Origin of the sequence: Corynebacterium sp. LK10, from assembly GCF_008042455.1 — a bacterium.
GTDB classification, from domain to species: Bacteria; Actinomycetota; Actinomycetes; order Mycobacteriales; family Mycobacteriaceae; genus Corynebacterium; species Corynebacterium jeikeium_D.
In genome coordinates this window covers 115,344-173,014 of record NZ_NOVT01000021.1, presented here as the reverse complement: position 1 = coordinate 173,014, position 57,671 = coordinate 115,344, and the positions used below count along the sequence as shown (strand labels likewise).

Below are 57,671 nucleotides of genomic sequence, written 5' to 3'. Positions count from 1 at the left end.
GCTCACTTGCGACGCAGGGACTTGTAAATCCGCTCGCAGTCAGGGCATACCGGTGAACCCGGCTTCGCTGACTTCTTCACAGGGAAGGTTTCACCGCACAGAGCAACGACGTAGGAGCCGTTGACCGCGGAGTTCACGATCTGGTCCTTCTTGACGTAATGGAAGAACTTCGGGGTATCGTCCCTCGTCGACTCATCGACGCGGGTATCGGTGCGTTCAATCGTCTTTGTCGTCTTCAATGGAGTGCTCACAGATTCCAATTGTGCCCCATCGGTCAAATTATGCCCAGTGACCCAGGTGCTGGCCGCTGCTGACTGCTGCCTTCCACAGCCATCCACAACATCGCTACGACTACGCGAGCATGCGGCTGCAACGGACATAGCTAGTTGAGACGACCCCACGCCACAGGCGTATGCTAGACAACCATGGCGCGAATCAATGACCGTCGCGACTCCGCGCTGCCGAAACGCGGAAGTTCCCGGCGACGCAAGAAAGACGCGGCGTTGATTACCGACGCCCGCGGCTCTCGGATTCGCAACTATGACCACCGCCGCCACGTCTACGCGGCTCTGCAATGGTCTCGCATTCCGCTGCTGCTTCTTTCCGGCGCTTTTTATCTGTGGTGGGATGTGCCGTGGATTGCAGCGATTCTCATGGTCGTCTCCGTACCCATGCCGTGGATCGCGGTTGTCATCGCCAATGGCGTTGGAGAACCCGCTGACAAGCGTAAGCCGCGCGTCTACAAGCCTGGAGTTGTACGCGAGCAAAACCGCAAATGGGAGGAGCAGCAACGCCAGCGCGCCCTCAAGGAAGCAGAGATGCGCGCGCTCGGTTCTGCCGCCAGTACCGAAGACACCGACGCACCGACGCAGTCCGGTAACGAGACCACCTCAAATCCCTTCGATGACGCAAATGTCATCGATATGCCGGAAGACGACGATTCGTCGTCAAGCTCCCCTAACTAGCCCCTCCGCCCCGCTTTACGACGAAGGTAGTGCCTACGATGACCTTTTCCCCCTCCACCTTCACCCCACCGACTGATCAGCAGCTTCGTGATTTTGTCGACTGTGCGGAGGAATTTGCCACCGCGCTCAGGCGCCTTGAGTTTTCCAGTGAGTCACTGCGTCGAGTCCTAGGCGCCGAGGGACTGGCCGCGCTGGACCGCGGTGAGCCCGGCGTTGTCGATGTTCTGCTTACCGAAACTGAGGGCGTTTCTGCGGACACTGTGACCGCGTTGCGTCTTTTCATCCTGGGCGATTTCGCCGACGCACAGCAGCTATTTGGGGCTGAGCTGACAGCCAAGTTACTGGGCAGCGGCATACTTGCCGGCACCGCCACCAACGCACAGGTGTGTATCGATGTGCGCCCGGTCGAGATTGCGGGAGTCGACCGTATTGTCTTTTCCGACCGCGATGCCTCTATGAGCGATCACGTTCCTGGACCCGATCATGTCTTGGGCGTAGGGCGGGCTTCCCGCTCCCTCCTCGATATTTCGCCGACCTCGGCGGTGGAATCCGTACTCGACCTCGGTGCCGGTTGTGGCGTCCAGAGTCTTGCCCAGCCGGATGCAAAGTCGATTGTCGCGACGGACATTCACCCCCGGGCGCTGTTTTTTGCCCGCGCTACTTTCGCCGCAAATGGCTTCGACCAGGCGCAGGCCGTCGAAGGTTCGTGGTTTGAACCGGTTGCAGGCAAGAAGTTTGACCGCATTGTGGCGAACCCGCCGTTCGTCGTAGGGCTGCCAAGTGTGGAACATGTTTACCGTGACTCAGGATTGAATCTGGACGGTGCCACCGAACTTATGATCCGCGGTCTGGCCGACCATCTCACCGACGGCGGCACGGCGCATCTGCTCGGTGCTTGGGCCCATATCGAAGGCGAAAGTTGGCAACAGCGCATCGCCTCTTGGCTCCCTGCTGAAGGCCTCGAAGTGTGGGTAACACAACGAGATGTCGCCACGCCGGCGGAATACATCGGCACCTGGCTTCGAGACGAGTCCATCGACCCCCGCAGCCCAGAGGGCTGCGAGCGCTCCCGTGCCTGGCTGGAGCACTTCCGCAACAGCGGCGTGACAGGCATCGGGTTCGGCTACATCACAGTCCAACGCATTGCCGGCCCGACTTCCGCCGTGTGCGAAGAAATGCCGCAGCCTTTGGCCGCTCCTTTCGGCGCCGAAGCCCAGGAGTATCTCGGCCGCGCAGAATGGCTTCGCGCACAAACTGCTAACACCATCCCCGAAGCTGCCTTTACTGTGCGACCCGGCGTCGCCTTAGAACGCGTTTCGCTTGCCGACGTCGACAGCGGCCAGGGCTTCACTGAGTTCGATACGCGCATCTCACGCACCGACGGCCCCGCCTGGACACACTCAATCGATGAGTCCGTCGCAACCATCCTGGGTGCACTGCATCCCGAAGCTGCCCTGGGCTCCGTCATCGACATCATGGCAATGTTTGGAGCCTTTGATGAGTCCGAAGTCCCTGCAATCAAGGACGCCCTAGTTCCCATCGTCGTTGACTTGGTTCGCCATGGTCTGATTCTCCCCGCCGAGCTCTTGGAGGATAAACAGTAAATGAAAGCCGTTCTCACCCGAGTTAAATCCGCGTCAGTCACTGTCGACGGCTCCGTTGTTGGCCACGTTGACGGAGGCGATACCGGCGCCATCTTGGCGCTCGTAGGTGTTGGCCGCGAGGACACTGCCGATGCTTGGGAAACGATGGCCCGCAAGATTGCGGAGCTGCGCATTCTGGATGGCGAGCTCAGCGCTGTCGACGCTGGCGCCCCGGTGCTCGTTGTTAGCCAATTCACGTTGATGGGGGCGACAAAGAAGGGACGGCGGCCGTCGTGGGTAGACGCGGCTCCGGGCCCAGAGGCCGGACCCGTCATAGAAAAAATTGTCGAGAACTTGCGCAATCGTGGCTTGACGGTCGAAACGGGACAATTTGGAGCGATGATGGAGGTCGCATCCGTCAATGATGGACCCTTTACAGTTCTCGTAGAATGCTAGTCGCGGCAGTTTTTCTTAACATTATATTTGCATGGCAAAATTACCCTATTGACATTCATCAACTTTCACGGGAACATTTCCGTAACTCCGTGCGTTGTAGTTATTGAGTCCACTTAAAAATCCAGGAGGCAGATTCATGAAGAGTGCCGATATTCAAAATGACGAACTGGAAGGTCAGCCACGGGACAAGGGGCGCCGCACTGGCAATAACTCCAATCCGTCCGCCGATTTGGTTCGTGTGTATTTGAACGGCATCGGAAAGACTGCTCTTCTCAGCGCTGAAGAAGAGGTGGAACTTTCTAAGCGCATTGAAGCCGGTGTATACGCCGAGCATTTGCTGCAGACCGGCGCGAAAATGACCCGCGCAAAGAAGCGTGATGTCAAGATTTTGGCAAAGGAAGGTAAGGCTGCACGCGCCCACCTACTCGAAGCCAATCTCCGTCTTGTGGTCTCGCTGGCGAAGCGCTACACCAACCGCGGTATGCCTCTGCTGGATCTAATCCAGGAGGGCAACTTGGGCCTCATCCGCGCCATGGAAAAGTTCGACTACACCAAGGGCTTCAAGTTCTCCACTTACGCAACGTGGTGGATTCGCCAAGCTATTACCCGCGGTATGGCTGATCAGTCGCGCACCATTCGCCTCCCTGTTCATTTGGTTGAGCAGGTCAACAAGATTTCTCGTATCAAGCGTGAGCTCTACCAGCAACTCGGCCGTGAGGCTACGAATGAGGAATTGGCAGAGGAATCCGGCATTCCAGAGGCCAAGATCGAGATGCTGCTGCGCCAGTCCCGCGACCCGGTGAGCTTGGACATGCCGGTGGGCACTGATGAGGAAGCTCCTCTGGGAGACTTCATCGAGGACTCAGAGGCAACTGATGCCGAGGAGGCAGTTGTCGCTTCCCTGCGTCACCACGATGTCCGCAAGGTTCTGTCCACTCTCGAGATTCGAGAGCAGGAAGTTATTAAGCTCCGCTACGGTCTCGACGATGGCCTGCCCCGCACGCTGGATCAGATTGGCCGCCACTTTGGCCTGTCTCGCGAGCGCGTCCGCCAGATTGAGCGGGAAGTTATGTCCAAGCTCCGCGAGGGTGACCGTGCTGACAAGCTGCGTGAGTACGCAAACTAACGCCACATGGCGGTGACATCGATAGGGTTCCTAATTTCAGCCCTGAGATAGAGCTGGACTTCAATGCCGACCCCGTGCCGGAGTTTCATCCACACTGGCGGTCGGCGTTTTCGTCTGCACGTCGAACTTTCGACATCGCGTACGCTCCCTTCCGCCTCAGCAGCGCCCACCGAACCAAGCTTTTCGCTGCCTAATCAGCACCAAAGCCACTAGATTTGCGAGCCCTAACATCTTTCTTGCGCAAGTGTGGTTATCCTAATACTTGAGTGAAAGCTTTTAAGACTGTGTTATCGGAGGAAAACCGTGAGGGATTTGGTTGACACCACGGAAATGTACTTACGTACGATTTTCGAACTCGAAGAAGAGGGCATCATTCCTTTGCGTGCTCGCATTGCCGAACGCCTTGAGCAGTCGGGGCCGACCGTTAGCCAAACCGTTGCGCGCATGGAGCGCGATGGCCTTCTCGTAGTTGCCCCAGATCGCAGCTTGCAGCTTTCCGACGAGGGCCGCAGGCTGGCCACGGCTGTCATGCGTAAGCACCGCCTAGCTGAGCGCCTACTTACGGATGTCATTGGCCTCGAATGGGACAAGGTTCACGACGAAGCCTGCCGCTGGGAGCACGTAATGAGTGACGAGGTCGAGCGCAAACTTCTCGACGTGCTTGACTCTTACACACGCTCCCCATTCGGCAATCCGATTCCCGGTTTGGGAGACCTCGGTGGGACTCAGTCACCAGAGTCGTTAGAGAACGTTCGCCGACTGTCCGATCTAAACCCCGGCGAGTACACCGTTGAGATCGTCCAGATTAACGAAATCCTGCAGGTCGAGCAGAGCTACATGAAGCGTCTCCACAAGGCTGGAATTATGCCGGGTACTGAGGCACTTGCCGAGGTTGCCGCCGGCCGCGTGACTCTCGCCCGTGGTGATCATTCTCTTGACATTCCGGATACTCTGTCTCACGCAATCATGGTGATTATCAAATGAAACTCCTCGTCACTGGTGGTGCCGGCTACGTCGGTAGCGTGTGCTCGGCAGTATTGATTTCTCTTGGCCACGACGTCACCATTCTGGACAACTTCTCTGTTGGCAACCGTGATGCGGTGCCAGAGGGCGCGACCCTAGTCGAAGGCGATGTGGCGGACAAGGCCTACGAGGTTCTGTCCTCCGACAGCTTCGACGGCGTCGTTCATTTCGCTGCGAAATCGCTTGTTGGCGAGTCTGTCGAAGTTCCTTCCGACTACTGGCACAACAATGTGGGCCAAACCCTGAAGCTACTCGACGCGATGCGTGATACCGGTACGAATAACCTGGTGTTCTCTTCGACAGCTGCAACCTACGGCGAGCCAGAGAAGACACCAATTACCGAAGACATGCCAACCGCGCCGACCAACCCTTACGGTGCCACCAAGCTGGCCATGGACTACGCCATCGCCTCTTACGCCAAGGCATACAACATCGGCGCTACCAGCTTGCGTTATTTCAATGTGGCGGGTGCCTGGGGCGGTTTTGGAGAAAACCGTGAGGTGGAAACTCACCTCATCCCACTGGTACTGCAGGTTGCGCTCGGTCACCGCGACAAGATTATGGTCTTTGGCAATGACTGGCCGACTCCGGACGGCACCGCGGTGCGTGACTACATCCACATCAAAGACCTCGCCGATGCGCATGTCTTGGCACTAGAGTCCAACACGCCGGGAACCCACCGTATCTTTAACCTCGGTTCCGGCGACGGCTTTTCAGTTCGCCAGGTCATTGAAACCTGCCGTAAGGTCACCGGTCACCCGATTCCCGCTGAGGATGCACCGCGTAGAGCCGGTGATCCGGCAACCCTTATTGCCTCTTCTCAGCGTGCCATGGACGAGCTCGGATGGAAGCCCAACCAGACGGAGCTTGAAACCATCGTCGCCGATGCATGGGAGTACACCAAGAACCTCGGCGACCGAGCCCACTCGGCGCACCGCTAGGTACTGCAGTACAGCTTGCAGGGTCGCTAATCAATACGCGGCATTTTCACCTTGTATACCCTGCGCAGTACCTCTTGTGCTGCTCCAAGAATTGTGCCGACGCACCTCGGCACAATTTGATTGGCGACCGCAATTTCCAGCAACTGAGTCAGTGAATGATTCGGTTGCTCCCCCGCTGCCTCATCGAGAGCTGTTTGCGCAAAGTTCTCCAGCCCAGCCGCGAACTTTGCGATGGCAAAACACGCTAAAGCGTTAGCACGCAGGCTGCCGCGGTGGACGATTGCGGCCTCGCGCCAGATTTCTCCCATTGATTGCGCCAACTGCGTAGTAATGAAAATCATGGACATATCGCGCAAGGTGACGTTGGTCAGTGCTGCTGCAATGGCATATCCTGCGTTTTCATCGCGCACCGCCTCATGTGCATCCATCACACCATCGGCCACGTTTTCCACGGCGGTTTTGAGCATGTCGAAGTGCTCAATGAGCGCGGGATTGTCCGAACCAATTTTGAGCTTCCTCGGCTGCTCAACGGCTGTCGCTCGTTCCCGGAGGCGTTCAATCAGAGCCCTGTCTTTACTGTCGTGGAATTGGCCACCTCGAAAATAGCTGCGGTACTCCTCATAGTTTTTGAAAATCTGCTCTCCCTGCCGGGAGATTAGATTTGCATTGTCGGTCATCAGACTGTCACCGACAATGCCGACGATCTCTCCCTGCTCGTCCGTGACAACTTCCCCCGCAGCAATAGTGGCAACGCCCGCCAAACGCACCTCATACAGGCCGCCTTCTCGCAGCCAGCCTGTAATAGGTGTGGAGTCCTTTTCAATCCCCCAGGATTCGTCGATGATAAACACATCTGCGTGAGTGCATCCTTCATCGAGCAGGAAGTCCGCGGCTGCCCGCACCAAGTCAGGATTGTTCTCCATCGAGGCCACATCCTTAATCAGCATCGGGCCAGCATGCGCTGTCGGATCAAACTCGACCTTGCCATCGATGAGATCTTCGACCTGCTGACGATACAACGCCGCAATCACTACCTGCCCCCGCGGATAGAATCCAACGATTCCCGGCAGGTTCGTCAAAAAAACACTCGGCTCAATTTCAGGCTTTTGTCCTGCACCGAAGTTCTGTTTGTTTCCCATTAATTCCTTACCCCTTTTCCCCCATTGGAATAGCTCGACAGCGGACAATCCTCTCGCCATCTGGTGGCTCTCATTGTTATCGAATCCGCAACAGCCTTGCTTGTGCGCGACCGGAAAAATCGGCCCATCTGTGGACTACTTTCAACTTGTGGATAACTGGAATAATTTCTGCGGTATCGTGGTTGTTTACTTCAAATGACGAAAAATGTGATGCAGGAGGTAGTCGTACGTGAGTGATCCGACCGACAAGCCTCAGGGCAATATGTACGAGGTAGTTTTTCCGGTTCCTGACGTAACGGGAAGCGAGGGCCATCTGACCCTGGTCATTGCACTTAGCGGTTATGCGGATGCCGGTAATGCCGTCTCGGAATCAGCTAGTTTCCTCTTGGATGCTCTCGAGCACCGTCCATTGGTGAACTTTTCTATCGACGAGCTGATTGATTATCGTTCTCGCCGTCCCTCTGTGACGATGAACCACGACCAGATTGTGGATGTATCCGATTTGAACCTGTCACTCAATGTGGTTCGCGACAACGTCGGTAAGCCGTTCTTGCTGCTTTCTGGCCCTGAGCCAGACATGCGGTGGGAGGCTTTCTCGACTGCCGTTGCAGAGTTGGCGGAGCGCTACGATGTCGGTCGGACTGTGTCGCTGTACTCGGCTCCGATGACGGTTCCGCACACCCGACCACTGGGCATCATCGCCCATGGCACAGATAAGCGGAAACTCGGTGATATGCATACCTGGGGAAACCGCGTCACAGTTCCGGGTGCTGCGAGCCTGAACATTGAGTACGAGCTCGCAAGCCGCGGTTGTGATGCCTTTGGTTTCACCGCACAGGTGCCACACTATGTCGCGGCCTCTGAGTATCCGCTGGCGTCACTGCGGCTGTTGCAGGAGGTAGCAAAACTAGCCAAGCTCGAGCTCCCGCTTGAGGCGTTGGAGAAGGAATCCGCGCGGGTGGCGGAGCTGCTCAATACGCAGACGAATGATTCCGGCGAGGTCTCTCAGCTGGTCAATCTTCTCGAGGAACAGTACGACCAGGAAGTTCAACGTCGTCAAGAGCTGGAGACTTCTCCCCTGCTTGGACCTAACGGCGAGATGCCTTCGGCCGACGAGATTGGCGCTGAGTTCGAAAGGTTCCTCGCTTCTCAACCGCTGCGCCCAGTAGAGGATTCTTCCTCGCTTGACGACGAGGCGGAGACCCCGGCCAGCTCGGATTCCTCGGCAACTACATCAGAGGACACTGACGCACACTCGGAAGAATCCGAGTCGGCCTCGGCGGATGATAGGTCTGCGGAGTTTTCTGCAGACGGCACTGCCGAACAGCCTGAGTCAGAACAGCCTCGGGAAGAGCAGGCGGAAAGCGAAGAATCCGGTGAACCGGAACAACCTCGCCGTCGGCGCGGCTGGAAGCCCTGGTTCCGCTTCTAATCCGGGGTTACCGCTAGGGTGGGAAGCGTGTCACTATCTGAAATGCTTCCCGACCTAGCTGAGGTTCCAGAGTCCCTTTTCGACGATGCGATTATGGACTCGTTCATTGCCTGGACCAGGGATCAGGGCATCACGCTCTACCCGGCCCAGGAGGAGGCCGCTATTGGTCTCGCTGGTGGCGACCACGTCATCCTTGCCACTCCGACAGGTTCGGGCAAGTCCATGGTGGCTATTGCTGCCCACTTCTGCGCCCTCGCTCGTGGCCAGCGCAGCTTTTACACAGCGCCTATTAAGGCCTTGGTCAGCGAGAAGTTCTTTGCCCTCTGCGAGGTCTTTGGCGCTGAGAACGTCGGTATGATGACCGGCGATGCCACCGTCAACGGTGGTGCACCCATCATCTGCGCAACTGCGGAAATTGTCGCCAATATCGCCCTGCGCGACGGGGCCGACGCCGATATTGACCAGGTGGTAATGGATGAATTCCACTTCTATGCGGATCCCGATCGCGGGTGGGCATGGCAAGTGCCCTTGCTCGAGCTTTCCCGTTGCCAATTCCTGTTGATGTCCGCCACTCTCGGCGATACTCAAAAGTTTGAGACGGATTTGAAGGAACGCACGGGACTCGACGTCAACCTCGTTACAGGTACGACGCGCCCGGTACCGCTGGATTTCCACTATGTCTACACACCAGTTCATGACACGCTGGCGGAGTTGCTGGAATCCGGCAAAGCCCCAATCTACATCGTCTTTTTCTCCCAGCGCCAAGCAGCTGAACAGGCTCAGGCACTGACCGGTCTGAAGCTGCTGACGAAGGAGGAGAAGGAGCGGATTCGCGAAGAGATTGGCGATTTCCGGTTTACCACGGCCTTTGGTCGAGTTCTTTCCAAGTTGGTGCGCCAGGGCATTGGCGTCCACCATGCGGGAATGCTGCCGAAGTACCGTCGTTTGGTTGAGCGTCTCTCTCAGACTGGTCTGCTGAAGGTCATCTGTGGCACGGATACCCTCGGCGTCGGCATTAACGTGCCTATTCGCACGGTGCTGATTACCGGTTTGGCCAAGTTCGATGGCCGTCGTAGCCGTATTCTCAAGTCACGCGAGTTCCACCAGATCGCTGGACGCGCCGGCCGTGCTGGCTACGACACCGAGGGCACCGTAGTTGTCGAAGCACCTGAACACGAAATCGAAAACGCCAAGCTGCGGCGCCGTGCCGGCCAGGATGAGGCCAAACTGAAGAAGTTGCGGCTGAAGTCCGTTCCCAAGGGCGAAGTGACATGGTCGGAGAAGACCTTCGACAAAATCGTTTCTCAGCCACCGGAGCCGCTGACCAGCCGCTTTGCAGTTACCAACGGTATGTTGCTCAACGTCATTGCACGTGGTGGCGATACCTACGAACACATGCGTCATCTGCTGCGCACCAATCACGACACCCGCCACCAGCAAAATGAGGCTATTCTGACCGCAATTGAGCTCTACCGCGGTTTGGTCAACGCGGGAATCGTCGTCATGCATGGCGAGGGCGATGACTGCCGCCCCGAGCTGACAATGGAGCTGCAGCGTGACTTCGCGCTCAATCAGCCGCTGTCGCCTTTCGCCATCGCCGCGCTCGAACTGTTGGATAAGGACAGCCCGAACTACGCACTCGATGTCATCAGTGTGTTTGAGTCAATTCTGGAAGACCCTCGCCCACTGCTCATCGCGCAGCAGAAAAAGGCACGCGGTGAAGAAATCGCCGCGCTCAAGGCCGAGGGTGTTGATTACACCGAACGTATGAACATCGTCGAAGACATCACATGGCCGATGCCGCTTGCCGACGAGCTGGAGGGCGCATTCGACACCTATGCTCAAGGTCACCCGTGGGTGCGTGAGTTTTCGCTGTCGCCCAAGTCTGTGGTGCGCGAGATGGTGGAAAAGGCCATGACTTTCTCGGACGTGGTATCTGAGTATGGAATTGCCCGCTCTGAAGGTATTTTCCTGCGCTACCTCACCGATGCCTGGCGCACTTTGCGACACACTCTCCCTCCGGAAGCCGCTAACGAGGAACTCCGGGACATTGTGGAATGGCTCGGCGAGCTCGTTGTGCAGGTGGATAACTCCCTGGTGGATGAATGGGCGCAGATGGCCGATCCGGACAAGCCATTGGACGAGGAAACTCTCAAGGAAGCGGCTTTTGGCACCGACGAGTCGCGGCCCCTTACAGGCAACGAACGTGCATTTACCCGTATGGTGCGCAATCTCATGTTTCGCCACGTGCAGCTCTTTGCCTTTGAAAAGGAGGAGGAGCTGGCCGACCTGGACAACTACCTCGACGATGCGCCAGATTGGCCTGCCGCGATGGATGACTACTTCGATGAATACGATGACCTAGGGATCGATGCAAAGGCTCGCGGCGGCGATATGATTTCGATTGACCGCAAGGCTGGTGAGGGCCTATGGCATGTGATCCAGATACTCGATGACCCTGAGGGCGACCACGGCTGGCGCTTTGAAGCGGGCGTTGACTTGGCTGCATCTGATGAATACGGCGAGGTCAGGTTGGCATCGCTGCGAATTATTCAGGGATAAACGCGAAAAACCGGGCTGGAACTACCAGCCCGGTTTTGCTTATTTCATACGCTACTGCGGCATGCGCCAAGAGAGCTTTAGGCAACAGCGTCTATGTAGGCCTGCCGTACCAGTTCAGCAATTCGATTGAACTCGCCGCCGCGTACCGATGATGCGCGGTGAACCAGCCCAATGGTGCGTCCCGGCCGTGCCGGACCTTCGAATCGCGCAACAGCCAGGCCGGGACGGTCGGCCTCAATCTTGACAGCCGATTCCGGTACAAGCGACTGCCCCAACCCACCGGCAACACACTGCACGACGGTCGATAGAGAAGCCGCCCGTGTTTCCAAGCTGGAGGTCTCGCCGTGAACAGCATCGACCTTGCGACAAATATCCAACACTTGGTCGCGCAGGCAATGACCGTCGTCAAGCAGAAGCAAGTCCAAGTCTCTGATTGCCTCAAGCTTTACCTCTTCCTTACCTGCCAGCGGATGATCCTCTGGCACGACGATGTAGAACTCTTCGTCGTAGAGGTAGATCTCTTCAAAGGAAGGCACATCGGACGGCAGTGCCATGATGGCTGCATCAATGGTGCCGGAGCGAAGTGATTCGATGAGGCGCTCGGTCGGCTCTTCGACGATCCTAGGCTTTAGATCTGGCAGCTCGTCACGAACCAACTGGAGGAAGTTGGGCAGCACGTATGGAGCAACCGTAGGGATAACACCAATGGATAGTGGTCCGGACAAATCATCTGTACGGCCAGAGGCGCGAGCAACGATCTCGTCAACAATTTCAGATGCTTGGCGGGCATATGGAATCAGACCGCGACCGAGTGGCGTCACCAGCACTCGGCGAGTCGAACGCTCTACAAGCTGCACCCCCAGTCCCTGCTCAAGGGTGGAAAGCGCTTGTGACAGGCTGGGCTGTGAAATGCCGAGGCGGGCAGCGGCTTGACCGAAGTGACCGGTATCGGCAATCGCGACAAAGGCACGTAACTGAGGCAAAGTGGGCCGATAATCTCTATTACGCATACCTATAAGCCTACACGAGCTTATTAACTTTTTCCTCTTGACGGTTCGGGAATCCATAGGCATAATGGTGTGTGACCCCAAAAGGAATACATTCAGGAGGATTCCATGGCAATTTTGACTGTTGGCGACAAGTTCCCCGAGTTTTCTCTGACCGCTCTGAAGGGCGGCAACCTGCGTGATGCAAACGCTTCTTCTCCGGATGACTACTTCGAGCAGGTAACCAATGAGTCCTACGAGGGTAAGTGGAAGGTCGTCTTCTTCTACCCGAAGGACTTCACCTTTGTCTGCCCGACTGAGATTGCTGCATTCGGCAAGCTGAATGAGGAATTCGAGGACCGTGACACCGTTATTCTCGGTGGCTCTGGCGACAACGAGTTCTCCCACTTCAACTGGCGTGCAACCCACGAGGAACTGCTGGACATCCCGTTCCCGATGTTCTCCGACATCCGCCATGACCTGATGCGTGCACTCGGCGTCGAGAACGCTGACGGTGTTGCAGACCGCGCAACCTTCATCATTGACCCGGACGGCATCATTCAGTTCGTTTCCGTTACCCCGGACGCTGTCGGTCGTAACGTTGACGAGGTTCTGCGTGTTCTCGACGCTCTTCAGTCTGAAGAGGTCTGCGCATGTAACTGGCAGAAGAATGACCCGACCAAGAACATCGACAAGATGGACGTTCTGAAGCAGGAGCTGAAGTAACTCATATGAGCATCGATAACCTTCGTTCCGGTCTACCGGAGTACGCCAAGGACATGAAGCTGAACCTTGGCACTCTCACCCGTTCTACGGAACTCTCCGAGCAGCAGCTGTGGGGTACCCTGCTTGCATCCGCTGCTGCCACCCGCAACGAGACCGTTTTCTCCGAGATCGCTGAGGAAGCCAAGGAGCACCTGTCTGACGAGGCTTTCGAGTCTGCGCTTGGTGCGGCCACCGTTATGGGCATGAACAACGTTGCTTACCGCACTCGCCACATGCTCGGTGATGACTACGCACAGGTCAAGTTCGGCCTGCGCATGAACATCATCTCCAATCCGGGTGTCGAGAAGGAAGACTTCGAGCTGTGGTCTCTGGCAGTTTCTGCCATCAACGGCTGTGAAGCTTGCGTGACTTCTCACGCAAAGGTCGTCCGCGATGCTGGTCTGACCAAGGAGCAGGTCTGGGAAGCTGTGAAGATTGCAGGCACCGTCTCTGGTGTTGCACAGGCTGTCTTCGCTGAGGCTACCCGCTAAATATTCAGAGCTTAGGTTCGGCTTTTGATAGCCGAACGCTCCCCCGCAGGATTACCTGCTGACGAAATAGCGCCCGAGGAACCAATTTTTATCGGTTCCTTGGGCGCTTTTTCTTGTACGTTTTTGGCTACTGCTGTGGCGGGTAATAACCCGGATTCTCCTGGGCTTCATTAACTACTCGACGGCCACCGATGAGCTGACGGTAGATATGTACTTGCACGAGGAGAGCAAGCGGGACTGTGTACAACATACCGATATAGAAGAGCATTGCACCTGCGGAAGAAACAATTGACGTCAGAATGAATGCAACGAGCATCGTCCAATACTGAGGCTTCACCAAGCGCCATGCGACGACCGGAGCCTCAAGTGCTGTTGCTCGACCATCAAAAACAAGAAGCGGCATAGTCGCTGTGATTGGCATGATGAAGATGGACAGCACAAGTACCAACAGGTAGCCGATGGGAATCATCGCAGCTGCAGCTTCACTGCCGTTGGCAGACAGGGATACTCCAGCGATGAAGAGCACCATCCCCGGAAGCATGGCGAGCAGCCCCACCAGGAACGTGACAATGTAGGCACCGATAAGAGATCCCCACCGGTTTACACGGAAGAAAGTACCGTAGCTCGGCACTCGGCCGTCGACAGCTTCGAATGCACCGCGCAGCATAAATGCCTGCATCGCGAACATGCCCACGGCAAATAGGAGTGCCATCGCGCCGAGAGTCGCGAACATTGACCCTAGATCCTCAAACGGAACATCGCCTGGATAGTTCGGCTCAAAGTCCGGATCGAAGTCACCAGTCGCAAAGAGAATTGCCGCTGCGCCAACAATCAGTGCGACTAGTACGGCGAAGAACGTCAGCATGATGCCAAGCCAGGAAGCAAAATTGCTGTTTAGACTACGAAACGCCGCGGAAAAGGCACTTCCAATGTCGACCTTCGTCGGCCCCTGTGCCACAGGCTTCACCGGCGGCTCATCGCCACCTGGCATGTTGACTCCGGGAGCAAGTGCACCGGCTGCAGAAGCCCCGCTGGACTGGTGCTGCCAGTAGCTCGAGTCCGCACCATAGGGTTGCCCGCCGTAACTATCGCGCGACTCGCCAGTTCCATAAGAAGGAATTTCGCCATAAGCCTGTTCACGGCCGTAAGTCTGATTCCACTGTGGCGAATCCTCTGGTCCACGCGGGCCATGTTGTGCGTCCGAATCGAACCCGTAAGGGTTGTAGTCCTGCGAACCATTGTTGGGAAAACCGTGACTCTGGGAGTCATAGTTATTGGACTCATTGTCCCGGCTGCCGTCACCGTAAGAATCGTTGTTGCTATATGGATCGTTTGAGGTATTCATGAAGCAAATTGCTCCTGCCAAATTGACGGATACATACAAATAACGCGCACAACGGACTATACGTGAGACAAGCCCTTGATGAGTTTTTAAAGGCCGAAGTATAAGTCACATTGTGCGCATGGACGTATTTAATTGGACGTTCTTACACGAGCTCCACCGCGGCGACTCCCTCGAACTCGTTCAGCGAATCACCGGCACCCAACGCGCTACCACGCACGATGATGTCATACTTGCCCGGCGCGACTCCTCCGGTCTCCCAAGTGACCTTGGCGGTGGTGTAATTACCGTCCTTGGCAAATTCAATGACAGTTGCCTGGTCCCAGTCGTCAGAAACGATCTCACCGCGGTCATTCTTGATGAGTAGGTAGCCGTCTTCCAGTCGCAAGTCGTTATTCGGATTTGCCGCGACGAATTGGGCAACGGCCTGCTGCCCTACCGTGACGCTTGCAGTCGATTCGAGCACGTCACCAAAATTCTTGCCCATTGGTACGGAATCGATAGTCTTTCCTCCTGCTGGCGACGGCGGGATGATGCCAGTGAGATCACCTGCAGCACTGCCCGGGTCGACAGCCATGCCGTCGGCAAGCGCGTGGGCGAGATCGTGATAGATGGAGATCATCGCACTGAGCGTGTACTTGCCGAAAGCCGTTGCGCCGCCCTCGTAGTCCTGCTGATCGTATTCCTCTGGGGTAACGACGTAGTGTCCATAGCTGTTGGTGTAGCCCTGGCAGATGACAGTGTCGATTGGAACGCCGAGGACATCGGCGACGTGCTGACGCATGCGGTAACCCGACATCGTGGTGGGTTCAAGGCCGTTGGTAATCAAGGTGAAGCCACCGATGCGGGTGATGGAGAACATGTGGGTCTGCTGGAGAAGACCATCGATGTAGCCCACTGGCAGCAGGCATTCTTTCTCGCCCTGAATCTCCCCGATATTTTTCGGGAGTACGACGTTATTGAGCTGACGTACCCACGGTGTGCCTCCACGCTGGCCCTCGTTGAAACCTAGGGCTGGTTCGCCGCCGCCGTCCTCCTGGCTACTGGCTGCGAAGGCCGCACCGAGGATTGCAGGTCCAGTGCGGTGCGGCTGGCCGTCGGGCGTGAATTGGCCGTCAATGTCGACATCGCCGAGGTTGACCCACTTGTGGACGGTAGAGATTCCGCCTCCTGGCAGTGCAATGGTCTGACCCTGGGTAGCGTCAATCTGACGCTGACCGAGAATGCGGGCGGACTCTGCTTCGTCTCCGTTGCCGGGACCCGAATTTGGCACGAGCCCCATGTTCGGGCTGATGTCACCCGGGCACGACATGGTAAATGCGGCGACAAAGGGGGCATCGGCCGGCTCACGGTGGGTAACCCCGCGGTCGACCTCAACCTTCCATGCTGCATAGCCCTTGTTGTCGCCGTCGATGATGGTGTGCTCGGGGCCGAAGGTGGTCGGATGAATTCCATACCAGTTAATGAATCCGACTTCGCGACCACCGCGACTCACGTGCAGTGTATGGCTTTCCGGGTTGACTCCGTCGGGGAAAAGACGCTGTTCTTCCTCGGGGTTACGCCTGAATGCCTCCAGGGAGCGGTTAACACCCGCATCCTTGGCAATCCCCTTGGTCAGGTGGATAGTCGACGGCTGGTAATCAGCGTGTGCACGTTCAATAGCCTTGACCACACCGACGACCACAGCTTCGAAAGTGACGGGACGGAAACCGAGAGTAGTCAGGTCGACCATAAGATGGCCCGATGTACCACCCGGCGCGACATGCGTATGAGATGCGCAGATAAGCACGTTGCCCTCGTGGTAGAGGTCTCCGAAGAGAGCTCGCAGTCGCCGCAGAACTTCCATCTGGATGGACTGGAACATGAGCCCCATATCTGCGGTGACGTGGACGACACGGTTGTCGTTGTCATCACCGAAGATGAATGCACGCGCCATCTGGCGAAGACGCAGACCCGAGGTGGTCTGGTCCATGACCGCATACCCGTTCATGCCAGCGCCGAGTGGCTCGCCTGTCATGTCAGCCATTCCTCGACCGACATTCAAAGTGGTGGTCGAATTCCCCGCGGCGGCAGAAGCCCCGTTTGCAGGAGCGGCGTTTGCCTTTGATGCACCATTTACGGCAGGCATCATACTCGCAGCTGACACGGCAGTTGCTCCGACGAGGAAGCCTCGCCTGCCCACTTGGTACGGGGCGCGTGCGGTTGGTTCTGCCGAATTCGACGATGATGCCATCTGGGGATCGAGCATGTCACATCCTCTTCATATTTCTTTTTGAATATCAATATGTTGGACTTTAATCAGACAATCCCCTACGCGTGGCCTAATAAGCCAAAGTTTCCAAAATTCCCCCCGCGACAGCAGTAACCGATACGACATTCGTAAGGCGGTATCACTACCATGGACACAGTAGAATTTCGCAAGCTTTAGCGCGCTCCCCCGCAGACACAACTTCAGAAAGGGCACCATGGCTCAGGCTGTCGGTTTTAACCGCGAAAAGTACATCGAAATGCAATCCGTTCATATTAAGAAGCGGCGCGCAGACATCGCAGGTGAAGGCGGCAAGCTCTATCTCGAAATGGGCGGCAAGCTATTTGATGACATGCATGCCTCGCGCGTGCTCCCCGGCTTCACGCCTGACAATAAAATCGCTATGCTCGATCGCCTCAAAGACGATCTGGAAATCATGGTGTGCATCAATGCCAAGGATCTGGAGCGCCACAAGGTCCGCGCTGACCTCGACATCACTTACGAAGACGATGTGCTGCGCCTCGTCGATGTCTTTCGGGAACGCGGATTTCTAGTCGACAGCGTCGTCGTCACGCAGCTTTCCGACGACAACACCCTGGCAAAGAACTTCATTGAGCGCCTACAGCGACTCGGATTGAGCGTCATCCGCCATCGCAATATCGAGGGCTACCCGACAAACACGGAGAAAATTGTCAGTGAAGCCGGCTTCGGGCTGAATGAATGGGCGCAAACGACGCGGGACTTGGTCGTTGTTACAGCGCCGGGCCCGGGCTCTGGAAAGCTGGCGACCTGTCTATCGCAGATTTACCACGATCACAAACACGGAATTCGTTCCGGTTACGCAAAATTTGAGACCTTCCCTATCTGGAACCTGGCGCTCGAACACCCGGTAAATCTGGCCTACGAGGCGGCAACGGCTGATCTCGATGACATCAATCTCATCGACCCTTTTCATTTGGCCGCCTATGACACCAAGGTCACCAGCTATAACCGCGATGTCGAGGTCTTCCCACTGCTGCGCACTCTGTTGGAGAAGCTCGCAGGCGAGTCGCCGTACAAGTCACCGACCGACATGGGCGTCAATATGGCCGGTTACTGTATTGACGATGACGAAGTGTGCCGAGAGGCATCCAACCAGGAAATCGTTCGCCGTTACTACAAGGCTCTTGTCGACGAACACAAGAACAGCGCAGACGACGAAGTCTCGCAGCGCATTGCCATGATTATGAGCAAGGCCAACGTGTCGACAGCCGCCCGCCGAGTCGTCGCACCAGCGCTTGAAGTTGAGAAATCTACCGGGGCGCCGGGCAGCGCAATCGAATTGCACGATGGCACGATCATCACGGGCAAGACTTCTGAACTACTCGGATGCTCAGCAGCAATGCTCCTCAACGCTCTCAAGAAGCTCGCCAATATCGACCCGGACTTGCACTTGCTCTCCCCTGCTGCCATTGAGCCAATTCAAACGCTTAAGACGCATCACCTGGGCAGCCGCAACCCCCGCTTGCATACCGACGAGGTTCTTATCGCCCTTTCCGTGTCGGCGGCCACCAGCGACGATGCCCGCGCAGCCCTCGCCGAGCTGAAGAACCTTCGAAACTGTGATGTCCACACCACTACCATTCTGGGCAGCGTGGACGAAACAATTTTCCGCAACCTCGGTGTGCTAGTGACTTCGGAGCCTAAGTACCAGAAGAAGGCTCTCTATCAGAAGCACTAAGCCATACCAGCAGCTCACGCCGAAAATAGGATAACTGAGAGAGCAGACTAGAATAGTCCCCGTGAGCATCAGCAAGATTCTTCTGTACTACCAGTTCGCCCCACTGTCCGATCCGCGTGCCATCATGCTGTGGCAGCGCGATCTTTGCGAGTCGTTAGGGCTCAAGGGCCGCATTCTGGTGTCCGAGCACGGCATCAATGGCACCGTCGGCGGTGATCTCGATGCCTGCAAGAAGTACATCAAGAAAACCAAGCAGTACCCCGCTTTTCACTCCATGCAGTTCAAGTGGAGCGAAGGCGGCGCTGATGACTTTCCAAAACTCTCCGTCAGGGTTCGCGACGAAATCGTCGCTTTCGGTGCTCCGGGTGAGCTGAAAGTCGATGTCGATGGTGTCATTGGCGGCGGCACACATTTGAAGCCGGAAGAGGTCAATAAACTGGTCGAGGAACGCGGCGACGATGTCATCTTCTTCGATGGCCGCAACGCAATGGAAGCCGAGATTGGCAAGTTTAAAAACGCTGTCGTCCCGGACGTAAAGACCACGCACGACTTCATCGACGAACTGGAATCCGGTAAGTACGACTGGATGAAGGACAAGCCGGTTATCTCCTACTGCACCGGCGGCATCCGCTGCGAGATCCTCTCCGCACTTATGAAGAACCGCGGTTTCGAAGAGGTCTACCAAATCGACGGCGGTATTGTGCGCTACGGCGAAAAGTTTGGCAATAAGGGGCTGTGGGAAGGCTCTCTCTATGTCTTCGACAAGCGCATGCATATGGAGTTTGGCGATGGCATCGAAGACGAGGACTACGTACAGCTCGGGCACTGCGTCCACTGCGGCAAGCCCACAAACACCTTCCAGAACTGCATCAACGAAGATACCTGCCGTCGTCAGGTGCTTATTTGCGATGATTGCTGGAAGCACACCGAGACACAGCACTGTGGGCGCGAGGACTGCAAGGAAGTTGCCGAAGAGCTAGCGGCGGCAAAGTAGGACGCTCCCTGCTGCCATCGGACTATCTCGAGCACCTCTTAATCAGCACAGATGTGGGTTGTCTCCCCAGACGCGGCTAATCTAGTAGGCAACCATGAGTACTCCTAGCCGTTCTGATAAACCAGCTCCACGTGCCCAGTCGGGAAACCACCACTCCGGCCACCGCAATTCCGCCAGGCCACAGCGCTCTGGCAAACCTGCTAAGGACACGCGTAAAAAGGAGCTCTACCAGCTCGCTGATCAATTGCCGATTCGGGAGGCTCAGTCCTTCCGACGCCGGCTAAAGCGAGCATCCGCGCCGAAGGCGCTGTCTGCAATCTCTGCAGACCTCGACTTTGCGCTGGAGCGGTTGGAAGATCGTCGTAAAGCGATTCCTCGCATCACCTACCCTGCCCAGTTGCCGGTGTCCGCGCGCCGCGACGACATTGCAGAGGCAATTGAAAACAATCAAGTCGTCATTATTGCTGGTGAGACTGGCTCTGGTAAGACTACGCAGATCCCGAAGATATGCCTCGAACTGGGACGCGGCGTGCGGGGCAAGATTGGTCACACTCAGCCACGTCGTATTGCGGCGCGTTCCGTCGCGGAGCGCATCGCTCATGAGCTGGGCGAAAAGATTGGACAGCACGTCGGCTATGCAGTGCGTTTTGATGATCGCGTGAGCAAGGATACCTGCATCAAACTGATGACCGACGGTATCCTGCTGGCCGAAATTGGCCGCGACCGACTGCTACGCGAGTACGACACCATCATCATCGATGAGGCGCACGAGCGCAGCCTCAACATCGACTTCCTGCTGGGATATTTAAAGCATATTCTGCCGCAGCGTCCAGATCTGAAAATCATTATCACTTCCGCGACGATTGATCCGGAACGGTTCGCTCGTCATTTCGCGCCTGACGACGAGCACCCTGCGCCCATCATCGAGGTGTCGGGGCGCACCTACCCGGTGGAAATCCGCTATCGCCCGCTGGTGCGGACCGTTGTTGCGAAGAATGGGCAGGAAAAGGAAGTCGCCATCGAGCAGATCGATGGTGTAATCGCTGCGTGTGAAGAGCTGATGCGGCTTGGCGACGGCGATATCCTGGTGTTCTTTTCGGGTGAGCGAGAGATCCGAGAAGCTGCCGAAGCCATCGAGGGCAAACACTGGAAAGGTGTAGAAGCCGTTCCACTATTCGGTCGGCTATCTAATGCAGAGCAGCATCGGATCTTCACTCCGCATTCCGGGCGTCGCATTGTGCTGGCGACCAACATTGCGGAAACGTCGCTGACGGTCCCTGGTATCGAGTATGTCGTCGATACTGGTACCGCACGCATTTCCCGCTACTCCACCCGCACGAAGGTGCAGCGCCTGCCAGTTGAGGACATCAGCCAGGCATCCGCGAATCAGCGCTCTGGACGCTGTGGCCGTGTAGCTGATGGTGTGGCGATTCGTCTCTACAGCGAAGAGGATTTTCTCTCGCGCCCCGAGTTTACGGATCCGGAGATTCTGCGCACCAATCTCGCTTCGGTTGTACTGCAAATGATTTCACTGCGGCTTGGCGCGATTGAGGACTTCCCCTTTGTCCAGCCACCAGAGCACAAAGCAATCCGCGATGGCATTAACCTGCTCACAGAGCTTCAGGCTATTACCACCACGTCGGGGTCTGATGCCCCCGAGCTGACGGACATCGGCCGACAAATTGCCCGTATCCCAGTCGACCCGCGTCTTGCCCGCATGCTGGTCGAAGGGTACGAGAACACCACTCTTGGGGCGGTAACCGTCATTGTCGCCGCTTTGTCTCTGCAGGATGTTCGCGAACGTCCACTGGAGTTCCAAGCTCAGGCAGATCAGCTACATGCCCGTTTTAAGGACACCACCAGCGACTTCAACTCCCTACTGAAGCTCTGGGAGTACCTGGAGGAAAAGCGTCGCGAGCTTAGCGGTAACCAATTCCGCAAGATGTGCAAGCGCGAGTACCTCCACTATCTGCGCGTTCGCGAGTGGCAGGACTTGGTGCGTCAGCTCCACCAGGCAACGGCCGAGCTGGGCTGGCATCTTTCGGCCCGCAGCTCAACCAACGGTGTCGACAATCCCGACGAGGTGGCAAAGTCACTGTTACCGGGTCTGTTATCGATGATTGGTACGCGCGAGGGCGAGGGCAAGGAATTTACTGGCACCCGCAACACTAAGTTCCTCATTCACCCCTCGTCCGCGTTGGCAAAGAAGCCGCCTCGCTGGGTGATGGCTGCGGAAATCGTCGAGACCTCGCGCACTTTTGCGCGCAACGTCGGCACGATTCAGCCGCAGTGGCTAGAGAAGGTAGCCCCTCATCTGCTCAAGCACCAGTACTCAAAGCCTCACTGGTCTACTAAGCGCGGTGCAGCGATGGCTTACCAGAAGTCGACGCTCTACGGCGTGCCCGTGGTGGTTGACCGTTTGATGCCTTATCACCGAGTCAATGCCGACGCCGCCCGCTCGATCTTCATTCGCTCTGCGCTTGTCGACGGCGAATGGAACACACATCACGAGTTCTTTAAGAACAATCAAGACAAACTTGCCGAAGCCGAGAAGATCGAGGAAAAGCAGCGTTCCCGCGGCATTGTCGTCGATGACGACGTGCTCTACGCGTTCTACGACTCCAAGCTGCCCGCCTCTATCACCACGGCCACCAATTTTGACCGCTGGTGGAAGAAAACTAAGCCCAAGCAGCCAAATCTACTGGACTTTGATCCCAATAAGCTGCTCAACCCCGAAGCCGGCGACATCGACGACAACGCCTTCCCCGAAATGTGGCAGCAGGGCTCGGTCGATTTCTCTCTGTCCTATAAATTCGAACCGGGCGCCCCTGATGACGGTGTGACTCTCCGTGTCCCCGTGCCTCTTCTTGCAGGTCTGCGTGAAGATGGCTTCGACTGGCAGGTACCAGGTCTTCGCGCTGAGCTCGCGGAAGCCTACATTCGCACTCTGCCGAAGGCACTGCGGAAGTCCGTTGTCCCCGCCCCGGATTTCGCACGCCGCGCGCTGGAGACGATGACTCCGTACTCAGGCCGCTTCGTCGATGTTTTTGCCGATGCTTTACGACGACTCGGAGGCTCGGGCATCAATGGTGCAGACTTTGCCCCTTCGAAGCTGCCAGCACACTTGCGCTTTAACTACGCAGTGGTCGACCGCCATGGAAAGATCGTCGATCAGAGCCGAGATCTTGCTGCGCTTCGAGACAAGCATGCCTCGACGGTCTCAACTGCTGTGTCGAAACGTTCGAAGTCTGCAGCACGCGAAGCTGTGAAAAAGTGGACTTCAGAGAACTTGGGCGCCGTCTCATTAACGGTCAAAAGTAATGTCGACGGTCAGTCCGTCACGATGTATCCGACGCTGGTGACCACCAAGGATGGCGTGGCCATTGAGGTCAAACCAACTAAGGCTCAGGCTGAGGCGACGTTGGCGACCACAAACTTGACAATGCTATTGCGGGATTGCCCAGTAAATGGTGCACAAATGACTAAGGGGCTTCCACTCCAGCAACGTGTTGGCGTGGACGCATGGCCACATGGGGGCGCCGATGGGCTTGTCGAGGACTGCCGTGTCGCAGTGATTCGCGACCGTATGATGGCTGCCGGCGGCCCGGTCCGCGATCCGAAGGAATTCGACAAACTACTCGAACACGTTCGTTCTGGAGTCGCCTCAGAGGTGCGCCAATTGGTCGTCGGCGTTGCCCAGGCAATGCCTCGTTATGTCTCGGTGGTAAATCAGCTAAACAAGTGGGAAGGCGATGCTATTGACGATATGCGTCGCCAGCTGGAGTTCATGTTCCCTAAGGGCGCTGTGGCAAGGCACGGTTGGCAGCACCTACGACATTTGCCACGTTATCTCCAAGCGATGGAGATTCGGCTTGAGGAAATGAACCGTGACCCGGACCGTGATGCCGAACGTGAAGATGAGGTGACTGAGGCCCGCGAATACTTGGCGGCAAAGCTTCAGCAGCTGCCTAAGGCACGTTCGAATTCCGCGGAGGTACGGGATATTCAGTGGCTCATTCAAGAGCTGCGCGTCAGCCTTTTCGCACAACGGCTGGGTACCGCCCAGAGCGTATCCCTGACTCGAATAAAGAAACGTGTGGATAAACTGCGTTAGTTCTTTTTAACCTCGTTGCCATTAGCCTGCGGTCCTTTCCCCTTGCGCATGCTGGCAATCTCTTGCGCGAAATCGTCCGCGGAGGAAAAGGACTTGTACACCGAAGCGAAGCGGAGATAGCCAACTTCGTCCAGTTCTTTGAGCGGCTCAAGGATGGCAAGGCCGATATCGTTTGAGTCCACCCGGGGCGTGCCTTTCTCGCGGAGGCTCTCCTCCACTTTTTGTGCAAGTTTCTTCAGCTGAGACTCTGATACTTCGCGCCCCTGGCACGCACGTCGAACACCCTGGATAACCTTTTCGCGGTTGAATTCCTCAGGGATTCCATCCCGTTTAACGACCATCAGCTGCGAGCGTTCAATCGTAGAAAAACGTTTGCCGCAATTCAGGCATTCCCTTCGGCGACGAATCCCCATACCGTTATCTATCAACCGTGAGTCCAAGACTCGTGTCTGATCATGATGACAAAACTGGCAATACACGGTCTCCAGTCTACGTCCCACCCCAACACCGGAAACTGGAATGATTATTGCGCGGAGTAGGAAGCGTACGTAGACGTAAAGGTGCTTTCGACCGCCTCACTTTGTCCCTGTTCAAAGACCATGCTGCCGAAAACTCCGAAGAAAGCACCAAGCCCTAGAGCCCATACCGCCATCAGGCGAGTCAGGTTAGTGCCTGCGGATACATCACTACGATTGGACTGCTGCGCCCTGCTAACGGATAGAGACGGACGCCCGTAGTTGACCGAGACATGACTGGGCCGCGACCTGTCCCTCCGCATTCGCGCCGATGAAGCCCCATTTCGATTGCGCTGTGCAATACGTGCACGCTGACCGGGCCGAACGATGTGCTGTGTGCAAGACGCACTACGTTCACCCCACACCAACGGGGCTTTCCGTGTCGTCCGAGCAGGGAGCTCGGAAACTTGAGAAAAGTCAATATCAGATGTGCTGCTAACACCAAGTGCGGTTGAAACCGTAGACATCATGTTTTCTCCCTTTCCAACGTTGACTCTCCCACCGTTGCCGGCCTGGAGAGAATAAGAGTTGTACGACCGTTTCCCGACGCTGTGGAGACTATGTCCAAGGGCGGATGCGGAGAATCCGTCTAGACCCTTTCATCAAACGACTGTTCGAGTAACTTGTCATGTTCGATTTATAACACCATGTTCGAATATTGTCTACTGCTATCCGGATTTATTTTCGATTTTCGACATCATCACCGCCTCCGAGCACGGATAATGTACACGTTTTCTAAAGAATTCAAGGGCGCACAGTGTTCGATGCTCGACGATTCGAACAGTTTTGAGTTATGATTCATTCGAAAGAGTTTGAGAAGGGATGTTCCATGGCTCAAAAGAAGAAAGCGAACCCTAAAACACTCACCGATCGGCAGCGTCGGATTCTTGACGTCATTTCGGATGCCGTCGTACTTCGCGGATACCCACCGAGCATTCGAGAAATTGGGGATGCTGTGGGCTTGAATTCCACCTCGTCGGTGGCATACCAACTCAAGGAGTTGGAGAAGAAGGGCTTTCTCCGCCGCGACCCACACAAACCCCGCGCGGTAAACGTAAGGGATTCGAAGTCCTCCGCTGGCACTTTCACTCCGGTAAAGCCTGGGCCAAAGGCTACTGGCACCACCCAAACTCCCGAGATGCCAGAGGACATGCCAGAGCCAATCTTCGTTCCTATCGTTGGACAGATTGCGGCTGGCAACCCTATTTTGGCGGAGCAGCATGTGGAAAGTCACATGGCACTTCCGATGGAGATTACGGGCTCTGGTCAGCTATACCTACTCAAGGTCGTGGGTGATTCCATGGTTGACGCGGGCATTCTCGACGGAGACTGGGTGGTAGTCCGTTCCCAAGACGTGGTCGAACAGGGAGATTTCGTTGCAGCCCTGTTTGAAGATGAAGCAACAGTCAAGGAATGGCACGAAGACGCTGCTGGCAAGTGGCTCATGCCCCATAATCGCGCCTTTGACCCACTCCCCGCGGAGCACGCCAAGATCCTCGGCAAGATTGTCAGCGTCCTACGCAGCCTCTAATTTCCCACATTTTCGTTGCCCGAAACAGACATAAACGGGCATACTGGGAACAGATAGTAAAGCTGAGATTTCTTAACAGCTAAGGAGCGGGGAATGTACGCAGAGGAACGCCGCCGGAAGATTGCGTCTTTGACAGCAGTCGAAGGGCGCGTGACGGTCGCTGATCTTGCGGAAGCTTTCGATGTCACAGCAGAGACGATTCGCCGTGACCTAGCTCAGTTGGATGCAGAGGGCGCAGTTCACCGCGTACACGGTGGCGCTGTGGCTACTCGTTCTTTTCAGACTGTTGAGTTTTCAGTTGCCGCTCGAAAGAACGCGCAAAAGGACGCGAAGCTCTCTATTGCCCGCTGTGCTGCGGATTTTCTGCCTGACTCTGGTGGTGGAATTTTTCTCGATGCTGGAACTACCACCGAGGCTCTTGCAGAGCTGATGGTCCACTCCCCTGATAACCGCCGTTGGTCGGTTGTCACAAACTCTCTTCCCAACGCCATCACACTCGCAGGATCGAACCGCATTGAGCTTCAACTCCTTGGCGGCCAAGTTCGCGTCATTACTCAGGCGGTTGCTGGCGATACGGCACTCCGCACTCTCGCGGTTATGCGTGCCGATGTCGCTTTCATTGGTTCTAATGCCTTGACAATTGACCACGGTCTTTCTACTGCTGATCCACAGGAAGCGGCGGTAAAGCGCGCGATGATTACGAATGCGCGCAAGGTCATCGTTATGGCGGACTCGACGAAACTTGGCCGCGACTTCCTCGTCAGCTTTGCAGCATTGGAAGATATCGACGTCGTGATTACAGATTCCTCTGCCCCGGAACAGTTCGTCAATGACCTCAGGGAGCAAGGTGTCGAGGTTGTGGTTGCTTCATGATCCTGACCTTGACTGTAAATCCGTCAATCGATCGACTTGCTCGACTCGATACGGAGCTCAAGCGAGGTGGCGTGTTCCGTCTACCAATGGCTGAGGACATGGCTGGTGGCAAGGGAATTAATGTGTCCAAGGCGTTGCACTACGCCGGAGAAAAGACGCTCGCGCTCTACCCGGCATCGGACTCCGGAAAATTCACGCGCCTGTTGGAAGTCTCTGGCATACCTCATGAAGCCATCAACACGACTAACGAAGCCCGCGTTAATCTCACACTCGCAGAGCCAGATGGGACGACCACCAAGCTCAATTCCCCTGGCATGACATTGACGAAAGCGCACCGTAGGCGTGTCCTGGAGAAACTTATCCACCATGCTAAACACGCCACGTGGGTAGTTTTCGCAGGTTCATTGCCCCCTGGTGTCCCCAGGGATTTTTACGTTCAATGCACCGAGGCGGTGTATTCGGTCAACCCGAATATTCGTGTTGCTATGGATACGAGCGACGGCCCACTGACTGAGGTCGTTCGCGCATTTCCAAAGGTGCGACCTTTCTTGATGAAGCCGAACGCCTACGAACTTGGTCAAATCATTGATCAGGACGGCGAAGAACTTGAGGCCGCTGCAGCCGAAGGGAACTATCTTCCCGTAGCGCAGGCTGCTCGTGCGCTGAACGAGCTTGGCGTTTCCGAAGTCCTGGCCACTCTCGGCGAAGCAGGGGCGGTGCTTTCAGTGAAGTCAGGCGGTTGTTTCGCTGCTACCTCCCCCTCGATAGTCGCTCAGTCGACGGTCGGTGCTGGAGACTGTGCTTTGGCCGGCTACGTTATGTCCCGCGAACGCGGTGATAGCTACCAAGATGCACTAACCACCGCCGTAGCTTATGGGGCGGCGGCAACCAGTCTTCCCGGTACGACCATCCCCTATCCAGAACAGGTTCACCCCGAGGCCGGCCGGTTATGGCAGCTCGACACTTAGCTTTTCGATGCCTAGATAAGGAGCATTAGAAAACCATGTCTTCTTCGGCAGATTTTTCCGCTATTGCATCAGACCTAGCCGATGAGTCGACAGTGTTCCTTGACCTAGATATCGGTCCGCAAAAGGAGAAGATCCTTAACTATCTCATCGCTAAAGCTGTAGAGACCGGCCGCGCCACCGACAGCAACGGCATCGTCGCAGCAGCCCTCGAACGCGAAGAGAAGGCCCCGACAGGTCTGTCGGGAGGGATAGCCATCCCCCACTGCCGCCATGAGGACTGGTCGAAGCCGACCCTGATGTTTGCCCGCTTAACCAGCGCTACAGAATTCACCACACCAGATGGGCCGGCGGACCTGCTCTTTTTCATTGGTGTCCCATCTAGTAACAGCGATGTCCACGTCGATATTCTGGCCGCACTCGCAAAAGCACTTCGCGATAAGGGGTTTCGCGCAGCTCTTCGCGGTGCTGATAGCGATGAAGAGACTGCCCGGATCATTAGCGAGCACGTCACCAAAGCGCCTCGTCGGAAAGCGAAAAAACCTCCGGCGAAGACCAATATCGTCGCCATCACGGCCTGCCCCACGGGCATCGCACACACTTATTTGGCAGCCGAAGCGCTTACTGGCGCGGCAGAAAGCATGTCTGATGTCACACTAACTGTAGAGACGCAGGGCTCGGCAGGAACCCAGGAAGCCCCCGCAGAGGCAATTGTCCGGGCCGACGTGCTAGTAATCGCAGCCGATATTGGGGTTACGGGGCTTAAGCGCTTCAGCGATAAACCACAGGTCAAAGTGCCAATTCGTAAGGCAGTCAATGAACCTACTGCAGTTATTAAACAAGCGAAGGCAAAAGCAGAACAATCACGGGTTCGCGCCTACGACCGAAAGGCGCCGCAACCTAAGGATGACCACGACAAGGAGGCCGGTTCGCAAACCGGTACTACAGGCGCAGACCCTTCATCTGAGAGGGTACAAGCAACTACGAAGGTGGGGGCACATAAATCATCCTTAGGCGGTGACAAAGCCTTCGGACACTGGGTTCGTGATGCCATTATGACCGGTGTCAGCTATATGGTGCCGTTCGTGGCCGCATCGGGGTTGTTGATTGCGCTGGGATTCCTCGTCGGCGGTCATCAGGTTGGTGTAGTAGCTGACGCCGTGACTAGGGATTTGCGGCTGCCGGAGATTATCGGACTCGATGCCCCGATTGCTGTGCCGACAAAAGATCTCGGCACCGTGCTAATTGATCGTAGTGGGCTGTGGCTGTATCTCGGCTCGGCGCTTTTTGCCATTGGCAACCACGGCATGCAGGTCATTGTGGCTGTAATGAGTGCTTATATCGCCTTTGGCATGGCTGGCAGAGCCGGCATTGCACCAGGCTTTATTGGCGGTGCCATCGCGGTCACGGTTGGCGCCGGCTTCCTTGGGGGCCTGGTGACAGGCATCCTGGCGGGACTAGTTGTAGCCCTACTGTTGAGGATGAAAGTCCCGGACTGGCTGCGACCGCTGATGCCGGTTGTCGTGATTCCTATGCTCGGAGCTATGGCCGTTGGGCTCACCATGTACCTGCTGCTCGGGATGCCGCTGGCGTGGCTGATGACGGCTCTGCAGCAGTGGCTGCAATCACTGGATACGACGGCGGCGTTCCTGTTCGGTGGTCTTCTCGGCGCAATGATGTGCGTGGATATGGGCGGAATGATCAACAAGGCTGCTTATCTTTTTGCCGTCGCAAACATCGCCTCAGCAGATCCCGCATCATGGAAGGTCATGGCCGCTGTGATGGCGGCGGGCATGGTACCTCCATTGGCTACATCTCTGGCAGTTGTGCTCCGACCAAAGCTGTTCAGTTCGGCGGAGCGTCAAAACGGCAAAGCGGGCTGGGTGCTCGGTGCGGCCTTCATTTCAGAGGGAGTGATTCCCTTCGCCGCCGCAGATCCGCTACGTGTGATTCCGTCGATTGTGATTGGCGGTGCCGTCACCGGTGGCACCTCAATGGCTTTGGCTGCGGCCACACGTGTTCCGCACGGAGGTATTTTTGTGCTGTTTGCAATCGACAACCCTGTCGCATGGCTTGCTGCAATCGTCTTGGGCAGCATAGTGGCAGCAATTCTCGTTGTGGCAGCTAAAAGCCTGTGGCCGCGGCAAGTCAGCACCGATAATCAAAACCTAGAAGCAAACATTTCAGCGGAAGCGTAGTTTTTACCGCACCGGCTGGTTCATCCCAACGAGCATTTCTACGATTTTCAGCAAACATTCCCCAACCCATCCGGGCAACCTATTAAGCTCAGAAATGGCATCGAGGAAATCGAGAAGCAGAAAGGCAGGATGCCGCTCGCATGGTTACTCAACATGTCCACGTCGGCTCCAAGGTGGGTATTCATGCCCGCCCTGCAACGGTCATCGCTGAGCGTGCCTCCCGTTTTCAGGAAGAAATACTGGTCGAGCTCCTTGACTCAGACGAGCCCGACAACGAACCGGCCGATGCTTCATCCTCGTTGATGCTCATGGCACTCGGTGCCGAATTCGGCGATGAAGTCACTGTGACCAGTAGCAACGCGGTTGCGGTAGAGAAAATCGCCGAACTCATCGCCCAAGATCTGAGCGATTAAAAGCAATCAGCTTAACGACGAAACATCGTGGCAACGGTCACGTGGTTCCGTCGTTAAGCATTCGTGCGAGATTCTGCCCTGGACGGGTAGCCTACGAGCGGTTCTCACCGATGCGGTTGTAGAGCCAGTTCAAAATTGGATAGCCGATAATAATGCCGACCGAACCCCAAGCAATGCCCTCCAGCGTCAGCGAACCAATGTCGAGGGTGAGGTTGCCGATACCCGCAATCAGCGCGGTGGCGGCAGCGGTGAGATTAACCGGGTTGTTGAAGTCGACCTTTTCGTCCATCCAGATGCGCACACCGAGCAAACCGATCAGGCCGTAGAGCACCATCGTTGCCCCACCGAGCACGCCGGTAGGAATGGTCAAGATGAGTGCGCCGAACTTTGGAATGAAAGCCAGTGCAATGGCGGTGAAAGCTGCCACCCAGTAAGCTGCGGTCGAATAGACACGGGTAGCGGCCATAACACCGATATTTTCAGCGTAGGTAGTGGTACCAGAACCACCAGCTGAACCGGCGATGGTGGTGGCTAGACCGTCTGCAATAAGAGCATCGCCAGCGATGTCATCGAGGTTTCGGCCGGTCATGGCAGCAACAGCCTTGACGTGACCGACATTCTCTGCGATGAGTACTACGATGACGGGCAGACCAATCAGCATCGCATTGAAGTGGAACTCCGGCGCGTGGAATGCGGGCAGACCAATCCAGGCGGCATTGCCGACAGTTTCTGTAGCCTCGGGCGAGAGATTTCCAGTGGCAGCGGCGAAGACCCAGCCGATTAGTACGCCGATAAGGACACCCAGACGGCTGACCATACCGCGGCCAGCGACGGTTGCGAAGACAATGGATGCCATCGTGACAAATGCGACCAACGGCTGAGTGGCGAAGTTCTCCGTGGCGGCAGGCGCCAGGTTAAGTCCGATGAGAGCGACGATGGCACCGGTTACTGCAGGTGGCATCACTGCATCGAGGACACGCTTGCCGGCGAACTTTACAACGCAGCCAACGAGCATGAGCGCGATGCCGGCGCAGAGCACGACACCGAGCTGAACACCAATACCCTGCGCCTGTGTCGCGGTCAGTGGTGCGATGAAGGCAAACGACGAGCCCAGGTAAGAGGGCAAGCGGTTTCGGGTGATTAGCAGGAAGACAATCGTGCCGATACCCGAGAACAGCAGTGTGGTATTGACTGGGAAACCAGTCAACAGCGGCACCAGAAGAGTTGCACCAAACATGGCAATGACGTGCTGTGCGCCAATGCCAATTGTACGAGGCCAATCGAGGCGTTCGTTGGGAGCCACCACGGCTCCCGGTGCAATCTTTCGACCGTCACCGTGAATATCCCAACCGAAAAGACGGCCACGTTCGGCGTTTTCAGCAGGCGGATTTGCGGAGGTTCCCTGTTGGGTCTCCGCGTCAGAAGTAGAATTCATGGTTGTAATGCTAGTGGATGCCCACCGCAGATCACGCCACGGATACCGCATTAAACCCAGGACTGCCGGAGCTCTTTGTCGCTCTCCCTATTCCAACTCCGCTCTCCCTTTTCCGACTAGGCGTCGTTGCTACTATCCTCATTCGCATCCGCCGTGAAGTGAGGATCCGCTGCAGGTTCGATGCGGTATGCCGACAGTTCATCCGCGAGGCTAGTGGGCAAACGCACATCCATCTGGGTGCCTTGCTCTGTCCATGTCTCCGACAGCACGGTCGCATCTTCGTGGAGCATGGAGACAATATTGCCCTTGTCATAGGGGATCAACATGTGGACGTGAGACTCCAGCTCATTGAGTGCAAGCTCGAGTCGGGTCTCCAGTTCACCGATCCCCTCACCCGTTCGCGCAGAGACAAAGACCGCATCATCGAGCTGGTGGCGCAGTTGCGCCAGAGTGATGCCATCGGCCTTGTCCACCTTGTTGACTACCAACAGCTCGGGCGGAATCTCGGCCTTTTCTTCCTCCGCGATTTCGTTGATGACTTTGTTGACAGCCTTAATCTGCTCCAGCGGGAATGGGTCAGAGGAGTCTACGACGTGCATGATGACGTCGGCTTCGAGCACCTCTTCCAAGGTCGAGCGAAAAGCTTCAATGAGCTGCGTCGGCAAGTGGCGAACAAATCCGACCGTATCGGTCATAATCACCGTGCGACCGTCGCGAAGCTTGGTGCGACGAGTCGTCGGATCCAGCGTCGCAAACAGCGCGTCTTCCACCAGCACACCAGCGCCTGTCAGTGCGTTGAGCAACGAAGATTTACCCGCGTTGGTGTAGCCGACAATTGCCACGCGCGGCAGGTGTCCAGCCTTACGACGTGCGCGTTTAATCTCACGCGCAGTCTTCATGCCAGCTAATTCCTTGCGGATTCGCGCCATATCTTGGCGTAGGCGCTGACGATCGGTTTCGATCTTAGTTTCACCCGGACCACGCAGACCCACGCCGCCGTTGGAGCCCGCGCGACCACCAGCCTGACGCGATAGGTTGCCGCCCCAGCCGCGCAGACGCGTGTACAGGTACTGCATTTGTGCCAGCGAGACCTGCGCCTTGCCCTCCTTGGACTTCGCGTGCTGAGCAAAGATATCCAGAATCAGCATGGTGCGGTCAATAACCTTGGCGTCAAGGCGATCCTCCAGCGCCACCAATTGACCGGGAGACAGTTCACCGTCGCAAATAACTGTATCTGCGCCGGTAGAGGCGACAATATCGCGAAGCTCGTTGAGCTTGCCAGATCCCACGTAAGTACCAGGGTCCGGCTTATCGCGGCGCTGCAGCACCATCTCTAAAACTTCCGAACCTGCAGTCTCTGCCAGTGCGGCGAGCTCCTCCATCGCCACTTCAGCTTCCTGAAGGGTCCCGGATGTCCAGACACCGAGCAGCACCACGCGTTCCAGTCGGAGCTGACGGTACTCGACCATCACTTCTTCAGACTCAGTATGTGCTACTGACCTGGTCAGCCGGCGCAGAGAGGAACGCGCCTCCAAATCCAAATCACCGACGGTAGGTTCCCTTTGCGTGCCGACGTTCGTTGCGAACGCATCCCCGGAGGCACTATCGGCGTTCTCGCCAGCGGCATTAGCGTCGATGAAAAAATCGTCCATCTCGTGCGAGGTGCGAGCTTGCTGCGACGTTTCGTCGCTGACCTCATCAAAGTTGTTGGAAAAATTCGTCATACTAGCTGCTATTGTCACATGACAAGCCAAATTCTCCGCATTGTGTGCGGAGAATACCGAGCCGAAGCTCAAGACTTAGGCTGCAGAAGGTGGCCTGCGTGTCAGAACCAGTGCGACCGGACCACTATTAGAACTACCGCCAGCACACGTACCGCTGTCGGACATTCCACAGTTGGAACAACCTCCGCCTGGGCACATGCCACCGAGGGATTCCCGTCGCAATTGGCCGGTGTGTTCCATGCGGTCAAGGATGAGGTCTACCGTTGCTCGCTGCAGGCCGGTGATTTCGCAAATTTTGCGTCGGGAGCTAATGCCCTGCGCGATTGCATCCTGAACGGCTTCTGAAGGCCGACGAGTAACCGTCGTATTCTTCCTGGCTCTAAAGAGTCCCACGGCGATAGCTCCTTTCCGTATCGCGATTCTTGTTGGATCTGATTTCTAGTTCGCAAGTGTGCCCTAGTAGCTTTGCCGAAGCTACTAGGAATCAACGAGGCTTTACAGGAACAGCTTTAACCCTTGGAAAACAATCACGGCCAGTGCCCATGCAACGACCAGCTGCGCTAGCAAACCGAAGCCCGTCCACTTCAAGCCGATCTCTCGACGTTGTGCCGCGAGCGTAGCCACGCACGGTGTGTAAGCCAGCAGGAAGATCATATAGGCCCAGACTGCTGCCAATCCGTGTCCATCGGATGCATTGTCAAAGTCACGTCGAATATTCTCCGCGAGCGGGCTGGAGGCCTGTTCGCTCGAATCGGAGTCGGTGACGTCCTCCACTGCATAGGTCTGTGCCCAGGTAGAAATGACGGCTTCCTTGGCCACAAAGCCCGTCACCAACGGACCTGTCAGAGACCATGTACCGAAACCTGCCGGGTTAAACACAGGAGCAATAGTTTCGCTGACTGCACCGTATGCGGAGTCCTGCGGTGCTAGATTTTCATCGGCAAAGGAGTGCCCGGAGACAACCGGAATAGACATCAGTAGCCATACGACGATGACGGTGCTGACGATGATTCCACTAGCGGTCTGCAGGAATCCCTTCAGACGCATCCACATCACAGATAGTGCCAGCCGTGCGGTCGGAAGCTGGTAGGTTGGCAGGTCAATGACCAGCGGTTCCGACGGCATGGTGCGCCACAGGGTCTTACGCAGTGCAAGGCCGGTCAGAACGATCAGCAGAATCGAGATCACGTACATAGCGAAGACGACTGTGCCCGCGTGTTCCGGAAAGAACACCGCACCCAACATGACATACACGGTCAGGCGCGCCGAGCAGGAGGTAAACGGAACCAGTAGAGCCGTCAAAATGCGGTGGCGCGGATTACTCAGCACACGTGTTGCCGAGATTGCTGGCACATTACAGCCAAAGCCGACGATGAGCGGAATAAATGCCTTACCCGGAAGACCAATTGCACGCATGACACGGTCCGCCACCACGGCTGCACGCGCCATATACCCTGAATCCTCGAGTACTGCGAGGCACAGGAACATGAGTGCCATTAGCGGAACGAAGGTCAGCACCATGCCGACACCACCGATGATGCCGTTTACAAGCAGCCCGGTGACAATCGGATGATCCCATCCCACCGCTTCTAATCCACGGGTAACCAAATCTGCGAAATTACCGGTAATAAGGGTTTCCAAACCGTCCTGCAACGGTGCTGCTACCGTCGTCGTGATTTGGAAGACTGCCCACATAACTGCCAGGAACACAATCGGTCCGAGCACCGGATGGAGGACCACGTTATCAATGCGGTCGGAGAAAGTCTGGCGATCTTCCACCCCGCCCGTAGATGCCGCAACCGCCGCATCAATCGCGGCAAAGCGTGCGTCGTCCAGGCGTTCAATCGATTCACCATCGGCCTGGCGAATCGGTGACGACACCGAACTACATCCGTCCAGAGCCGCTGCTACCGCGTCGGCCAACCGCGCCATTCCCGCTTTACGACGGGGATCCAGCGCCACCACCGGCATCCCCATAGCTGACTGCAATGCGTCCGGATTCACATCGATGCCCTTGGCCTTGGCAACATCTAGTTTGGTCAGAGCCAGAACGATGCGCTGGGGCTGTTCCGCCAATTCCGCGGCCATGTAGAGGCCACGGCCCAGTGCCGTGGCGTCGACAACGACAACGACGAGATCCGGGCGTTCTTCTTCTGGTTTCTCGATGAGCATCTCGCGAGTGAGCTCTTCGTCCGGACTCATGGCATCCAGCGAGTAGGCACCCGGGAAATCGATGACATCGTACTCAGCGGCATCGGTCTTCCACGCGCCACGGCTGACCTCCACGGTCGTACCAGGCCAATTGCCCATCTGCGCTTTCGCACCAGTCAAACTATTGAACAGTGTTGACTTACCGGAGTTCGGTGCGCCGACTACTGCGACAACAGGTGCACCATCCTTTGCTGGTGCTCCGCCGCTGCATGCGTGGCAGCTGGGCGTGGATGCGAATTTTCGCGTTGAGGAATCCGTAGGTGTTGTCATTGTTTACTTTCAGGAGGGAGGTGAGAAAAGAGATGTAGGGGACCTAACCCACGACGGACATCTTGTGCAGCGTGCTGGCATCGATGGCGTAGCGCGTTGCGCCAGCATGGACGATTCGCCCACCGCCGCTGGTACTCCGTCCCACAGTGACACTCATTCCAGGGCGAAGCCCCAGTTGCGAAAGCCTGCGGCACAGGCGCTCATCCACATGCGACGTTCCCAGAGTGACGGTTACCCCCACCGGGACGTCGGCAAGCGACTGAATGTCATCCGACTGTTTTCGAGACCGCAATCCGAGCATGAGAAACCTCGCTTATATAGATAAGAATTAAGCTAAGCAAATGGTGTTTACGGAGATGAGCTTACTCTTAGGCATGCCTAAATGGAATAAACCCGGCACACCTAAGGAAAGTTATTTATGCCACACTTAACCTTTACCTATTTAGTGTGGCAGAATTGTTAGCCCCATCCGAATAGTTGCCGCGGCGTGAAGGAATGGTTCTAGGTACCCCAGAGCACAATGCGCTCACGTGCGATTCGTTAGTTCGCAGATGAAGATATGGGAAGTATCATCGAAAAGTATGACTACTGACTTGCGAAGCATTGGCATGGACTACCCCAGCTGGCGAGACGCGATGGAAGCCGCGATTGCCAGTGACAATCTGTCGGTCATCGGCGAGGTCCGCGGTGGCCAGCTGGTCCGTTTCGAAGATTCCTCTGGTGCGCGTCTGCACATCCTGGGTGTTGAACCATTTTCTACCTACGCCGGCTTCGCGGGCAGCCCGACCGTCACTGCCCATGTATCCAGCGTGGACGATGTCTTGGCGCTCGTGGAAATCGTCGAGGATGATCCCTCCTCGGATAACTTTGACAAGGTCATCGAGGTCGCTACCTGCCTGCTGTCACAGGGGCCAATGATTGTTGATGCCGGAACTCAGACTTTTGAGCATGTCGCGCTATCAGCTCTAGCAACTGATTTCACCCTCGACGCATCCATCGAAGAGTACGAGAAGCGCACCGGGGCAACCCCGACAACATTGGACTTCGAAGGTGCTAAGGCAATTGTCGGAGATCAGGTCGGGAAGGCATCGCCTAGCGCAACCGTGAAACTGGCTGGTGTTATCAATAACTCCCGCAAGCATGTCAATGAGCTAACCGGCAAGAAGTTCTGGGTGCTCAACCTTGCTCTGCCGACTCCTATGGACGTACTTGTCCCCGGCGGCGACGAAGCTCCCCAGCCAGGCATGGTCGTTTCCGGTACTTTCTCACTGACCGGTGAGATCATTCCGCCTCAAGGTTGCGGAGGCGGCTGTGGCGATGGCGGCTGTGGTTGTGGCGACGGTGGCTGCGGCGGACACTAGTCCGCTGATTCCCCACCGCTTCCACTACCCCGCTAGTGCTCCTGCAGCAATAGCTACCAGTCACAGGGCTTCCAGCTCAATATCGCCGAGCGTGTGAATCACGCTCGGCCCGGTCAAGGTCGCCGAGAAGTCCCCATCCGCATTGCTGGCCTTGTGGACATCCACAGTCACCACACCGCCGGGCACCTTGACTGTCACAACCCCCTCAGTCCGGCCGGCATCGGCCAGCGCGGCAATAGCTGCCGCAACCGTACCGGTGCCACACGAGCGGGTCTCACCAACTCCACGTTCAATTACTCGCATGGACACCGAATCACAGGCATCCAGCGGGGTGACAATTTCCACATTGAGGCCGTTCGGGAACATGGCTTCGTCGGCACGCACTGGCTTCGCGACACTACCCGCCGCTTCCAATTCCAGCTCCGCCAGAGCGGCGGCATTTAGGCCAGGCATGACGCAGGCCAAATGCGGATTTCCCACGTCGACACCAATCCCGGCGAATTTCTGGGCATTGTTGCCCGAACCAATGAACGCAGTAGCGAGGCCGAGGACTTCCGGCTGGCCCATATCCACCCCAACGACCGCGTGCCTGCGGCTGTGCTCATCAATCGAAACAGCGCGCAGCCCTGCTCGAGTGCCCACCCGCAAAGCTCCGTCGACGACACTGTCCGGGCTGTGAATCGCGGCAATATAGTGTGCAAAGACGCGGACACCATTCCCGCACATCTCGGCAATAGAACCGTCACTATTGCGGTAGTCCATAAACCAATCGTCGGCTTTAACGCCCTCCGGCAATGCCGCCAAAACACCGGCATCGACGAGTTTCCCCGCTCGGGCAACCCGCAGGACGCCGTCAGCGCCAAGACCCCGCTGTCTATCGCACACTGCTGCGACCAGTGATTCGGTCAATTCGATGGACACCAAATCATCTGGAAAAATCAAGAAATCGTTTTGCGTACCGTGGCCTTTGGCAAATGAAACCATGCCCTTGATGCTAGCGGGAGGTCCGAATCTCTTACAGACCAAGTGCGGAAAACGCCTGTCCCGGCACGTCACCGGCAGCGTCTAGCCACATGATTCGATGATCACGGTTGAACCAGGAGCGCTGACGTCGCACATACCTGCGCGTACCAGTAATCGTGCGTTCACAAGCCGTATCCAGGTCGTAAACCCCATCGAAGTAGTCCAGCACCTGTGCATAGCCGATCGCGCGACTAGCGGTCACACCTTCGCGCAACCCTTGCGCAATCAAACTCTCAGTTTCTTCCACCAGGCCAGCGGCAAACATGCCCCGCGTACGCTGTTCTATCCGCGGATTTAGCCATTCCGCCTGCGTGCGCAACCCCAATATGCGAGTGTTCCACCGCGGTGGCTTATCAATCGACGGCTTCGACGCTGCAAAAGGTTTACCTGTCAGCTCGATGACCTCCAAAGCCCGGACAGTGCGCCGCGGGTCGTTGGTTTCAATAATTGCCGCCGCATCCGGATCAATCTCTGCCAACCGATCGTGCAACGCCGCCGGACCAATCTCGTCTTGCACTGCCTCCCACTTCGCACGTACCTCAGGGTCCGTAGGTGGGAACTGCCAGTCGTCCACCAACGCCTGTACGTACATCATCGACCCGCCGACAAGGATGGGGACTTTCCCCCGCGCGCGAATGGCCTCAACATCCGCGACCGCCTCACGCTGATATGTCGCTACACTCGCCGGCTGCGTCACGTTCAGCACATCGAGTTGGTGGTGCGGAATCCCCCGCCGCTGGTCCACCGACAGCTTCGCTGTTCCGATATCCATTCCTCGATAAAGCTGCATCGAATCAACATTGACGACCTCACCGCCAAGCTGCTCCGCAAGCACCAGCCCCAAATCCGACTTTCCCGACGCCGTCGGCCCTACCACCGCAATCGGCACCGGCAAGCTCTCACTCTCGAAAGCCGTCACTACCCAGTTCACACTCCTGCACAAAAACTAAAAACGCGAGCTCCTACTTCGCAACACACTGCCAGCTGGCCACGTGGTAACCGATGCCGTAAGGCGCCCCGTCATAGTAAGAACGCTTTACGACGGTCATTCCAGACCCCGTCCAGCTTTCAGCAGCTTTACTCAGCTGCTGCCATAACTCGGCCGCGTACGCGCCGGGAGCTGGAAACACAATATTTTCCACGTTAATGCTTGAGCAGTCCTGACCAGCAATCAGACTGCACAGCGCATCAACCTCCGCTGCACCTTCAATTACGCCGACCGGGGAATCGTCCGCAAGGCCGAATGCGCCGTCGACAAGCACAAGCAGGCGCGTGTGACCGGCAGCGATTGCCTCAGCGATAGAGTCGAAGCACGTTGCCTGAATGACGCGGCCAGTGGGTCCTTCAGAATTCCGTCGCGCGTAGTCTTCGATAAGCCAGCGTCCCAGCAGCTCAGGTAATTCGGTTCCGCCTGACACCGTGACATCAACCCCATACGGAGAAAAACTGCCGGGTGCGCTGGTCTGGTGCGGGGACTTCGCTTGCATCCTGCCAGTGATAATAGCGACCGCGCCGGGCTCCCCGGGTTCGTCATGTCTCCACAGCGTCGCGACCGTTTCACGGGCATGACGGCGCAATTCCGTGGCGGTGGGCGCAAAACCACCCAGCTCCTCGACGATGAGAAGCGCACGCGGAACGATAACAAGCCGAGGCAAACGCGAATTCACGTCCTCAACGCTACCGTGAGGGGCTAGTCGATGCCTTATTCCGGCGGTGTTACGCGCGCTGTGCCAAAATTTTTGGGATACTCGAGCACATACCGTAAGTGTTTGATGGCAGCCGTGTCGCGCGGCAGTTCTGCATGAAGATTGGAAGAGGTTTACCCACTATGACCGGTACCAGCAATTCCCCTAAGCCAGGTCCACGCCCGGGTCCACGTCCGGGACCTCGACCAGGCGCAATGCCGGCTCATCGTAAGGCCCCTGGAGCTACTCCAGCGCCTGCGGGGTCGGCCGCTGTGGCACATGCCGTCCACAATGATCCAAAGAAGTTTGGCCGCATTGATCAAGACGGCACTGTTTGGCTGGTCACCAGCGCCGGCGAGCGCAATATTGGTTCCTGGCAGGCCGGCACCGTAGAAGAGGGTTATGCCCACTACGGCAAGCGCTACGAGGATCTGGCCACCGAGGTCGAGCTACTGGAATCTCGTGTAGTCTCCCACCCGCAGGAGGCAAAGACCATTTCTCACAACGCAGTTGAACTGCGTGAGAGCCTTGCCACCGCCACGGTTCTCGGCGATATCGATGCGCTGGATAAGCGCCTTGCAGAGGTCATTGCCACCTCCCACGTCGCAGAGGAGAAAGTCGCTCACGACAAGGCAGAGCGCCGTAAGAACGCCATCGCACGTAAGGAAGAGCTCGCCGCAGAGGCCGAGGAGCTCGCAGAGAACTCCACCGAGTGGAAGGTCGCCGGCGACCGTATCCGCGAGATTCTCACGGAGTGGAAGCAGATTCGCGGCATCGACCGCAAAACTGATGATCAACTCTGGCGCCGTTACTCTCGCGCGCGTGATTCTTTCAACCGCCGCCGCGGTGCCCATTTTGCGGAACTGGACCGCAACCGTGCGGCTGCTCGCCGCGTTAAGGAGGACATCATTGAGCGAGCTGAGGCCCTGAAGACCTCCACTGATTGGGGTGGCACCGCTGCTGCCTTCCGTGACCTGATGGCTGAGTGGAAGGCCGCTGGTCGAGCCCCACGCGAGGTCGATGACAAGCTGTGGGCGCAGTTCAAGGCCGCCCAGGATGAGTTCTTTGGTGCTCGCAACGCGGTCAACGAAGCTCGAGACAAGGAGTTCGAGGAAAACGCTGCGGCCAAGGACGCACTGCTGGCTGAATACGAAGACCGCATTGATCCGTCCAAGGGCCTCGATCACGCTCGCAACGAACTGCGTCAGTTGCAGGAGAAATGGGAGGCCATCGGCTTTGTGCCGCGTGGTCGTGTGCGTGAGTATGAAAACCGCATTGGCGCACTGGAAAAGCGCGTCTCCGATGCTGCCGATTCGCAGTGGCGCCGTACCGACCCCGAAGCACAGGCTCGCGTCCAGCAGTTCGCCAACCGCGCAGCGGAGTTTGAGCAGAAGGCCGCCGAACTCGAGGCGAAGGGCAAGGCTTCTCAGGCCGCCAAGGCTCGGGAGCAGGCCGAACAGTGGCGACAGTGGGCAGAGCAGGCCGCGGAGACTCTCAAGGAGCTCTAACAGAAGCTAGTTGTGTGTCGGGGAAGCAGGTTCTCGCTCTCCGGCGTCCGCAACAGAATCCTGGCTCAGCTACGCGCTGGCAACGCGTCGATGGTTAAAAGTAAGGGGCTCTCTTCCGGAATGGAAGAGAGCCCCATACTTACTGCGCTAGTTAAAAAGTCTCACTACTCGTCGCTGACCTGTTCGTCCTTTTCGCCGGTCTGCTGAGAGACATTATCCGCGCTACTGCCCTGCTGGACACGATTGCGTCGGCGAGCGCGTTCACGGCGGTCGTCGACGACCTCAACATCCGTAGTCGTATTCGGGGTCAGGCCCGCCCGCAGGTAAACCTGCTGCGCGCGCAGTACCGGATCGGTGTCAGCGTGCTTGCGACGTTTCGTCGCGATTGCGAGCTGCTCCTTACTACGTCGGAAAGCGATGAAAGTCACGGAGATGGCCAGTAGAAAACTGCAGAAAATACCGAGCATCAGGCCGAAGGAAATACCCTCGCCGGCCAGTTCCTGTGGACGAGACTGACGCATCCAACCAGCGAAGACTGAGTAGACCATCTGAATACAGGCAAAAAACCAGGTGACGAATGCGAGAATCGTCGTCCGCGTAATCAGCGTGGCAATAGCTAGCAAGACACCTACCACCACGAGAATGGAGTAAATTCGCTCCGGTCGAGTCGTGAAGTACTGATGCGCAACATCCGTATCCAGCAACACATCAAAGCCCAAAACAACGCCCGAGTGCGGAAGGAAGAAACTCGTAATGAGGCCGATGACGGCAACCATCATCGGAATCACTGCACGGCCGAGATCCAGCTCGCCAGCGACCTTGCGCTCCTGAACCCGCAACGCCTGCGCGGATTCCACCGACTGCTCGCTAGTGGATTCCATATCACTTTCCGGCGAAGCCTTGTCACTACTCACAGCCGCATCCCTCACTTACACTCGTTTTCTCCGGGCGCCCAATCTTTGGCAAGCCCAGACCAACTCCAATCGGAGCGGTCGTCGGAGTCTGACCGACCTCTACATTATCCCCCGCCTTAGTGCGGCGGTGTGTGAGCACTCCGGAGTCGGCAATGAGGAAGTGCGGTGCGAAGTCGGTCACGCGTACTGTCACGTAATCACCTGGGCGAATCTTGCGGTCGACGACGCCTGGTTCGCTTTCCGACGGGCTGAAGTGCACCAGGCGGCCATCCCGACTCCGACCTGACATGCGATGAGTCTCCGCATTCTTACGGCCATCGGACTGGCTGACCAGCAGCTCGACTTCCCGGCCGACTAGCTTAGCGTTTTCTTCCTCGGAAATACGCTCCTGAAGCGCTAGCAGCCGACCATAGCGTTCCTTCACAACCTGTGGTGGAACCTGATCCGCCATGGTTGCCGCCGGAGTTCCCGGGCGGGGCGAGTATTGGAAGGTGAACGCCGAGCTAAAACGAGCCTTTTCCACCACGTCGAGAGTTTGCTGGAAGTCCTCTTCAGTCTCGCCTGGGAAACCGACAATGATGTCAGTGGTAATGGCCGCGTCCGGCATTTTTTCCCTAACCTTCTCCAGAATTCCCAGGAATTTCTTGGTGCGGTAGGAACGGCGCATGTCTTTCAGCACTCGGTCGGAACCGGACTGTAGTGGCATGTGTAGCTGATGAACCACATTCGGTGTCTCCGCCATAGCGTCGATGACATCATCGGTGAACTCAGCTGGGTGCGGAGACGTAAAGCGCACGCGCTCCAACCCCTCAATCTGGCCGCAGGCGCGCAACAACTTGGAAAAAGCCGAGCGGTCGCGTTCCATGTCAGGGTCGGCGAAGTTAACACCATAGGCGTTGACATTCTGTCCGAGGAGGGTGACGTCAGTAACGCCCTGCTCCACGAGTGCCTGTACCTCAGCGAGAATCTCGCCCGGACGACGATCGCGTTCCTTACCACGCAAACTGGGGACGATGCAGAAGGTGCACGTGTTATTGCAGCCTACGGAAATACTCACCCAACCTGCATAAGTGGATTCACGCTTGGCCGGCAGCACCGAGGGAAATTCTTCCAGCGCGTCCTTAATCTCGACTTCAGCCCGGTCATTATGAGCGGCGCGTTCCAACAAAGCTGGCAACGAACCCAAGTTATGCGTGCCGAAGACTACGTCCACCCATGGGGCCTTCTTTACGACGACGTCCTTATCCTTCTGGGCCAAGCAGCCACCGACGGCAATCTGCATGCCTGGGTGAGCATCCTTGACCGGTTTGAGCTGTCCCAATGTGCCATAGAGGCGATTGTCCGCATTCTCTCGAACGGCACAGGTGTTGAAAACGACCAGATCAGGATTATCGCCTTCTGCAGCCGCTACATAACCGTTTTCTTCCAGCAAGCCAGACAGTCGTTCCGAGTCATGGACGTTCATCTGACAACCGAACGTACGTACCTCATATGTGCGAGGCGAAGACTGCTGCTGAGAGTTCAAAGAAGGGGTAGTCACGGCAGTTTAGGTTAGCTGTTTATGGCCCATTTCCCCAATCAGCGACCCCTTTAAACCTGACGGGTCCGCAGCCGGCGTGCTAATCCGGCGTGCGGTGGCACCGGCGCTAATCTGTGTCCTCTTCGAGTTCCCGGTATCGCTCTTCTAACTGATCCCGAGCAATGCTCATGGACAATTCAGAGGGGAAACCGCGCCGCGCCAGCACACCGACGACTTTGCGTAAATCCTTTTGCTTGGTGTTGAAGTCAGGTGCCACTGTTTTAATAGTGGCCGCTTTCTTCGCCGCTAGCTTCCGGGCGACTTCTTCTTCCGCGTTGTGCGTAATCTGCTCCAACGCATCTGCACGAAGCGAAGCATCAATGCCCTTTTCCTGCAGCTCCCGGTTCAAAACCATCTTCGACTTGCCGCGACTGGCAAAGCGCTGCCGCACCCATTCGGATGCGAAAAGCTCGTCATTAACCAATCCACTTCGGGTCAGGTCATCAACGACTTCTTCAATCATCGAGGTTGGAAACTCCTCGACTGCCTCGAGCCTTTCTACGAGTTCCTTGCGGGAACGCATTCGCTGATCGAGCAAGCGCAGTGCCTTAGCACGAATCGGGGCCTTGGATTCCTCACGACCCGCATCGTAGAGCGAACCACCGTCAGCTTCCGCAATCTGCTGAGCAAGCTTTTCGATAGTCTCCCGCACATCGCGGCCGTTACGATCCTCCACGGTCCTCTCTTTTCGTGTGTCGCGGCACTACGCCGTGAGCTAGCTAGTCTTCCAAATCATCGAAGTCGATGTCCGGCACGACATCGACAGGGGCATCGATATCGGTCTCATCCTCGACCTCCGCGAATTCCCCGACACCGAGCTTCTTCTTAATCTTGACTTCGATTTCCTGGGCAATTTCTGGATTCTCGCGCAGGTGCATACGAGCCTTTTCCTTGCCCTGACCCAACTGATCGCCCTCGTAGGTAAACCACGAACCGGACTTCTTGACAATGCCGTTATCAACGCCCATGTCAATCAACGAGCCCTCACGCGAAATGCCCTCGCCGTAGATGATGTCAAACTCTGCCTGCTTGAACGGCGGCGACACCTTGTTCTTGACTACCTTCAAGCGCGTGCGGTTACCCACCGCATCCTGGCCGTCCTTCAACGTCTGAATTCGGCGTACGTCACAGCGAACGGAAGCGTAGAACTTCAGTGCTTTACCACCCGTGGTGGTCTCAGGAGAGCCGAACATGACGCCAATCTTTTCACGCAGCTGGTTAATGAAGATGGCAGTGGTGCCGGTGTGGGACAGCGCACCAGTCATCTTGCGCAGCGCCTGACTCATCAACCGCGCCTGCAGGCCAACGTGGGAATCGCCCATTTCACCGTCGATTTCAGCCTTCGGAGTCAACGCGGCCACCGAGTCAACCACGATGATGTCAATAGCACCGGAACGCACCAACATATCTGTAATCTCAAGTGCCTGCTCACCGGTATCTGGTTGGGATACCAGAAGGTTGTCCGTATCTACTCCAAGCTTGCGCGCATAAACCGGATCCAGCGCATGCTCCGCATCAATAAATGCGGCAATACCGCCCTGCCGCTGCGCCTCTGCAATAGCATGCAGTGCGACTGTGGTCTTACCTGAGGATTCTGGACCATAGATTTCTACGATACGACCACGCGGGAACCCGCCCAGGCCCAAGGCCACGTCGATAGCGATATTGCCGGAGGGAATAACCTGAATTGGAGGACGATTGTCGTCCCCCAGGCGCATAACTGCACCCTTACCAAAGTCCTTCTCAATGTTCGCCAGAGCTACATCGAGCGCCTTCAGGCGATCATTGCCCTGGTTCGAAGCCGTAGCCTTCTTACGAGCCATAGTTCGTTGTTCTTCCTCATTGTCATTGTCGCGGTCATTGTCGCGTACGGTATCGGGTTCTGGAGCCGTACTCAGAGAATGTGTCTCCCGATTTTCATCCAAAACAGAAACTTCGCTCACACTTAATTAGGCGCGAAACTAGCCGTTCCGGTTCCAAATTGGTCCGCGACACCTCTACTGCCGGTTACACCCGGAAGTTATACCGAATCAGACGGATTGACTTCATCAGCACTTTCGATAATATGCGAAACCCTGTTCGAATGGCAACGACACGCAAGAGCCGTCGGCAAGCATTCACCGTCGTCTACGCCGGAACCTATTCGTCAGGACCGTACCAGCGGTCTTCAGGAATATCGTGTTCCCTACACAGCGCCCACCAGATATCCCGAGGTTCGACCCCGTCCTCGAGCAGTTCCGCGGGAGTTTTTCCATATTCCATCAGTACGTGGGAATGCAACAGCCACGGGCCGTGCTGAGGCCCAAATTCGTGGTTGACGAAGTTGTGAAAATCGGCCAATCGCATGAGACCAACGTACAAGATACCTGTCACTGATACCTACCTGGGCGCCTTTTTGCATAGACGAATCCCCGGTCCCCTGCCTGAACAGTGCTCAACTCAGGGGTTTAAGATGAGAGCTGTGAATAATTCCAAGGTGTATGACCTCACTATTATCGCTGCTTTCGCAGCACTAATCATCGTGCTCGGCGGCATTGCCATTCCCGTTGGCGGCCTCGGCGTGCCAATCGTGCTACAGAACATGGGCATCGCACTGGCCGGGATGATTCTCGGATTCAAACGTGGCGGCCTCGCCACTACCCTGTTCCTGGCTGTTGGTCTCGTGGGTGTCCCAAACATGGCGGGCTGGAAACCACTTCTCGCCGCACTCCCCGGCCCTACCGTGGGTTACATTGTCGGCTATTTAATTGCCGGTTTCGCAATCGGCGCGATTGCCCAGCAAGCACCACGGGCGAAGGTTTCACGAATCAGCGTCTTCATCGGCGCAGGCCTCGTCGGAGTTCTACTACAGTACTTCTTCGGATCTGTCGGATTGACTTGGCGTATGGGACTTAGCTTCACCGACGCACTGATTACCAACGTCCCGTTTATCCCAGGCGACGTGGCAAAGGTTGTCGTAGCCGCGCTTATTGCTACTGCCGTACTGCAGGCTTTCCCTGATTTGCTTCCCGACGCTGCCAACCGTAAGCAAAGTCGTTTGGTTAAGGAAGCAGCCACCTCGGGCAATTAACCCCACAGAATTAGAAAGGGTCTCGAGTCGCACTATGCCCACCATCGCTTTTGACCGCGCGTCCGCAACCTATTCGGGACGCCAGATACTGAAGCCGACCACGCTAACTCTCACAGAGAACCGCATTGGCATTATCGGCGAAAACGGTGGCGGTAAGTCCACGCTGGTGCGACTCATTAACGGCCTGGGCCCGGTCACTGGTGGCACGGTCACGTATGAGGGCATGAATGTCGCAAAGCAGGCAAAGGCAATTCGCAAGAATGTCGGCTTCATCTTTTCTGATGCGGATAACCAAATTGTGATGCCGACAGTCGCAGAGGACATTGCCTTTTCACTACGCAAGCGAAAACTGCCAAAGGATGAGCGCAACCAGCTGGTGCAGGAAGCTCTTGAGCGATTTGGGCTCGCCAATCATGCTGACGCCTCGCCACACTTGCTCTCGGGTGGACAAAAACAGCTACTGGCGCTGGCGGCAGTGTTAATTCTTAATCCCACGACCATTATTGCCGATGAGCCCACTACGCTCCTCGACTTGCGCAATCGTCTCCACATTCGGAGTATTTTCGCCCAGCTTGAGCAGCAAATTATCGTGGTCACTCATGATCTGGATTTTCTTATGGACTTCGACCGGGTTATCCGCGTAAGCGCAGGAGAAATCGTCGACGACGGTGCGCCGAAGGAAGTTATTGACCGATACGTCAGCGATATGACTCGTGCGGAAGAAGGCCGCTCATGATTCATCCAGCCGATGTCCCGTTAGGGCTTTACCTAAACCATAAGTCGCCTGTGCACAGGCTCCCGACGGCCCCCAAACTCATCATTGTCATCGCATTTTTATTGCTCACCGGGATTCTCGTGGATACCTGGCTAGGCGGGGCGATTGCCCTGGCAATTGTCACCCTCGCTTATGCGGTGGCCAAGGTGCCACCAATGGTTGCTTTCCGACAGCTCCGTGGAGCCGTAGTCATTTTGGCGCTGCTTTCGCTTCTCCTGTGGTGGCGCGCCGGGGGTGAGCAAGCGCTGACGACCTTCCTCGCGCTTCTCGCCGCAATCGCAGCGGCAATATTGCTAACGCTGACGACCCGCGTCAGCGACATCATGGATACTTTGACCACTGCGATGCAGCCGTTCGCCCGTTTCGGCCTACCAGTCGACACCATCGCGCTCGCACTATCGCTGACGCTGCGTATGATTCCGCTTCAGGTTATGGCCGCTGCCGAGGTACTGGAGGCTCGAAAAGCACGAGGGGCTGCCGGCTCAATCATTGCCTTCGGCGTACCTGTGGTCATCCGAACCATTAATCGCTCGAAGGCAATGGGTGATTCGCTAATCGCACGTGGTGAAGGTGAGTAGGAGAATTAATTGCCCTCACGCAGCTGGCGCATGCGCTCAGCAACAGCAGGGTCAACGTTGGAGGCAGCGCTTCCCTCGATGGACTTCTGAGCCTCGCCACCAGAGAGCTCGTTGCCACCGTTCATTTCTGCGCGGATTTGCTCCAGGCGAGAGTGCCCAGCAAGCTGAACGCCTGCGGCCTCTACCTCAGCCATACGCCCCTGAACCGAGTTCTGAGCTAGCTCGGCCTGACCAAGAGCGTTAGCGTAACGACGCTCAATCTTGTCACGAACCTGATCCAGATTAGGTGTAGCCCCCGAAGAAATCTGATTCATCGACTGCAGGGACTCAGAGACTTTCTCCTGCATCTTTGCTTGCTCCAGCTGGCTGAGGAGCTTTGCGCGCTCCGCGACCTTCTGCTGCAGCTGCATGGAATTACGCTCGACGGCCTTCTTAGCCTGAGCCGCCTGCTGCAGCGACTGATCGTGCAGAGCCTTCAAATCTTCTACCGACTGCTCAGCAGTAACCAACTGAGCTGCGAAAGCCTCAGCTGCGTTCTCATACTCCGTAGCCTTGGCAGTATCCCCCTCAGCACGAGCCTTGTCAGCGAGCTGCAATGCCTGACGAGTGTTCCCCTGCAGCTTCTCAATCTCAGCGAGCTGACGGTTAAGGCGCATTTCCAGCTGGCGCTGATTACCAATCACCGCCGCTGCCTGCTGCGATAGTTCCTGGTGCTGCCGCTGGGCATCCTCGATAGCCTGCTGAATCTGCACCTTCGGATCAGCGTTTTCCTCAATCTTGGAATCAAAAGCGGCCATCAAGTAATTCCACAGCTTTACAAATGGATTAGCCATAGCGTCCCATACACCTTTCTTATTGCAACTACCTCAAAGCAGGTCTGTGCTTATCGCGCACCCAATCTTAACTAAAGCCGAGCGTCTTCGGGTGCTAAGTACCGGAGCAATGGAATGAAATTCCATCGCCGCAACCAATTTCTACATCGCTGCCAATTCTGGGCTCGCCGAATGCAGGGCCATCGCTGTGGCTGCTTCCATCATCAAATCCGACACCGTCACACCAAGCGCCGCGCATACCGACGCCAGCAGCTCAGATGAGACTTCTTTCCGTCCACGCTCAAGCTCAGACAAATAACCAGGGCTAATAGCCGCATTTTCAGAAAGCTCACGCAGCGTCTGTCCACTGCGCGAACGGATATCACGCAGCGTCTCCCCCAGTGCCTCTCGCAGGAGTGGCTCACGGGATTCTCCCCGTTCCGCCAAATCCTGTGCCGTTAACTTTGCAACCGATCCAGGCTGCTCCCCTACAGCCACCCGCGCCGACGGTGCTGTGGCATCCATGGAAACTTCGAAAGCGGCAGCGCTATCTACCTCTGGGTAGCGAATGGTCATAAGTGCAGTATTGTTGGTCATCACTTTCTCTAACGCTTTAGAAGGCCGACCTGTTCCCAATTTTCAAAAATTCTACTCACCGTCGAGATTCTGCAACAACAGTTCTAACGCCAATACCACTGCTTGACGACGAATCTCCGCGCGCGACCCCTCTTTATTCACCGGCAACCTAACAGCAGTTACCCCATCAAGGTACGAAACTCCCGGCGGTTTCAGACCACACCAGACTTCACCTACTGGGTGCCCATCCTGCATCGCTGGACCAGCAACGCCAGTTAGCGAAATCCCCCAGTCCGCCACTGCTTTATTTGCCACTCCAAGTGCCATATACCGGGCCGTCAACTCGGACACGGGGCCATATGCGGCCAAAGCATCCTTTGGCACGTCGGCAAGCAACGCCTTCGTGTCAGTGGCGTAAGTGACCACGCCACCGCGGAGAACGGCGGAGGCTCCCGGTACGGAGGCAACTGTAGCGCAGAGAAGACCTGCGGTAAGTGATTCTGCGGCTGCAAAAGTCTCGCCACGAGCCGTAAGCGTTTGGACGAGTTGAAGCGAAACGCCATCGACACCGTCAGCGTTTTCGTCGCTCTGGGCGAGGCGTTCGACTGTGTTCACAGCTTTACCCTCCACTTAATTTCTCTACGAGACCTTTCGCGCATCCACAATGTACTGGATACCAGTACCGACGGTGACGACAATGGCGGCAACCATCACAATCCAGGACGGCCAGAACAACCAGTCCACTGGCATCAGGAAGAGCCCCACTGCTACAGACTGCAGGACCGTCTTTATCTTGCCGCCCCGAGAAGCCGGAACAACACGCCCCTGACGCAGGGCGAACATACGCCAGATGGTGATGCCACCTTCGCGAATCACGATGATGACAGTCACCCACCACGGCAGAATGTCGATGATGTTCATACCAATCAGCGCAGCCAGCATTAGAGCCTTATCGGCAATCGGATCGGCAATCTTGCCAAAGTCGGTAATGAGGTTACGGCTACGTGCGAGGTGCCCGTCCAACTTGTCAGTCGCCATCAGAAGCGCGAATACGACAAACGACCACCAGCGCCAATTGGTGGCTTCGCCGCCCTCCTGAAGAAGTACCCACAGGAACACCGGTACTCCGAGGATGCGAAGCACGGTCAGGAAATTGGGCAAGTTCCAGTTGGAAACACGGCTTGTATCAGCACTTGGAGCAGTCACAGTTGTTACCTTATCTCACAATCGTGTTCGATTAACGCCCAGGCTCGTTCTTACCGGTGTGTGAACCGTTAGTTTCGCTTCCGGCCGACGTTGACCCCTCACTGACAGAAGTAGAGGAGGCGTGAGAGCCGAGGCCATCGCGGCTTCCATCATCATCGTGGTGAACACGCGGAAGGGCAATCGCACCCATGTTTTCATCACGCTTGCTCTTGAGCCACGATGCCAGGACAGTCACCACCAGAACGATGACGATGACCGCCAGCGACGCCCAGGTCGATACTTCAGGCACCGACACGTTCTCACCGCTGTTGATAAACGGCAGGTTGTTTTCATGCAGTGCGTGCAACAGCAACTTCACACCAATAAAGGCCAGGATGACACCCAGGCCATAAGCCAGGTACACCAAGCGATCCAGCAGACCGTCGAGCAGGAAGTACATCTGTCGCAACCCCATGAGAGCAAGGGCATTTGCAGTAAAGACGATATATGCCTCATCCGTCAGGCCGTAGATAGCCGGGATAGAGTCAAACGCAAACATCACATCGATAAAACCGATGGACACCAGCGCGATGGCAAGTGGAGTCAAGTAACGCTTGCCGTTTTCCTTAACGGTCAGCTTGTCCTTGTTGTAATGGTCCGAAATTGGGACGATTCGACGCAGCCATTGAATCAGCTTCATATCCGACGGATCGGGTTCCGGCTTATCGACGGCTTCGTCGTACACCGTCTTGATAGCCGTGTAAATCAGGAAGATTGCAAACAGGTAGAAAACGTCAGACCACTTGGCAATAACTGCCGCACCAGCCCAAATGAACAGGCCTCTGAATACCAGCGCCATCGCAATACCGAACAGCAAAACCTTTTGTTGGTACTGGCGCGGAATCTTGAATGCGCCGATGATGAGTGCAAAGACAAATAGATTGTCTACGCTGAGCGCCTTTTCGGTGATATAGCCCGATAGAAACTCAATGCCTCGGTGGTGATCCCATAACAACCACACCATTCCGCCGAAAATTAATGCCAAGACTACGTAGAAAGCGGTCCAGATGCCGGCTTCCTTCATAGTTGGGTTATGCGGCGTGCGAACGTGTGCATAGAAGTCAAAGGCGATAAAACCCATGACGACCACAATGGTGATAATCCATACCAATGCGGGGACATGCATATTAAAAAAAGACCTCCGGTCGTGCGAACATGAACCGGAGGTCTCTCCTGCTTCTGCCATAGTGGCAAAAGTGACGGCACCGGGATTCGATGTGCGCAAGACGAGTCTGTGCGTCCAATCCGTGCTGACGATAACCGTCACGGGCTAGCGGAAAACATCCACTTTTACCGGGGATACTCCCCTCCACGTGTGCCGACTATACACGCAATCAGAAACGGCGGTAAGGCTGGGTCGTCCTACGCCATAGACTGATTCGGATCAGCGTCGACTACGTTTACTTCTTCCTTAGGAGCATCCTCCGGGTTTGCGCCCTTGATCATCCACTTAATGGTTTCGAGCTCCTCTGGTTTGACCAGCACCTCACGTGCCTTAGATCCCTCTGACGGTCCAACCACTCCGCGAGTTTCCATCAGATCCATCAGTCGACCGGCCTTGGCGAAACCGACTCGCATCTTGCGCTGCAACATCGAGGTCGATCCGTGCTGTGCGGTGACCACCAGCTCGACTGCCTGAAGCAAATCTTCCAGGTCATCTCCGATATCGGGGTCAATGTTGCGCTCAGCCTCAGCACTCTTATCCTCCGTGACACCCTCGGTGTAATCCGGCTCGGCCTGCGCCTTAGCTGCATCGACTACTGCCTGAATCTCTTCGTCTGTGACGAAGGCCCCCTGAAGACGTCGCGGCTTGCCTGCACCCTGTGGGATGAACAGGCCATCGCCCATACCAATGAGCTTTTCAGCACCGCCCTGGTCAAGAATGACGCGGGAGTCCGTGAGCGACGAGGTAGCGAATGCCAGTCTCGATGGCACGTTCGTCTTAATCAAGCCGGTGACCACATCCACAGACGGACGCTGCGTAGCCAGCACCAAGTGGATACCGGCAGCACGGGCCTTTTGCGTGATGCGCACAATCGCATCTTCGATATCGCGGGGTGCGGTCATCATCAGGTCTGCCAACTCGTCAACGACACAGACAATGTACGGGTACGGACGGTACTCGCGCTCCGAGCCAAGTGGGGTCGTAATCTCACCGGACTTGACCTTACGGTTGAAGTCCTTGATGTGACGGACGCGGGCGGCCTTCATGTCCATGTAGCGCTGTTCCATCTCTTCAACCAGCCACTGCAGAGCCGCCGCGGCCTTCTTCGGCTGAGTGATGATTGGCGTAATCAGGTGAGGAATCCCCTCATATGGAGTCAGCTCGACCATCTTCGGGTCCACCAGAATCAGGCGGACATCCTCCGGGGTCGCACGAGTCAGCAGCGAAACCAACATCGAATTTACGAACGCGGACTTACCCGAACCGGTCGAACCGGCAACGAGAAGGTGCGGCATTTTCTGGATGGAGTGCGAGATAAACTCGCCCTCAATATCCTTACCGAGACCGATCAGCATCGGGTCATCGTTCGCAACGGTCTTGGGCGCGTTGAGTACGTCGGCAAGCCGAACCATCTCACGGTCGTTGTTCGGCACCTCGATACCAACGGCCGACTTTCCCGGAATCGGAGTCAGTAAGCGGACATTGTCGGTCGCTACCGCGTAGGCAATGTTGGACTGCAGGTTCGTGATCTTCGAGACCTTCACGCCCGGGCCAAGCTCGACCTCGTAGCGAGTCACCGTCGGACCGCGAGAGAAACCAGTCACCGCAGCATCGACCTTGAATTCTGCGAATACTTCAGTAATCGCCTCAATCATGCGGTCGTTCGTCGCCGTACGTGTCTTGGGACGCTCACCTGGAATCAACAAATTAGTCGATGGCAGGTGGTAGTCAGATTCCGGCGTGCGTGCCGACGAACCGGAAGTACCCTCGGCATCCTTTTCCAATTCAGACTTCGGAGTTGTGGCCGGAATCTTAGAGGCATCGATACCAGAACGAGCGGCAATGGCATCCATTGTGCGGCGGGTAGCCTCAGACACTGCATCCCGCGAATCATCGACAGACGACTCGCCCTGCGGCGCGCTCGCCGGCTCTACGGCCTCAGGTTGAACAGCGGGCTGTTTCGGAGCTCGGGAATCGGAAACACAATTCCGTTCGCTGTTATTAGCTGCAGCAGCCTCCTGCGTCGGGTACTCGGAGTACTCGTCATAATCCTCGTCGACAGCGTGGTAGTTCGTGCCCCCGACAGCTGGAATAGTCGATTCTGTCTCAGCGGTGTCGCGATGTACTGCATCCGACTGAGCTTCCTCCACGTACTCAGCTGCCGGAAACGCCGGCTCCACTGGGGAAACTCGATTGGAGTGCGGTGCCCCATTCCGGACATCGAACACTGTGGTCTTTGCCGAATCGTAGTCGACATCCTCAACCTGACGGGCACGTCGCGGAGCCTGTCGGTTCCTCTGCGGCTCTTCGTCCAAAAGATCGTAGAGGTTACCGTCAGTATCCGGTTCGTCGTAAGGCACGGGTTCGGGTGCGGATATACGGCTATCCGCGCCACGGCGGGACGCTCGGTAAGCAGGGCGACCGGTCGAACGAGACGAGGAATGTTGCGTGCGGCTGCTGTGGCTTGGGCGACGCTCAATTAGCTGCGTCGGCTGGTCAAAGTCCTCATCGGCATATGCGGTATCGGAATCCCAGCTCGCACGACGTTCCAGCATGTCATCGACATTGCCGTAGGGATCGTCCGATTCCGGCTCGTCGCCGGCACGACGCGAAGACCACTCGGAAAAGTTGAAGTATTCCTTAGTGGCATCGATAAGCTGGCGCACCGTCGCGCCAGAGAGCACCAGAGCGCCGTAAAAAACGATACCCAGCAACAAAACCACGGCGACCCACGAGGTAAACCCGGCTGCTAGCGGCGAACCGATATAACCACCAATTGCGCCACCAGCTGCACGTCGCCCCTGCCAGTCCGCAGGACGACCCGAGCCGATATGCACAATTGCGAGCAGCCCCACCACGATCAGCGAAGCTCCAGTGATGGTAGGTGTCAGACGTTCACGGCGCGGCATAGCATCCAGCATCATTAATACGGAAACAACACCGAGCAGCACCGGAAGTACAAAAGCGCCGATACCAATGAGCGTGCGCACTGCCGTTTCAATGAACTCCCCCACTGGCCCTGCCAGGTGGAACCATGTCGAGCCAGCGAGCACAATCGCCAACGCCAGCACGAGTAGTGCGAGGCCATCCTTCGATCCCGGTTCGCCACCCTCATCGAAGTCTGCGTCGAACTCGTCAGCTGGCACGGAGGCCGGTGCCGGCGGTTCAATTACATCGTCATAGCCGCTAGCTGCTTTACGACGCTTCCTACGGGGCTTCGTCGAAAAATCGGCGTCTCTTTCGCGCCGCGACATATTCTCCTCTTCGTTTCGCTTATTTTTGCGACCGCTGACCCGCCGGGCAAGACCGGCCACGCCGCGGGCAGTTTCAGTCCAGGCGCTGGCCAAGCTATTGGCCACGAACGACATGGCGCTAGGAGTGCGCTCGAATTCCTCCGTGGCGCTGTGCACGGGGTATCGCCGCGTGGCATCTGTCTCCGCAGAGCGGGAAGATCCACGACGATTGTCAGTTCTGGTTCGGCTGGTCGCAGACATGACCATTACCTTACAGCTAACACCGGATCGTTTTCACATTAGTCACACGCGTGTCATTGTTTAACAGGCGTGCTGTCGCGACCGTCCAGAACTGAGAACGTGATTTTAAAGACTGTTGCGCTTGATGCCCGATTCGTCACCGTCGATGGTGACGCGTACCTCGTCACGGCCATAGAGCCACAGCACCAGTTCCCCGACGCTTCCGCGGACAGTCACAACTGGAGCACCTTTAGCACTGTTGTCGATTAGGGTCACCGCAACTCCGTCGTCACGCATTAGCACCACGGTCGAGGTCGAACCGCGCAACATCATACGGCCGGCAGTAGTGACCAGACGCCACAGGTCCGACACTCCGGAGGGCGGCAGCTGACGAACGGTCCAGCCTTCCTGGGCACGACGGACATCCTCGTGATGGACGAAGTTCTCCGCAGCGTTGACGTAGCGGTCTGCCCAGTTCATTGGATTCCATCGCGGAGCACCACTACCCCACTTCCCCACCACTTCGACGTAGGGCATTCGATTGACCTCAGCGGTAACAGCATCGAGGCGGTCCGAAAGCGCCTTGACGAACATCCCGCCCGCGGCATCCAGACGGTTTTCACGAATGTACAGGTGGTTGGCAAGATCCCGGGTCGTCCACCCCTCGCACAAGGTCGGGGCGTCGGGGCCGACGCTGAGCAGTAGATTAGCTAGGTCTTCACGTTCCCGTTCAGCAAAAGTCATAGCTCCAGCCTAGACCAGGCACGGAGAAGCCCGCATCCACACGGTTGTAGGTGGATGCGGGCTCTTACGCTAAAAGACGCTCTAGAAATTTAGATACTTTCGCGCGACTCCTGGATTTCCTCATCGGTAACCTCTTCGGCTGCCTCAGAGGACATCGGCACGATTGTCGGAACAACCATCGGGCTGCGACGCCACTTCTGGTTAATGACACGCTCGGTGCGGCGACGAACTTCCTGAGCCATACGGTACGGGTTGTTCTCGCCACTGCCAGCCAGGTCAAAGAGAGTATCGTCAACGACCTGCTCGACGGTTTCGAGCACTTCCTTGGCGTCGTCCGAGTAACCGCGAGCCTGAGCCCGTGGCTTCTCCAACGGGCGGCCAGTGCGGTTATCAATGACGGCTGTGACGGTGATAACACCACCTTCACGCATTTCAGCACGGTCTGCCAGCACGTCAGCGTCGACGTCACCCATGGTGACGCCATCGACGTAGAGGTTACCGACCGGAACCTGGCCAACTACACGAGCGCGGCCATCAACGAGGTCGACTACCACACCGTTCTGAGCCAGGACAACGTTCTCTGGCTTCACGCCAGTGGACACAGCCAGCTCCTTGTTGGCACGGAGGTGGCGCCACTCACCGTGAATCGGCATGACGTTCGACGGACGAGCTGCGTTGTAGAGGAACAGCAGCTCGCCGGCAAAGCCGTGACCGGAGGTGTGAACCTTCGCATCCTTACCGGTGATAACCGTGGCACCAATTTGGGCCAGCATGTTGATAACGCCGAAGACTGCCTCTTCGTTACCGGGTACCAGCGAAGAACTGAGGATAATCAGGTCGCCATCACGGACGGTGATCTGACGGTGCTCACGGCGGGCCATGCGAGACAGCGCAGCCATTGGCTCACCCTGCGTACCGGTAGTCACCAGCACGACCTTGTGGGGCGCCATGCGAGCGGCCTCGTTCATTTCCACAATGGTATTTTCCGGAGCGGTCAGCAGCCCCAATTCCTGCGCGATGCGCATGTTGCGAATCATAGAGCGACCGTTGAAGGCAACCTTGCGGCCAGCCTTAACAGCTGCGTCGATGACCGCCTGCACGCGGTAAACATTCGATGCGAAGGCCGCGACGATAACGCGCT

50 protein-coding genes (2 of these 50 cut by a window edge) are annotated in these 57,671 nt (G+C 56.7%); 23 read left to right on the top strand and 27 right to left on the bottom strand.

Annotation, left to right across the window (positions count from 1 at the left end; genetic code table 11):
- Together CHU70_RS09370 and CHU70_RS09365 are read right to left on the bottom strand one after the other, a co-directional pair.
- Window positions 1-6 carry the beginning of a DEAD/DEAH box helicase gene (locus CHU70_RS09370; protein ID WP_048733265.1) on the bottom strand. The gene continues 1,740 nt to the left of window position 1, outside the view, so 6 of the gene's 1,746 nt are visible here — the first part of the coding sequence; the start codon lies at window positions 4-6; its stop codon lies off the left edge, out of view.
- Window positions 3-251, bottom strand: a complete 249-nt coding sequence (locus tag CHU70_RS09365) for a DUF3039 domain-containing protein (RefSeq protein ID WP_005509477.1) — start codon at window positions 249-251, stop codon at window positions 3-5. Before CHU70_RS09365 ends, CHU70_RS09370 begins: the two co-directional genes overlap by 4 nt.
- A 174-nt stretch (window positions 252-425) precedes the next feature.
- Between CHU70_RS09365 and CHU70_RS09360 the strand changes: the two genes are divergently transcribed.
- The 6 genes from CHU70_RS09360 (at window position 426) to galE (ending at window position 6,094) form a co-directional block, all read left to right on the top strand.
- Complete coding sequence (locus tag CHU70_RS09360; protein ID WP_016422647.1) at window positions 426-965, top strand: DUF3099 domain-containing protein; 540 nt, start codon at window positions 426-428, stop codon at window positions 963-965.
- Window positions 966-1,003: 38 nt separating this feature from the next.
- Window positions 1,004-2,569, top strand: coding sequence for a methyltransferase (locus CHU70_RS09355; RefSeq protein WP_147719059.1), 1,566 nt, complete (start codon window positions 1,004-1,006; stop codon window positions 2,567-2,569).
- Window positions 2,570-3,004, top strand: a complete 435-nt coding sequence (gene dtd / locus CHU70_RS09350) for a D-aminoacyl-tRNA deacylase (protein WP_049170914.1) — start codon at window positions 2,570-2,572, stop codon at window positions 3,002-3,004. It begins immediately after the preceding gene.
- Between the two features lie 136 nt (window positions 3,005-3,140).
- Window positions 3,141-4,130, top strand: coding sequence for a sigma-70 family RNA polymerase sigma factor (locus tag CHU70_RS09345; RefSeq protein WP_016422644.1), 990 nt, complete (start codon window positions 3,141-3,143; stop codon window positions 4,128-4,130).
- Between the two features lie 303 nt (window positions 4,131-4,433).
- Complete coding sequence (locus CHU70_RS09340) at window positions 4,434-5,114, top strand: metal-dependent transcriptional regulator (RefSeq protein ID WP_016422643.1); 681 nt, start codon at window positions 4,434-4,436, stop codon at window positions 5,112-5,114.
- A complete protein-coding gene (gene galE, locus CHU70_RS09335; RefSeq protein ID WP_069358725.1) occupies window positions 5,111-6,094 on the top strand; it encodes a UDP-glucose 4-epimerase GalE in 984 nt (327 codons plus the stop codon). Before CHU70_RS09340 ends, galE begins: the two co-directional genes overlap by 4 nt.
- A gap of 26 nt (window positions 6,095-6,120) precedes the next feature.
- Here the strand turns inward: galE and CHU70_RS09330 are convergent, their stop codons facing one another.
- Window positions 6,121-7,233 (bottom strand): DUF4192 domain-containing protein, encoded by a 1,113-nt coding sequence (locus CHU70_RS09330; protein WP_242451390.1) that lies wholly within the window; start codon window positions 7,231-7,233, stop codon window positions 6,121-6,123.
- A gap of 229 nt (window positions 7,234-7,462) precedes the next feature.
- On the opposite strand from CHU70_RS09330, the gene CHU70_RS09325 reads away from it, so the two are divergent.
- Together CHU70_RS09325 and CHU70_RS09320 are read left to right on the top strand one after the other, a co-directional pair.
- Window positions 7,463-8,665: a PAC2 family protein gene (locus CHU70_RS09325; RefSeq protein ID WP_016422640.1), complete on the top strand. Its 1,203-nt coding sequence runs from the start codon at window positions 7,463-7,465 to the stop codon at window positions 8,663-8,665.
- Window positions 8,666-8,707: 42 nt separating this feature from the next.
- Complete coding sequence (locus CHU70_RS09320; RefSeq protein WP_101738652.1) at window positions 8,708-11,227, top strand: RNA helicase; 2,520 nt, start codon at window positions 8,708-8,710, stop codon at window positions 11,225-11,227.
- 77 nt (window positions 11,228-11,304) lie between these two features.
- On the opposite strand, the gene CHU70_RS09315 is transcribed toward CHU70_RS09320, so the two are convergent.
- Window positions 11,305-12,237: a hydrogen peroxide-inducible genes activator gene (locus CHU70_RS09315; RefSeq protein ID WP_049193018.1), complete on the bottom strand. Its 933-nt coding sequence runs from the start codon at window positions 12,235-12,237 to the stop codon at window positions 11,305-11,307.
- A 105-nt stretch (window positions 12,238-12,342) separates the two neighbouring features.
- On the opposite strand from CHU70_RS09315, the gene CHU70_RS09310 reads away from it, so the two are divergent.
- Entirely contained in the window at window positions 12,343-12,939 is a 597-nt protein-coding gene (locus CHU70_RS09310) for a peroxiredoxin (RefSeq protein WP_016422637.1), read from the top strand.
- Between the two features lie 5 nt (window positions 12,940-12,944).
- Window positions 12,945-13,469 carry a carboxymuconolactone decarboxylase family protein gene (locus CHU70_RS09305; protein ID WP_016422636.1) on the top strand — a complete coding sequence of 175 codons (525 nt, stop codon included), beginning with the start codon at window positions 12,945-12,947 and terminating at the stop codon, window positions 13,467-13,469.
- A 127-nt stretch (window positions 13,470-13,596) separates the two neighbouring features.
- Here CHU70_RS09305 and CHU70_RS09300 read toward each other — a convergent pair whose 3' ends face one another.
- A complete protein-coding gene (locus tag CHU70_RS09300) occupies window positions 13,597-14,814 on the bottom strand; it encodes a hypothetical protein (RefSeq protein WP_016422635.1) in 1,218 nt (405 codons plus the stop codon).
- Between the two features lie 142 nt (window positions 14,815-14,956).
- Window positions 14,957-17,059: a neutral/alkaline non-lysosomal ceramidase N-terminal domain-containing protein gene (locus tag CHU70_RS09295; protein ID WP_016422634.1), complete on the bottom strand. Its 2,103-nt coding sequence runs from the start codon at window positions 17,057-17,059 to the stop codon at window positions 14,957-14,959.
- A 217-nt stretch (window positions 17,060-17,276) separates the two neighbouring features.
- On the opposite strand from CHU70_RS09295, the gene CHU70_RS09290 reads away from it, so the two are divergent.
- The 3 genes from CHU70_RS09290 to hrpA all read left to right on the top strand — a co-directional run bounded on the left by CHU70_RS09290 (window position 17,277) and on the right by hrpA (window position 23,887).
- Window positions 17,277-18,779, top strand: coding sequence for a DUF1846 domain-containing protein (locus tag CHU70_RS09290; RefSeq protein ID WP_147719061.1), 1,503 nt, complete (start codon window positions 17,277-17,279; stop codon window positions 18,777-18,779).
- 61 nt (window positions 18,780-18,840) lie between these two features.
- The gene (locus CHU70_RS09285) at window positions 18,841-19,773 is read left to right on the top strand and encodes a rhodanese-related sulfurtransferase (RefSeq protein WP_049170891.1); all 933 of its coding nucleotides are present in this window, start codon (window positions 18,841-18,843) and stop codon (window positions 19,771-19,773) included.
- Between the two features lie 94 nt (window positions 19,774-19,867).
- A complete protein-coding gene (gene hrpA, locus CHU70_RS09280) occupies window positions 19,868-23,887 on the top strand; it encodes an ATP-dependent RNA helicase HrpA (RefSeq protein ID WP_016422631.1) in 4,020 nt (1,339 codons plus the stop codon).
- Here hrpA and nrdR read toward each other — a convergent pair.
- A complete protein-coding gene (gene nrdR, locus CHU70_RS09275) occupies window positions 23,884-24,366 on the bottom strand; it encodes a transcriptional regulator NrdR (protein WP_042388651.1) in 483 nt (160 codons plus the stop codon). The two genes, hrpA and nrdR, sit on opposite strands and share 4 nt — an antisense overlap.
- An 865-nt stretch (window positions 24,367-25,231) precedes the next feature.
- On the opposite strand from nrdR, the gene lexA reads away from it, so the two are divergent.
- The 5 genes from lexA (at window position 25,232) to CHU70_RS09250 (ending at window position 30,382) form a co-directional block, all read left to right on the top strand.
- Window positions 25,232-25,933: a transcriptional repressor LexA gene (gene lexA, locus CHU70_RS09270; RefSeq protein ID WP_016422629.1), complete on the top strand. Its 702-nt coding sequence runs from the start codon at window positions 25,232-25,234 to the stop codon at window positions 25,931-25,933.
- A gap of 93 nt (window positions 25,934-26,026) precedes the next feature.
- Window positions 26,027-26,806, top strand: a complete 780-nt coding sequence (locus CHU70_RS09265) for a DeoR/GlpR family DNA-binding transcription regulator (protein ID WP_016422628.1) — start codon at window positions 26,027-26,029, stop codon at window positions 26,804-26,806.
- Window positions 26,803-27,774, top strand: a complete 972-nt coding sequence (locus CHU70_RS09260) for a 1-phosphofructokinase family hexose kinase (RefSeq protein WP_016422627.1) — start codon at window positions 26,803-26,805, stop codon at window positions 27,772-27,774. Before CHU70_RS09265 ends, CHU70_RS09260 begins: the two co-directional genes overlap by 4 nt.
- A 35-nt stretch (window positions 27,775-27,809) precedes the next feature.
- On the top strand, window positions 27,810-29,969 hold the full coding sequence (locus CHU70_RS09255) for a fructose-specific PTS transporter subunit EIIC (RefSeq protein WP_083304387.1): 2,160 nt from the start codon (window positions 27,810-27,812) through the stop codon (window positions 29,967-29,969).
- A 140-nt stretch (window positions 29,970-30,109) separates the two neighbouring features.
- Window positions 30,110-30,382: an HPr family phosphocarrier protein gene (locus tag CHU70_RS09250; protein ID WP_016422625.1), complete on the top strand. Its 273-nt coding sequence runs from the start codon at window positions 30,110-30,112 to the stop codon at window positions 30,380-30,382.
- Between the two features lie 91 nt (window positions 30,383-30,473).
- Here the strand turns inward: CHU70_RS09250 and CHU70_RS09245 are convergent, their stop codons facing one another.
- The 4 genes from CHU70_RS09245 to CHU70_RS09225 form a co-directional block, all read right to left on the bottom strand.
- A complete protein-coding gene (locus CHU70_RS09245; protein ID WP_224433128.1) occupies window positions 30,474-31,817 on the bottom strand; it encodes a uracil-xanthine permease family protein in 1,344 nt (447 codons plus the stop codon).
- A gap of 116 nt (window positions 31,818-31,933) precedes the next feature.
- On the bottom strand, window positions 31,934-33,541 hold the full coding sequence (gene hflX, locus CHU70_RS09240) for a GTPase HflX (RefSeq protein ID WP_070595184.1): 1,608 nt from the start codon (window positions 33,539-33,541) through the stop codon (window positions 31,934-31,936).
- A 495-nt stretch (window positions 33,542-34,036) separates the two neighbouring features.
- On the bottom strand, window positions 34,037-36,022 hold the full coding sequence (gene feoB / locus CHU70_RS09230; RefSeq protein WP_049189639.1) for a ferrous iron transport protein B: 1,986 nt from the start codon (window positions 36,020-36,022) through the stop codon (window positions 34,037-34,039).
- Between the two features lie 43 nt (window positions 36,023-36,065).
- Entirely contained in the window at window positions 36,066-36,323 is a 258-nt protein-coding gene (locus tag CHU70_RS09225; protein WP_080969561.1) for a FeoA family protein, read from the bottom strand.
- Between the two features lie 280 nt (window positions 36,324-36,603).
- Here CHU70_RS09225 and CHU70_RS09220 point away from each other — a divergent pair, with 280 nt between their 5' ends.
- Entirely contained in the window at window positions 36,604-37,383 is a 780-nt protein-coding gene (locus CHU70_RS09220; RefSeq protein WP_049189638.1) for a hypothetical protein, read from the top strand.
- A 60-nt stretch (window positions 37,384-37,443) separates the two neighbouring features.
- Here CHU70_RS09220 and dapF read toward each other — a convergent pair whose 3' ends face one another.
- The 3 genes from dapF to CHU70_RS09205 form a co-directional block, all read right to left on the bottom strand.
- Window positions 37,444-38,367, bottom strand: a complete 924-nt coding sequence (gene dapF / locus CHU70_RS09215) for a diaminopimelate epimerase (protein WP_049189637.1) — start codon at window positions 38,365-38,367, stop codon at window positions 37,444-37,446.
- A gap of 31 nt (window positions 38,368-38,398) precedes the next feature.
- Window positions 38,399-39,301, bottom strand: a complete 903-nt coding sequence (miaA, locus tag CHU70_RS09210) for a tRNA (adenosine(37)-N6)-dimethylallyltransferase MiaA (protein WP_049189646.1) — start codon at window positions 39,299-39,301, stop codon at window positions 38,399-38,401.
- 67 nt (window positions 39,302-39,368) lie between these two features.
- Entirely contained in the window at window positions 39,369-40,073 is a 705-nt protein-coding gene (locus CHU70_RS09205; protein ID WP_070595182.1) for a hypothetical protein, read from the bottom strand.
- Between the two features lie 161 nt (window positions 40,074-40,234).
- Between CHU70_RS09205 and CHU70_RS09200 the strand changes: the two genes are divergently transcribed.
- Complete coding sequence (locus tag CHU70_RS09200) at window positions 40,235-41,599, top strand: DUF349 domain-containing protein (protein WP_049189635.1); 1,365 nt, start codon at window positions 40,235-40,237, stop codon at window positions 41,597-41,599.
- Window positions 41,600-41,763: 164 nt separating this feature from the next.
- On the opposite strand, the gene CHU70_RS09195 is transcribed toward CHU70_RS09200, so the two are convergent.
- From CHU70_RS09195 to CHU70_RS09175, 5 genes are all read right to left on the bottom strand, one after another.
- A complete protein-coding gene (locus CHU70_RS09195) occupies window positions 41,764-42,513 on the bottom strand; it encodes a hypothetical protein (protein WP_241482392.1) in 750 nt (249 codons plus the stop codon).
- Window positions 42,506-44,053, bottom strand: coding sequence for a tRNA (N6-isopentenyl adenosine(37)-C2)-methylthiotransferase MiaB (miaB, locus tag CHU70_RS09190; protein ID WP_070595180.1), 1,548 nt, complete (start codon window positions 44,051-44,053; stop codon window positions 42,506-42,508). The genes CHU70_RS09195 and miaB overlap by 8 nt, the downstream gene beginning before the upstream one ends.
- 106 nt (window positions 44,054-44,159) lie before the next feature.
- On the bottom strand, window positions 44,160-44,768 hold the full coding sequence (locus CHU70_RS09185; RefSeq protein WP_070595178.1) for a regulatory protein RecX: 609 nt from the start codon (window positions 44,766-44,768) through the stop codon (window positions 44,160-44,162).
- Between the two features lie 43 nt (window positions 44,769-44,811).
- Entirely contained in the window at window positions 44,812-45,915 is a 1,104-nt protein-coding gene (recA, locus tag CHU70_RS09180; protein ID WP_049170952.1) for a recombinase RecA, read from the bottom strand.
- Between the two features lie 316 nt (window positions 45,916-46,231).
- Complete coding sequence (locus tag CHU70_RS09175; RefSeq protein WP_005509697.1) at window positions 46,232-46,465, bottom strand: DUF3046 domain-containing protein; 234 nt, start codon at window positions 46,463-46,465, stop codon at window positions 46,232-46,234.
- A 79-nt stretch (window positions 46,466-46,544) separates the two neighbouring features.
- Between CHU70_RS09175 and CHU70_RS09170 the strand changes: the two genes are divergently transcribed.
- From CHU70_RS09170 to CHU70_RS09160, 3 genes are read left to right on the top strand one after another with little or no spacing between them, the layout of a single operon-like run.
- Window positions 46,545-47,162: a biotin transporter BioY gene (locus CHU70_RS09170; RefSeq protein WP_016422610.1), complete on the top strand. Its 618-nt coding sequence runs from the start codon at window positions 46,545-46,547 to the stop codon at window positions 47,160-47,162.
- A 34-nt stretch (window positions 47,163-47,196) separates the two neighbouring features.
- Entirely contained in the window at window positions 47,197-47,898 is a 702-nt protein-coding gene (locus tag CHU70_RS09165) for an energy-coupling factor ABC transporter ATP-binding protein (protein ID WP_016422609.1), read from the top strand.
- Window positions 47,895-48,515 carry an energy-coupling factor transporter transmembrane protein EcfT gene (locus CHU70_RS09160; protein ID WP_049170855.1) on the top strand — a complete coding sequence of 207 codons (621 nt, stop codon included), beginning with the start codon at window positions 47,895-47,897 and terminating at the stop codon, window positions 48,513-48,515. Before CHU70_RS09165 ends, CHU70_RS09160 begins: the two co-directional genes overlap by 4 nt.
- Window positions 48,516-48,520: 5 nt before the next feature.
- Here the strand turns inward: CHU70_RS09160 and CHU70_RS09155 are convergent, their stop codons facing one another.
- The 8 genes from CHU70_RS09155 to CHU70_RS09120 form a co-directional block, all read right to left on the bottom strand.
- Window positions 48,521-49,348 carry a PspA/IM30 family protein gene (locus CHU70_RS09155; RefSeq protein ID WP_005509356.1) on the bottom strand — a complete coding sequence of 276 codons (828 nt, stop codon included), beginning with the start codon at window positions 49,346-49,348 and terminating at the stop codon, window positions 48,521-48,523.
- A 141-nt stretch (window positions 49,349-49,489) separates the two neighbouring features.
- Window positions 49,490-49,924, bottom strand: a complete 435-nt coding sequence (locus tag CHU70_RS09150; RefSeq protein WP_070595175.1) for a helix-turn-helix domain-containing protein — start codon at window positions 49,922-49,924, stop codon at window positions 49,490-49,492.
- 51 nt (window positions 49,925-49,975) lie between these two features.
- Entirely contained in the window at window positions 49,976-50,518 is a 543-nt protein-coding gene (locus CHU70_RS09145) for a CinA family protein (protein ID WP_016422606.1), read from the bottom strand.
- A gap of 24 nt (window positions 50,519-50,542) precedes the next feature.
- Window positions 50,543-51,109, bottom strand: a complete 567-nt coding sequence (pgsA, locus tag CHU70_RS09140) for a CDP-diacylglycerol--glycerol-3-phosphate 3-phosphatidyltransferase (protein ID WP_016422605.1) — start codon at window positions 51,107-51,109, stop codon at window positions 50,543-50,545.
- 31 nt (window positions 51,110-51,140) lie between these two features.
- Window positions 51,141-52,274 (bottom strand): TerC family protein, encoded by a 1,134-nt coding sequence (locus tag CHU70_RS09135; protein ID WP_016422604.1) that lies wholly within the window; start codon window positions 52,272-52,274, stop codon window positions 51,141-51,143.
- A gap of 236 nt (window positions 52,275-52,510) precedes the next feature.
- A complete protein-coding gene (locus CHU70_RS09130) occupies window positions 52,511-55,807 on the bottom strand; it encodes a DNA translocase FtsK (RefSeq protein WP_070595173.1) in 3,297 nt (1,098 codons plus the stop codon).
- 105 nt (window positions 55,808-55,912) lie between these two features.
- The gene (locus CHU70_RS09125; protein WP_049170848.1) at window positions 55,913-56,530 is read right to left on the bottom strand and encodes a TIGR03085 family metal-binding protein; all 618 of its coding nucleotides are present in this window, start codon (window positions 56,528-56,530) and stop codon (window positions 55,913-55,915) included.
- 89 nt (window positions 56,531-56,619) lie between these two features.
- A protein-coding gene (locus CHU70_RS09120; protein WP_070595171.1) for a ribonuclease J crosses the window boundary here: on the bottom strand, window positions 56,620-57,671 show its 3' portion. The gene runs 1,030 nt beyond the window's last position; 1,052 of the gene's 2,082 nt are visible here — the last part of the coding sequence; the start codon falls outside the window, past its right edge; the stop codon is at window positions 56,620-56,622.

Excerpts from the sequence above, each read along its gene's own strand:
- CHU70_RS09225 (WP_080969561.1), bottom strand. The coding sequence starts at position 36,323 with ATGCTCGGATTGCGGTCTCGAAAACAGTCGGATGACATTCAGTCGCTT.
- CHU70_RS09295 (WP_016422634.1), bottom strand. The coding sequence starts at position 17,059 with ATGCTCGATCCCCAGATGGCATCATCGTCGAATTCGGCAGAACCAACC.
- CHU70_RS09220 (WP_049189638.1), top strand. The coding sequence starts at position 36,604 with ATGACTACTGACTTGCGAAGCATTGGCATGGACTACCCCAGCTGGCGA.
- CHU70_RS09200 (WP_049189635.1), top strand. The coding sequence starts at position 40,235 with ATGACCGGTACCAGCAATTCCCCTAAGCCAGGTCCACGCCCGGGTCCA.
- CHU70_RS09165 (WP_016422609.1), top strand. The coding sequence starts at position 47,197 with ATGCCCACCATCGCTTTTGACCGCGCGTCCGCAACCTATTCGGGACGC.
- hflX (WP_070595184.1), bottom strand. The coding sequence starts at position 33,541 with ATGACGAATTTTTCCAACAACTTTGATGAGGTCAGCGACGAAACGTCG.
- CHU70_RS09255 (WP_083304387.1), top strand. The coding sequence starts at position 27,810 with ATGTCTTCTTCGGCAGATTTTTCCGCTATTGCATCAGACCTAGCCGAT.
- dapF (WP_049189637.1), bottom strand. The coding sequence starts at position 38,367 with ATGGTTTCATTTGCCAAAGGCCACGGTACGCAAAACGATTTCTTGATT.
- CHU70_RS09245 (WP_224433128.1), bottom strand. The coding sequence starts at position 31,817 with ATGAATTCTACTTCTGACGCGGAGACCCAACAGGGAACCTCCGCAAAT.
- CHU70_RS09130 (WP_070595173.1), bottom strand. The coding sequence starts at position 55,807 with ATGTCTGCGACCAGCCGAACCAGAACTGACAATCGTCGTGGATCTTCC.
- CHU70_RS09305 (WP_016422636.1), top strand. The coding sequence starts at position 12,945 with ATGAGCATCGATAACCTTCGTTCCGGTCTACCGGAGTACGCCAAGGAC.
- CHU70_RS09330 (WP_242451390.1), bottom strand. The coding sequence starts at position 7,233 with ATGGGAAACAAACAGAACTTCGGTGCAGGACAAAAGCCTGAAATTGAG.
- hrpA (WP_016422631.1), top strand. The coding sequence starts at position 19,868 with ATGAGTACTCCTAGCCGTTCTGATAAACCAGCTCCACGTGCCCAGTCG.
- feoB (WP_049189639.1), bottom strand. The coding sequence starts at position 36,022 with ATGACAACACCTACGGATTCCTCAACGCGAAAATTCGCATCCACGCCC.
- CHU70_RS09355 (WP_147719059.1), top strand. The coding sequence starts at position 1,004 with ATGACCTTTTCCCCCTCCACCTTCACCCCACCGACTGATCAGCAGCTT.
- CHU70_RS09360 (WP_016422647.1), top strand. The coding sequence starts at position 426 with ATGGCGCGAATCAATGACCGTCGCGACTCCGCGCTGCCGAAACGCGGA.
- CHU70_RS09260 (WP_016422627.1), top strand. The coding sequence starts at position 26,803 with ATGATCCTGACCTTGACTGTAAATCCGTCAATCGATCGACTTGCTCGA.
- CHU70_RS09345 (WP_016422644.1), top strand. The coding sequence starts at position 3,141 with ATGAAGAGTGCCGATATTCAAAATGACGAACTGGAAGGTCAGCCACGG.
- CHU70_RS09160 (WP_049170855.1), top strand. The coding sequence starts at position 47,895 with ATGATTCATCCAGCCGATGTCCCGTTAGGGCTTTACCTAAACCATAAG.
- CHU70_RS09155 (WP_005509356.1), bottom strand. The coding sequence starts at position 49,348 with ATGGCTAATCCATTTGTAAAGCTGTGGAATTACTTGATGGCCGCTTTT.
- recA (WP_049170952.1), bottom strand. The coding sequence starts at position 45,915 with ATGGCTCGTAAGAAGGCTACGGCTTCGAACCAGGGCAATGATCGCCTG.
- CHU70_RS09300 (WP_016422635.1), bottom strand. The coding sequence starts at position 14,814 with ATGAATACCTCAAACGATCCATATAGCAACAACGATTCTTACGGTGAC.
- CHU70_RS09250 (WP_016422625.1), top strand. The coding sequence starts at position 30,110 with ATGGTTACTCAACATGTCCACGTCGGCTCCAAGGTGGGTATTCATGCC.
- CHU70_RS09125 (WP_049170848.1), bottom strand. The coding sequence starts at position 56,530 with ATGACTTTTGCTGAACGGGAACGTGAAGACCTAGCTAATCTACTGCTC.
- CHU70_RS09315 (WP_049193018.1), bottom strand. The coding sequence starts at position 12,237 with ATGCGTAATAGAGATTATCGGCCCACTTTGCCTCAGTTACGTGCCTTT.
- CHU70_RS09150 (WP_070595175.1), bottom strand. The coding sequence starts at position 49,924 with ATGACCAACAATACTGCACTTATGACCATTCGCTACCCAGAGGTAGAT.
- CHU70_RS09310 (WP_016422637.1), top strand. The coding sequence starts at position 12,343 with ATGGCAATTTTGACTGTTGGCGACAAGTTCCCCGAGTTTTCTCTGACC.
- CHU70_RS09135 (WP_016422604.1), bottom strand. The coding sequence starts at position 52,274 with ATGCATGTCCCCGCATTGGTATGGATTATCACCATTGTGGTCGTCATG.
- dtd (WP_049170914.1), top strand. The coding sequence starts at position 2,570 with ATGAAAGCCGTTCTCACCCGAGTTAAATCCGCGTCAGTCACTGTCGAC.
- lexA (WP_016422629.1), top strand. The coding sequence starts at position 25,232 with ATGGCTCAAAAGAAGAAAGCGAACCCTAAAACACTCACCGATCGGCAG.
- CHU70_RS09290 (WP_147719061.1), top strand. The coding sequence starts at position 17,277 with ATGGCTCAGGCTGTCGGTTTTAACCGCGAAAAGTACATCGAAATGCAA.
- CHU70_RS09265 (WP_016422628.1), top strand. The coding sequence starts at position 26,027 with ATGTACGCAGAGGAACGCCGCCGGAAGATTGCGTCTTTGACAGCAGTC.
- CHU70_RS09170 (WP_016422610.1), top strand. The coding sequence starts at position 46,545 with ATGAGAGCTGTGAATAATTCCAAGGTGTATGACCTCACTATTATCGCT.
- galE (WP_069358725.1), top strand. The coding sequence starts at position 5,111 with ATGAAACTCCTCGTCACTGGTGGTGCCGGCTACGTCGGTAGCGTGTGC.
- CHU70_RS09320 (WP_101738652.1), top strand. The coding sequence starts at position 8,708 with ATGCTTCCCGACCTAGCTGAGGTTCCAGAGTCCCTTTTCGACGATGCG.